Source organism: Pseudomonas sp. ML2-2023-3, assembly GCF_037055275.1.
Taxonomy (GTDB): Bacteria; Pseudomonadota; Gammaproteobacteria; order Pseudomonadales; family Pseudomonadaceae; genus Aquipseudomonas.
In genome coordinates this window covers 1392228-1449898 of the sequence record NZ_CP146343.1, presented here as the reverse complement: position 1 = coordinate 1449898, position 57671 = coordinate 1392228, and the positions used below count along the sequence as shown (strand labels likewise).

Annotated in this window: 52 protein-coding genes and 4 pseudogenes (1 of these 56 only partly in view); 24 read left to right on the top strand and 32 right to left on the bottom strand. The window is 54.4% G+C overall.

The window, feature by feature from the left end; translation table 11 throughout:
• From V6P94_RS06695 to quiC, 5 genes are all read right to left on the bottom strand, one after another.
• Window positions 1-272, bottom strand: the start of a protein-coding gene (locus V6P94_RS06695; protein WP_326398533.1) for a TonB-dependent hemoglobin/transferrin/lactoferrin family receptor. 2509 nt of this gene lie to the left of the window's left edge; only the first 272 of its 2781 coding nucleotides appear in the window; the start codon lies at window positions 270-272; its stop codon lies off the left edge, out of view.
• A 220-nt stretch (window positions 273-492) separates the two neighbouring features.
• Window positions 493-1494, bottom strand: a complete 1002-nt coding sequence (locus tag V6P94_RS06690) for a FecR family protein (protein ID WP_219263160.1) — start codon at window positions 1492-1494, stop codon at window positions 493-495.
• Between the two features lie 86 nt (window positions 1495-1580).
• Window positions 1581-2087, bottom strand: a complete 507-nt coding sequence (locus V6P94_RS06685) for an RNA polymerase sigma factor (RefSeq protein WP_046810569.1) — start codon at window positions 2085-2087, stop codon at window positions 1581-1583.
• Window positions 2088-2189: 102 nt separating this feature from the next.
• Window positions 2190-2867, bottom strand: a complete 678-nt coding sequence (locus tag V6P94_RS06680; protein ID WP_133076960.1) for a TetR/AcrR family transcriptional regulator — start codon at window positions 2865-2867, stop codon at window positions 2190-2192.
• A 67-nt stretch (window positions 2868-2934) separates the two neighbouring features.
• Entirely contained in the window at window positions 2935-4845 is a 1911-nt protein-coding gene (quiC, locus tag V6P94_RS06675) for a 3-dehydroshikimate dehydratase QuiC (protein ID WP_133076961.1), read from the bottom strand.
• Between the two features lie 244 nt (window positions 4846-5089).
• Here quiC and V6P94_RS06670 point away from each other — a divergent pair, with 244 nt between their 5' ends.
• Entirely contained in the window at window positions 5090-6418 is a 1329-nt protein-coding gene (locus tag V6P94_RS06670; protein WP_133076962.1) for an MFS transporter, read from the top strand.
• Window positions 6419-6441: 23 nt separating this feature from the next.
• Window positions 6442-7326, top strand: coding sequence for a DMT family transporter (locus V6P94_RS06665; protein ID WP_133076963.1), 885 nt, complete (start codon window positions 6442-6444; stop codon window positions 7324-7326).
• Between the two features lie 177 nt (window positions 7327-7503).
• Here the strand turns inward: V6P94_RS06665 and pcaG are convergent, their stop codons facing one another.
• The 3 genes from pcaG to pcaQ form a co-directional block, all read right to left on the bottom strand.
• Window positions 7504-8109, bottom strand: coding sequence for a protocatechuate 3,4-dioxygenase subunit alpha (gene pcaG / locus V6P94_RS06660; protein WP_133076964.1), 606 nt, complete (start codon window positions 8107-8109; stop codon window positions 7504-7506).
• Between the two features lie 11 nt (window positions 8110-8120).
• On the bottom strand, window positions 8121-8840 hold the full coding sequence (gene pcaH, locus V6P94_RS06655; protein WP_133076965.1) for a protocatechuate 3,4-dioxygenase subunit beta: 720 nt from the start codon (window positions 8838-8840) through the stop codon (window positions 8121-8123).
• A gap of 98 nt (window positions 8841-8938) precedes the next feature.
• Window positions 8939-9868, bottom strand: coding sequence for a pca operon transcription factor PcaQ (pcaQ, locus tag V6P94_RS06650; RefSeq protein WP_338649131.1), 930 nt, complete (start codon window positions 9866-9868; stop codon window positions 8939-8941).
• Between the two features lie 193 nt (window positions 9869-10061).
• Here pcaQ and V6P94_RS06645 point away from each other — a divergent pair, with 193 nt between their 5' ends.
• Window positions 10062-10955 (top strand): neutral zinc metallopeptidase, encoded by an 894-nt coding sequence (locus V6P94_RS06645; RefSeq protein WP_133076967.1) that lies wholly within the window; start codon window positions 10062-10064, stop codon window positions 10953-10955.
• 47 nt (window positions 10956-11002) lie between these two features.
• On the opposite strand, the gene V6P94_RS06640 is transcribed toward V6P94_RS06645, so the two are convergent.
• The 3 genes from V6P94_RS06640 to V6P94_RS06630 form a co-directional block, all read right to left on the bottom strand.
• Window positions 11003-11593: an HAD family hydrolase gene (locus V6P94_RS06640; RefSeq protein WP_133076968.1), complete on the bottom strand. Its 591-nt coding sequence runs from the start codon at window positions 11591-11593 to the stop codon at window positions 11003-11005.
• The gene (gene tesB, locus V6P94_RS06635; RefSeq protein ID WP_133076969.1) at window positions 11590-12459 is read right to left on the bottom strand and encodes an acyl-CoA thioesterase II; all 870 of its coding nucleotides are present in this window, start codon (window positions 12457-12459) and stop codon (window positions 11590-11592) included. Before tesB ends, V6P94_RS06640 begins: the two co-directional genes overlap by 4 nt.
• Window positions 12460-12546: 87 nt before the next feature.
• A complete protein-coding gene (locus V6P94_RS06630; protein ID WP_338649130.1) occupies window positions 12547-13116 on the bottom strand; it encodes a GNAT family N-acetyltransferase in 570 nt (189 codons plus the stop codon).
• A 91-nt stretch (window positions 13117-13207) separates the two neighbouring features.
• On the opposite strand from V6P94_RS06630, the gene V6P94_RS06625 reads away from it, so the two are divergent.
• Entirely contained in the window at window positions 13208-14128 is a 921-nt protein-coding gene (locus V6P94_RS06625; RefSeq protein ID WP_133076971.1) for a histone deacetylase, read from the top strand.
• Between the two features lie 278 nt (window positions 14129-14406).
• On the top strand, window positions 14407-15648 hold the full coding sequence (locus tag V6P94_RS06620) for a TIGR03862 family flavoprotein (protein ID WP_133076972.1): 1242 nt from the start codon (window positions 14407-14409) through the stop codon (window positions 15646-15648).
• 105 nt (window positions 15649-15753) lie between these two features.
• Here the strand turns inward: V6P94_RS06620 and V6P94_RS06615 are convergent, their stop codons facing one another.
• From V6P94_RS06615 to V6P94_RS06600, 4 genes are all read right to left on the bottom strand, one after another.
• Window positions 15754-17100 (bottom strand): DEAD/DEAH box helicase, encoded by a 1347-nt coding sequence (locus V6P94_RS06615; RefSeq protein WP_338649129.1) that lies wholly within the window; start codon window positions 17098-17100, stop codon window positions 15754-15756.
• A 67-nt stretch (window positions 17101-17167) separates the two neighbouring features.
• On the bottom strand, window positions 17168-18058 hold the full coding sequence (gene yedA / locus V6P94_RS06610; RefSeq protein WP_133076974.1) for a drug/metabolite exporter YedA: 891 nt from the start codon (window positions 18056-18058) through the stop codon (window positions 17168-17170).
• 217 nt (window positions 18059-18275) lie between these two features.
• Window positions 18276-18887, bottom strand: a complete 612-nt coding sequence (locus tag V6P94_RS06605) for a PolC-type DNA polymerase III (protein ID WP_133076975.1) — start codon at window positions 18885-18887, stop codon at window positions 18276-18278.
• Window positions 18888-18914: 27 nt separating this feature from the next.
• Window positions 18915-19391 (bottom strand): NYN domain-containing protein, encoded by a 477-nt coding sequence (locus V6P94_RS06600; protein ID WP_133076976.1) that lies wholly within the window; start codon window positions 19389-19391, stop codon window positions 18915-18917.
• 192 nt (window positions 19392-19583) lie between these two features.
• On the opposite strand from V6P94_RS06600, the gene V6P94_RS06595 reads away from it, so the two are divergent.
• The 6 genes from V6P94_RS06595 (at window position 19584) to V6P94_RS06570 (ending at window position 26521) form a co-directional block, all read left to right on the top strand.
• Window positions 19584-20243 carry a YciC family protein gene (locus V6P94_RS06595; RefSeq protein WP_133076977.1) on the top strand — a complete coding sequence of 220 codons (660 nt, stop codon included), beginning with the start codon at window positions 19584-19586 and terminating at the stop codon, window positions 20241-20243.
• 90 nt (window positions 20244-20333) lie between these two features.
• Window positions 20334-21416 carry an endonuclease/exonuclease/phosphatase family protein gene (locus V6P94_RS06590; protein ID WP_133076978.1) on the top strand — a complete coding sequence of 361 codons (1083 nt, stop codon included), beginning with the start codon at window positions 20334-20336 and terminating at the stop codon, window positions 21414-21416.
• A gap of 121 nt (window positions 21417-21537) precedes the next feature.
• Window positions 21538-22983 (top strand): aldehyde dehydrogenase family protein, encoded by a 1446-nt coding sequence (locus V6P94_RS06585; protein WP_133076979.1) that lies wholly within the window; start codon window positions 21538-21540, stop codon window positions 22981-22983.
• Window positions 22984-23506: 523 nt separating this feature from the next.
• Window positions 23507-24127, top strand: coding sequence for a hypothetical protein (locus tag V6P94_RS06580; RefSeq protein WP_326425213.1), 621 nt, complete (start codon window positions 23507-23509; stop codon window positions 24125-24127).
• A gap of 24 nt (window positions 24128-24151) precedes the next feature.
• Window positions 24152-25564 carry a CHAT domain-containing protein gene (locus tag V6P94_RS06575; protein ID WP_010655525.1) on the top strand — a complete coding sequence of 471 codons (1413 nt, stop codon included), beginning with the start codon at window positions 24152-24154 and terminating at the stop codon, window positions 25562-25564.
• Between the two features lie 624 nt (window positions 25565-26188).
• Entirely contained in the window at window positions 26189-26521 is a 333-nt protein-coding gene (locus tag V6P94_RS06570) for a DUF2790 domain-containing protein (protein WP_133076980.1), read from the top strand.
• A 412-nt stretch (window positions 26522-26933) separates the two neighbouring features.
• Here V6P94_RS06570 and V6P94_RS06565 read toward each other — a convergent pair whose 3' ends face one another.
• The 4 genes from V6P94_RS06565 to V6P94_RS06550 all read right to left on the bottom strand — a co-directional run bounded on the left by V6P94_RS06565 (window position 26934) and on the right by V6P94_RS06550 (window position 31024).
• Window positions 26934-27401 (bottom strand): DUF411 domain-containing protein, encoded by a 468-nt coding sequence (locus V6P94_RS06565; protein WP_133076981.1) that lies wholly within the window; start codon window positions 27399-27401, stop codon window positions 26934-26936.
• Window positions 27402-27689: 288 nt separating this feature from the next.
• Window positions 27690-28622, bottom strand: a complete 933-nt coding sequence (locus V6P94_RS06560) for a copper resistance protein B (RefSeq protein ID WP_133077084.1) — start codon at window positions 28620-28622, stop codon at window positions 27690-27692.
• 72 nt (window positions 28623-28694) lie between these two features.
• A complete protein-coding gene (locus V6P94_RS06555; protein WP_133076982.1) occupies window positions 28695-30602 on the bottom strand; it encodes a copper resistance system multicopper oxidase in 1908 nt (635 codons plus the stop codon).
• 215 nt (window positions 30603-30817) lie between these two features.
• Window positions 30818-31024, bottom strand: coding sequence for a co-regulatory protein PtrA N-terminal domain-containing protein (locus tag V6P94_RS06550; RefSeq protein ID WP_010655520.1), 207 nt, complete (start codon window positions 31022-31024; stop codon window positions 30818-30820).
• A gap of 373 nt (window positions 31025-31397) precedes the next feature.
• Between V6P94_RS06550 and flgB the strand changes: the two genes are divergently transcribed.
• Window positions 31398-31817, top strand: coding sequence for a flagellar basal body rod protein FlgB (flgB, locus tag V6P94_RS06545; protein WP_010655519.1), 420 nt, complete (start codon window positions 31398-31400; stop codon window positions 31815-31817).
• A 68-nt stretch (window positions 31818-31885) separates the two neighbouring features.
• On the opposite strand, the gene V6P94_RS06540 is transcribed toward flgB, so the two are convergent.
• Window positions 31886-32086 (bottom strand): heavy-metal-associated domain-containing protein, encoded by a 201-nt coding sequence (locus tag V6P94_RS06540; RefSeq protein ID WP_010655518.1) that lies wholly within the window; start codon window positions 32084-32086, stop codon window positions 31886-31888.
• 366 nt (window positions 32087-32452) lie between these two features.
• On the opposite strand from V6P94_RS06540, the gene V6P94_RS06535 reads away from it, so the two are divergent.
• Both V6P94_RS06535 and dmeF read left to right on the top strand, forming a co-directional pair.
• Window positions 32453-32728, top strand: a complete 276-nt coding sequence (locus V6P94_RS06535) for a metal/formaldehyde-sensitive transcriptional repressor (protein WP_010655517.1) — start codon at window positions 32453-32455, stop codon at window positions 32726-32728.
• Window positions 32729-32747: 19 nt separating this feature from the next.
• On the top strand, window positions 32748-33653 hold the full coding sequence (gene dmeF / locus V6P94_RS06530) for a CDF family Co(II)/Ni(II) efflux transporter DmeF (protein ID WP_010655516.1): 906 nt from the start codon (window positions 32748-32750) through the stop codon (window positions 33651-33653).
• Window positions 33654-33788: 135 nt separating this feature from the next.
• On the opposite strand, the gene V6P94_RS06525 is transcribed toward dmeF, so the two are convergent.
• Entirely contained in the window at window positions 33789-34325 is a 537-nt protein-coding gene (locus V6P94_RS06525; RefSeq protein WP_010655515.1) for a plastocyanin/azurin family copper-binding protein, read from the bottom strand.
• A gap of 166 nt (window positions 34326-34491) precedes the next feature.
• Window positions 34492-34845 (bottom strand): co-regulatory protein PtrA N-terminal domain-containing protein, encoded by a 354-nt coding sequence (locus tag V6P94_RS06520; protein ID WP_048401424.1) that lies wholly within the window; start codon window positions 34843-34845, stop codon window positions 34492-34494.
• 206 nt (window positions 34846-35051) lie between these two features.
• Here V6P94_RS06520 and V6P94_RS06515 point away from each other — a divergent pair, with 206 nt between their 5' ends.
• The 4 genes from V6P94_RS06515 to copD all read left to right on the top strand — a co-directional run bounded on the left by V6P94_RS06515 (window position 35052) and on the right by copD (window position 38812).
• Window positions 35052-35741, top strand: a complete 690-nt coding sequence (locus tag V6P94_RS06515; RefSeq protein ID WP_010655513.1) for a heavy metal response regulator transcription factor — start codon at window positions 35052-35054, stop codon at window positions 35739-35741.
• Window positions 35738-37126 carry a heavy metal sensor histidine kinase gene (locus V6P94_RS06510; protein WP_010655512.1) on the top strand — a complete coding sequence of 463 codons (1389 nt, stop codon included), beginning with the start codon at window positions 35738-35740 and terminating at the stop codon, window positions 37124-37126. The genes V6P94_RS06515 and V6P94_RS06510 overlap by 4 nt, the downstream gene beginning before the upstream one ends.
• Window positions 37127-37486: 360 nt before the next feature.
• Window positions 37487-37870 carry a copper homeostasis periplasmic binding protein CopC gene (gene copC, locus V6P94_RS06505; RefSeq protein WP_010655511.1) on the top strand — a complete coding sequence of 128 codons (384 nt, stop codon included), beginning with the start codon at window positions 37487-37489 and terminating at the stop codon, window positions 37868-37870.
• A 3-nt stretch (window positions 37871-37873) separates the two neighbouring features.
• Window positions 37874-38812: a copper homeostasis membrane protein CopD gene (gene copD, locus V6P94_RS06500; RefSeq protein WP_010655510.1), complete on the top strand. Its 939-nt coding sequence runs from the start codon at window positions 37874-37876 to the stop codon at window positions 38810-38812.
• A gap of 78 nt (window positions 38813-38890) precedes the next feature.
• On the opposite strand, the pseudogene V6P94_RS06495 reads toward copD, so the two are convergent.
• Window positions 38891-39088 (bottom strand): annotated as a pseudogene (locus V6P94_RS06495) (transposase); the annotation flags it as partial.
• A 77-nt stretch (window positions 39089-39165) separates the two neighbouring features.
• Between V6P94_RS06495 and V6P94_RS06490 the strand changes: the two are divergent.
• Window positions 39166-40718 (top strand): IS3 family transposase gene (locus V6P94_RS06490; protein ID WP_326397640.1). Its coding sequence is split into 2 segments (ribosomal slippage): window positions 39166-39628 and window positions 39628-40718, totalling 1554 coding nucleotides; the frame shifts between segments, so codons are not numbered across the junction.
• Window positions 40719-40755: 37 nt separating this feature from the next.
• Here the strand turns inward: V6P94_RS06490 and V6P94_RS06485 are convergent.
• Window positions 40756-41648, bottom strand: a pseudogene (locus V6P94_RS06485) (IS3 family transposase); the annotation flags it as partial.
• Between the two features lie 251 nt (window positions 41649-41899).
• A complete protein-coding gene (locus V6P94_RS06480) occupies window positions 41900-42925 on the bottom strand; it encodes an IS110 family transposase (RefSeq protein WP_010655507.1) in 1026 nt (341 codons plus the stop codon).
• A gap of 74 nt (window positions 42926-42999) precedes the next feature.
• Here V6P94_RS06480 and V6P94_RS06475 point away from each other — a divergent pair.
• Both V6P94_RS06475 and V6P94_RS06470 read left to right on the top strand, forming a co-directional pair.
• Window positions 43000-43869 (top strand): annotated as a pseudogene (locus V6P94_RS06475) (IS3 family transposase); the annotation flags it as partial.
• Window positions 43870-44222: 353 nt separating this feature from the next.
• Entirely contained in the window at window positions 44223-45548 is a 1326-nt protein-coding gene (locus V6P94_RS06470; RefSeq protein ID WP_010655505.1) for an OprD family porin, read from the top strand.
• Window positions 45549-46581: 1033 nt separating this feature from the next.
• Here V6P94_RS06470 and V6P94_RS06465 read toward each other — a convergent pair.
• The 5 genes from V6P94_RS06465 to V6P94_RS06445 all read right to left on the bottom strand — a co-directional run bounded on the left by V6P94_RS06465 (window position 46582) and on the right by V6P94_RS06445 (window position 53058).
• On the bottom strand, window positions 46582-46908 hold the full coding sequence (locus tag V6P94_RS06465) for a DUF2790 domain-containing protein (protein WP_010655503.1): 327 nt from the start codon (window positions 46906-46908) through the stop codon (window positions 46582-46584).
• A gap of 74 nt (window positions 46909-46982) precedes the next feature.
• Window positions 46983-47180: a co-regulatory protein PtrA N-terminal domain-containing protein gene (locus V6P94_RS06460; protein WP_010655502.1), complete on the bottom strand. Its 198-nt coding sequence runs from the start codon at window positions 47178-47180 to the stop codon at window positions 46983-46985.
• A gap of 140 nt (window positions 47181-47320) precedes the next feature.
• On the bottom strand, window positions 47321-50485 hold the full coding sequence (locus tag V6P94_RS06455) for a CusA/CzcA family heavy metal efflux RND transporter (RefSeq protein ID WP_019824158.1): 3165 nt from the start codon (window positions 50483-50485) through the stop codon (window positions 47321-47323).
• Between the two features lie 26 nt (window positions 50486-50511).
• Window positions 50512-51738, bottom strand: coding sequence for an efflux RND transporter periplasmic adaptor subunit (locus V6P94_RS06450; RefSeq protein ID WP_010655500.1), 1227 nt, complete (start codon window positions 51736-51738; stop codon window positions 50512-50514).
• An 87-nt stretch (window positions 51739-51825) separates the two neighbouring features.
• Complete coding sequence (locus tag V6P94_RS06445; protein ID WP_131690204.1) at window positions 51826-53058, bottom strand: TolC family protein; 1233 nt, start codon at window positions 53056-53058, stop codon at window positions 51826-51828.
• Between the two features lie 542 nt (window positions 53059-53600).
• Here V6P94_RS06445 and V6P94_RS06440 point away from each other — a divergent pair.
• Both V6P94_RS06440 and V6P94_RS06435 read left to right on the top strand, forming a co-directional pair.
• Window positions 53601-54275: a heavy metal response regulator transcription factor gene (locus tag V6P94_RS06440; RefSeq protein WP_010655498.1), complete on the top strand. Its 675-nt coding sequence runs from the start codon at window positions 53601-53603 to the stop codon at window positions 54273-54275.
• Window positions 54272-55702: a heavy metal sensor histidine kinase gene (locus tag V6P94_RS06435; RefSeq protein ID WP_010655497.1), complete on the top strand. Its 1431-nt coding sequence runs from the start codon at window positions 54272-54274 to the stop codon at window positions 55700-55702. Before V6P94_RS06440 ends, V6P94_RS06435 begins: the two co-directional genes overlap by 4 nt.
• A gap of 142 nt (window positions 55703-55844) precedes the next feature.
• Here the strand turns inward: V6P94_RS06435 and V6P94_RS06430 are convergent, their stop codons facing one another.
• Both V6P94_RS06430 and V6P94_RS06425 read right to left on the bottom strand, forming a co-directional pair.
• A complete protein-coding gene (locus tag V6P94_RS06430; RefSeq protein ID WP_010655496.1) occupies window positions 55845-56756 on the bottom strand; it encodes a cation diffusion facilitator family transporter in 912 nt (303 codons plus the stop codon).
• A 66-nt stretch (window positions 56757-56822) separates the two neighbouring features.
• A pseudogene (locus tag V6P94_RS06425) lies at window positions 56823-56951 on the bottom strand (hypothetical protein); the annotation flags it as partial.
• A 296-nt stretch (window positions 56952-57247) separates the two neighbouring features.
• Between V6P94_RS06425 and V6P94_RS06420 the strand changes: the two are divergent.
• Entirely contained in the window at window positions 57248-57589 is a 342-nt protein-coding gene (locus V6P94_RS06420) for a hypothetical protein (protein ID WP_029612175.1), read from the top strand.
• Window positions 57590-57671 lie beyond the last annotated feature (82 nt).

The window sequence follows — 57671 nt, the reverse complement described above, 5'->3', positions numbered from 1 at the left end:
AAGTCGCCATTGAGTGCTACGGATTTCAGGCCTTGCAGCATCTGGCTGTCGAACAGCACTTGCAGGCCAGCCTGCTCGGCAAAAATCAGCACGGCCTTGTCCAGCGGCTGGGCAGAAATATGGAAGGCGATAAATTCTTGTTGCACGGCGCTGCTGACTGTTTCAGCGGCCTGTACCGTCGCTTGCACCGCCAGCGACGCAAACAGTGCGATATGAACAGCAAAGGCTAACCGGCTTGCGGAATGCACCCCTTTGCGCTGACTACCCATCATTTTTATTTTCCCCAGGCTTACGAGCTGCTTTGCGAATGAATCTCAATAGCAAGACGTAACGTCGGGGTGAAGTCAGTAAAGGTTTTTGCGATTAATGTTCAAAAAGCGCTGGAGGGCCCTGTGGGAGCGGGCTTGCTCGCGATAGCAGCACTGCAATCTGCCTGACACACCGCGCGGTCTGCATCGCAGGCAAGCCGGCTCCCACAGGATGGGTGGTGGCTCAGTACACCAGGCTCACGCCCGCCAGTTCGACGCGCTGCACATGCAACTCCTGGGTGAGGGTGTGCAGCGCGCTGTCGAGCATTTCGAGGCGGAATACGCCGCTGACCTGTCGACTGGCCAGGGCAGGATTGGCCAATACAATCTGGCCGGGGCGATAGCGGTTGAGCTGTTCGATCACGTGGGCCAGCGGTTGACGGTCAAAGACCAGTACACCACGGCGCCAACTGGTGGCCGCGTTGAGGTCGAAACCGGGTAGTTTTTGTACACCCTCCTGTGCGCTGTAGCGGGCGCTTTGGCCTTCTTCCAGGGTTTGCTGCGCCGCGCCTTGAACCGGCGGGGTCAACAGGCTGACCGCAACGCTGTGCTGCAACACCCCGACCCATGCCTGGTCGCTGCTTTCCCGACCAACCACAAATTGAGTGCCCAGCGCCCGGGTTCGCCCACCCGCACTTTGCACTACAAAAGGCCGGGTTTCGGCTTCGCCCATGGGCGACACGTCAAATACGGCCGCCCCCGAAAGCAATCTGATCCGCCGCTCGCGGGTGTCGTAGTCGATGCTGATTGCACTGGATGCGTCCAGCTCGACCGAACTGCCATCGGCGAGTTGAACGGTTCGGATTTCTCCTGCACCCGTGCGGTAGTCCGCCTGCATTTGAAGCAGCAGGGTCGGGCCGCTGATCCAGCCGACCGCCAGCACCAGCGACAGCACCGCCGCACGCCCGGCCCAACGCAGCGGGCGCCGGCGTCGAGTCACCGGCACGGGGCGGGCGGCGGGCGGTGACAGGCGATGCCCGGCGGGCCTGGCCTCCAGCGCCAGCGCCCCCAGCGCCGCCCAGGTCTGCTCGGCGAAACGTAACGCCGGGGCATGGCGCTCATCGGCGGCCAGCCACAGGTCCAGTTGCGCCCGGGTGTCTTCGCTCAACGCACCCGCGTGCAGACGCACCGCCCACTCGGCGGCCGCTTCAGTAATGCTCTGCTGTTCGGGGCCTTGGCTCATCAGGTGTGAATCTCTATTTCTCGTTATATATAAGCAGTGACGTCTCGCCGGCTAAAACTCAGTAAGCCATTCATCTACATATTTGAATATTATTTCTCAGGCTCTTGTAGGCGCTGCATGACGTAGGCCAAGGCTTTTGACAGATGCTTTTGCACTGAGCTGTCAGAAATTTCAAGATGGCGCGCAACTTGAGCATGGGTCATGCCCTCGATGCGATTGAGGCGAAAGATCTCCTGCGTGCGTTCCGGCAATTCGGACAATGCCTGCTTTAGAGCCATGCGCTGTTGTTCAGCCATCGCCTGGGCCTCCAGCCCTGCCAGTTCATCTTCGATTTCAGCCAGTGCTTCGTGGGCAACCGAGTCGGTCTTGCGTCGGGTTTCCTGGCGAATGTGATCGACCAACAGGTTGCCCGCGATGCGATACAGATAGCCGGGGGTGTTGTCGATGTGCTCCTTGCGCCCACGCTCGGCCATGCGCAGAAAACTTTCCTGCACCAGGTCTGCGGCCAGCTGAGGGTCTCGCACCTTGCGCGCCAGATACCCGCGCAGGGTACCGGCATGCTTGAGGAACAAGCCTTTGAGATCCATATCCGACAAACCGACTCCCTGAGCATGAAGGAAAGGGGCGGCTATCTTACTTTTTGTCGAGAATGACTTTCAATTGGTATTGGATTTCATTTCCAGAAATGTAGCGCCCGGTCATGCCTGTAAATAACGCAATACCGCGTCACACATCATGTCGCGCTGACGCTGCTTGACCTGCAGATCGGAAAAGTCGACCTGAAAAATCTCACCCAGGGTGTACCGGTTCGACACTCGATAAAAACAGAATGAACTGACCAGTAAATGAACATCCAGCGGGTTCAGCCCCGCACGGAATACCTTTTGTTCAACGCCGCGTCGCAGGATGTTCTCCAGGGCATGCACAATCGTGTCGTTCATGGCCTTGATGCCTTCCGAACGCTTGATGTACTCACCCTTGTGGATATTTTCGATGCTGACAATGCGCACAAAATCCGCGTTCATGTCGTGGTGGTCGAAGGTGAACTCCACCAGCCGCAGAATGGCTTCTACCGGCTCGAGCTGATCCAGGTTCAAGCGACTTTCGATGCTGCGGATTTCGCCGTAGAGCTTCTCCAGCACCTCGACGTAGAGCTGCTCCTTACTGGTGAAGTAGTAATAGATCATGCGCTTGGAGGTCTTGGTACGCTCTGCGATGGCGTCCACGCGAGCGCCCGCCAACCCTTGTTCCACGAACTCGACAATGGCTTCTTGCAGGATATTTTCCCGCGTCTTCTCAGGGTTGTTCTTACGGCTCTTGCGCGGTTCGACGACCGGTGCCGTGGCGCCGGTGTCGAGTTCTGGAATGTCGGTCATGTAAGGTTCACGGCCATATTGGAATGCCCGCGATTATGGGGCGCCCTGCTCAATGAAGGAAGTCGCCCTACAGTTTTGCCTGACGCACCGCGCCACTGCGCGACTTGGCCATGGCGGCCAGACGCACCGCTACGTTTGCAGCACCGTACCCGGCATAGCCATTTTTGCGCTGCAGAAGCTCGAAGAAGAAACGCCCCTCAAAGGCTTCCGTATATACATGAAACAACTCGCCGCCTTGGGCATCCCGGTCGTACAGCACGTTGAAATAGGCCAGTTCGCTCAAGAACTCATCATCGAAATCAAACCGCGCGGCCAGGTCGTCATAGTAGTTGAGCGGGATATCCAGCAGCGGCACGCCCGCAGCCTTGGCACGGCTGACTTCAGCAAACAGGTCGTCACATTCAAAGGCAATGTGATGCACACCTGAACCACGATAACTCGACAGGGCATGTGAGATGGCGGTGTTTCTGTTCTCTGAAATATTCAACGGCAAACGAATCGAGCTGCATCGACTGCGCAATGCCCGGCTCTTGACCAGCCCATAAGGGTCCGGCAGCACCACTTCATCATCAGCCTCGAAATCCAGAAGGCTTTTATAGAACAGTACCCAGCTGTCGAGGCTGTCGGCGGGCAGAGCCATTGCCATGTGGTCGATGCGCTTGAGCCCGCCCTGGGCTGAAGGAGTTGGCGTGATGGTGAAGTCCGACTCATACAGCGGCTTGCCGGCAGCGTCTTTGTCCACCAGATAAATCAGGCTGCCATCCGGTGCGCGCACCGCCGCCAGCTCCAGCTCATTGGGGCCGACCAGCCCGCGATAGGGCTGCCCCTTGTAGGCCACGGCACGGGCCAGGGCGCTGCTGCTGTCCTGCACACGCAGTGCAGTGGCGCACAACGATGGGCCGTGGGCCTCAAAAAAGTTATGAGCGAACGAATAGGGTTCAGCGTTGAGGATCAGGTTGATGTCGCCCTGGCGCAGCAAGCTCACGTTCTTTGAACGGTGCTGCCCGGCCTTGCTGAACCCCAGGCGTTCGAGCCAGTGAGTCAGCTGCGCGCCCTGGCTTTCATCCACGGCAAATTCGAGGAACTCGATACCGTCGTACTGACTGGCTTGAGGCGGTGCAAACAAGGGTTCAAGCGTCGCGGCCGGGGCCGCTTGCTGCACAAGCCGTTCGCGGGTCTTCTCTTCGAGGTACAACAACGAACGCAAGCCATCGGCCGCATTGGCCCGCGGTGGAGCTGCCCGAAAACCATCATTGAAGATTTCCAGCGACAAAGGCCCTGTGTAGCCACTTTGTATGATCGGCGCCAAAAAGCCCGGCAGATCAAACTCGCCCTGCCCTGGGAAACAACGGAAATGACGACTCCATTCCAGCACATCCATGGCCAGAATCGGTGCGTCAGCCATTTGTACAAAGAAGATCTTGTCGCCGGGAATCTGCGCAATGGCGCCTGGATCGCCCTTGAGCGACAGGGTGTGGAAGCTGTCGAGCAATACCCCAAGATTCGGATGGTCGATCTGGCGCACCAGATCCCAGACCTGTTGCCAGGTATTGACGTGACGCCCCCAGGCCAGCGCTTCGTAACCAATGCGCAGGTTGCGCGCCCCCGCACGTTCGGCGAGCATGCTCAGGTCATCCAGCAGAATCTGGCGATCGCCCACCGAGTCGGGCGAAGCGTTACTGCACACCAGCACCAGGTCGGTGCCCAGCTCCTGCATCAAATCAAACTTGCGCTCGGCGCGATCAAGGTTGCGGGCGAGACGATCGCGGCGGCACCCCTCGAAATCACGAAACGGCTGGAACAAGCTGATTTCAAGCCCCAGATCGGTGCACATCTGACGGACTTCACGGGGGCTGCCGTCGTAATACAGCAGGTCGTTCTCAAAGATCTCGACCCCGTCAAAACCTGCCGCCGCAATGGCGTCCAGCTTCTCTGGCAAGGTGCCGCTCAAGGAAACCGTGGCGATCGAACGCTTCATTTAAAACTCCCAGGATTGGCGCAGCCTGCAGGCGACGGCATTTCTTAATGGCTTGATTATTAAGGGCGCCCTATTATTGAGCAACCAATCTGTACCAACCGGTTAGTTTTGCGTGCGATTATCGAACATTATGGCCTATCTTGAATTGACGATTTTTTGTCCACTCGCCACCATCAACCCCGTACTTCTTGCGTCAACTGTTGTGCAACACCACATAAAAATTCCAAGAAACGGGTAAACATCCATGGTCCCTTCTCCGACTGCACGCACTACCCCTGCCCACGCTCCAAACGCAGGAATGGGTGACAAGATTCGCGGCACCCTGGCGACTGGCAAAACCCGTTGGGGCATGCTCGCACTGGTGTTTTTCGCTACCACACTGAATTTTATCGACCGCGCCGCCCTGGGCGTCATGCAACCGATCCTGGCCAAAGAGATGAGCTGGACGGCGATGGACTACGCCAACATCAACTTCTGGTTTCAGGTGGGCTATGCCATTGGCTTCGTGCTGCAAGGCCGCCTGATCGACCGGGTTGGGGTCAAGCGCGTGTTCTTCTGCGCCGTGTTGCTCTGGAGCCTGGCCACCGGTGCTCATGGCCTGGCCACGTCAGCGGCGGGCTTTATGATTTGCCGCTTCATTCTCGGCCTGACTGAAGCAGCCAATTACCCGGCCTGCGTAAAAACCACGCGGCTGTGGTTCCCGGCCAGCGAGCGGGCCGTGGCCAGCGGGATCTTCAACGCCGGTACCAACGTGGGCGCCATGTTCACCCCCATGATGCTGCCATTGGTGCTGCACGTGTGGGGCTGGCAGGCAGCCTTTCTGTGTATGGCGGCCTTGGGCGGTGTCTGGCTGATCTTTTGGGGCTTGAAGTACTACAACCCTGAAGATCACCCAACCGTTAGCAAAGAGGAACTGGCTTACATCCAGCAAGAAAAAGAGCCTGAGCAAACCACCGTCTCTTTCGGCACCATCCTCAAGATGCGCGGCACCTGGGCATTCGCCTTGTCCTACGCCATGACGGCTCCCGTGTTCTGGTTCTACCTGTACTGGCTGCCGCCGTTTCTCAACCAGCAATACAACCTGGGCATCAGCGTGACCCAAATGGGCATCCCGCTGATCATCATCTACATCACCGCCGACTTCGGCAGTGTGGGCGGCGGGATTCTGTCTTCGGTCCTGATCAAGCGCGGCATGGCGGCGGTCAAGGCGCGGCTGGTATCGATGCTGTTGTGCGCGATCAGCATCATCGGCGTGGTGATGGCCGCAGGCTCCAGCGAACTGTGGGTCGCCGTGGGCGCCATTGCCCTGGCACTGGGTGCGCACCAGGCCTGGACGGCCAACGTGTGGAGCATGGTGATGGACTACACGCCCAAGCACATGATGGGCACCGTGTTCGGCTTTGGCGGCATGTGCGCCGCCATCGGCGGGATGTTCATGACCCAGTTTGTGGGTTACGTGCTGACTGTCACGAACAATAACTACACCTTACTGTTCACCATGATTCCAGCAATGTACTTCATTGCGTTAGTGTGGATGTACTTCATGGCGCCGCGAAAAATCCCACAGGTTTAGCGCATAGAACAACGAGGTATTCGATGACACTACCCACACCCCTCTCGGGGGTGAACCAACCCCTGAAGGGCATCCTGCTGATTGTGACAGCCACAGCGCTGTTCTCCAGTCACGATGCGCTGTCCAAGTACCTCAGTGGTTTCTACCCGGTGGTGATGGTGGTGTGGGCACGTTACCTGGTGCATACCGTACTGATGGCGGGGATCTTTCTGCCCCAGTCCGGATTGCGTGTACTGCGCAGCAAACGGCCCTTGCTTCAGGTATTGCGGGCCATTTGCCTGCTGGGTTCAGGGCTTTTTTTCACCTATGGGTTGCTGTTTATCCCACTGGCTGAAAATACGGCGGTCAACTTTCTGGCGCCGCTGCTGGTGGCGGCATTGTCCGGGCCATTACTGGGCGAGACCGTGACTCGCGGGCAATGGATGGCCGTGGTGTGCGGGTTTATCGGGGTGGTGATCATCATCCATCCGGGAGGCGAGTTGTTTACGCCTGCGGTGTTATTGCCCATGACGGCAGCGCTGTGTTTCAGCTGCTATCAGATCCTCACGCGCAAACTCAGTGCGTACGACAGCCCCACCACCAGCAACTTTTTTGCCGGGCTGTTCAATGTGCTGGTGATGAGTGCGCTGGTGCCGTTTTTCTGGCAAACGCCGACTCTGATCCACGGCTTGCAAATGCTGGCGCTGGGCAGCCTGGGCATGACCGCGCATTTGCTGCTGACCCAATCTTTTCGAGTGGCGGCTCCCGCATTGCTGGCGCCGTTCAGCTACTGCCAGATTGTGTTTTCAGGGGTGTTGGGCTGGTTGCTTTTTGACCACACGCCTGACCTGGCCAGCCGTATCGGCATTGCGATTATCTGCATCAGCGGGCTGGCGGCGGCATGGCAGCAGCGGCGCGGCCGCACATAAGTCACGTAGTCGCTGCCGAGGTACGAAGGCTGCGATCGAGCGCGAAGCGGTCGTATATCGGTGAACGCGTTATTACCTGAAAAACCGCGTTCTCTGAGTTTACGACCGCTTCGCGCTCGATCGCAGCCTCGCTGCGCTCCTCAGCGGCTACAAGGTTTGCGCTGGTGTCTCAGGCGCTTAAAAGTCGAAGAACACCGTCTCCCCTTCGCCCTGAATGCGGATATCAAACTTGTAGGCGGTTTTGCCATTGACTTCGCAACGATGGGCGATCAAGGTTTCGCGCCGTTGCGGCTGCTCGATCAGGTTGAGCACCGGGCACTTGGCATTCGCCTCGGGCTCGTCGCTGAAGTACAGGCGAGTTTGCAAATGGATGTTGATGCCACGGGCAAACAGCGACACGTTGATATGCGGCGCCATCGGCACACCGCCTGCGTTGTTCACCACCCCCGGCTTGATGGTGTTCAGCGTCCACTCACCCGCATCGAAGGTGGTGGCGGTACGACCAAAGCTGTTGAACGCTTTTTCCGAGTCAAACGCCTCGTCATAGACCCCTTCATGGTTGGCCTGCCACAGCTCCAGAAAGGAGTCGCGCACCAGATGGCCATTGCCGTCATAAACGTTGCCAAACAGCACGATAGGCTCGCCCGCAGCACCGGGCTTGGCCATCTCGCTCCAGATTTCTTCAGGTCGCGACGGGTTGCCGGCCGCAGCCAGGGCCAGGCCGATATGCACGTAGGGGCCAGCCGTTTGCGATGGGGTTTCGGGTAGCAGTTCGATAGGCATGACGGAGCTCCTCAGCAGTTTTCGAAGTGAGTCTGGCGCTGACCGCGCAGCACGATGTCAAAACGATACGCCAGACAATCCATCGGATTGGCCGCAGCCATGTCCAACCGGGCGATCAGGCTTTGCACGGCATCGGCGTTGGTAATCGACTTGACGATCGGGCACATGGGGATCATCGGATCACCTTCGAAATACAGCTGGGTAATCAGCCGCGTGGCAATTGCCGGGCCACTGATGGAGACGTGGATATGCGCCGGGCGCCAGTCGTTTGGTCCGTTGCGCCAAGGATAGGGCCCCGGTTTGACGGTGCGAAAACTGTAATACCCTTCGCTGTCGGTCAGGGTGCGGCCCACGCCGCCAAAGTTTGGGTCCAGCGGCGCCAGGTAGCGGTCGTTTTTGTGGCGATACCGGCCGCCTGCGTTGGCCTGCCAGATTTCAACCAGGGTATGAGGAATCGGCTTGCCGTACTGATCGCGCACGCGCCCCGCCAGGATGATCCGCTCGCCTATCGGCAAACCACCATTGTTGAAATTAAGCAGCAGGTCGTTGTCGAACTTGCCGAACTTCAGATGGGAAAAGTCAGGCCCGCTGGTTTCACTGACCGATTGCGGAATGCTCACCAGCGCCTGGCGCGGGGAACGGGCAATGGATGTCTTGTAATCGGGGGTCAGGGCTTTGGGGTGCCAGTTGCGGTCACGGATGATAAAGCGCCGGCTGTCTGCATCAGACATGTCGATCTCCTGTTGTTTTTATAAAGGCCAGGCGCCAGTTTCAAACAACAGGGGAGGCAGGACTACTGAAAAGGCCAGCTCTAAACATAACCATTTAGTTATGGATAAATGCCTTCACCGTAGGCCTGCCCCAATTCGCGCAAGACTTCCACACAGCCCTGTGCCGCCACCGACATCGGTACATGGGCGTTACTGCAAATACCGATCGAACCGCCCGGCTCGCGCTGGCCCAGGTCGATTTCCTGGAGTTCGCCACTGGCCAGATCCAGACGCACGGCGTCCAGCGGTGCAATCCACACCGCATCGTTGCGCAGCACATAACGCCGACTCAGAGTAATCGACAGGGTTTCCAGACGCTGGCGGGACTGGCTGATGCCGCACTGTACATACAGGCTGTCGGCAAAGGCGCGAATGGTGGTGTTGGCCAGCGGTAAAACCAGCGGATAGTTTTCAAGCAGGGTACGGTCCAGCGGGCCCTGGGTCAGGGGATGACCCGCGCGGGCTACCAGGGTCATGGATTCGCTGTAGAGATGTTCAAAATTCATACCCTGAATTTCCGGGCTGTCGGTCATGCGCCCTACGACCAGATCGACATCGCCTACCCTTAACTGCGATAACAGATAGGCACTTGGCCCGGTGACAACGCTGACCACCAGCGATGAATGCCGTGCATGCAGACGCTGCACGAGTTCGGGTATCAACAGGCTTTCGACCGTCGACAAGACCCCCAGCCGCACCGTGCCGCCTACATACTCACCGCCGCGCAGGGCATTGACGCCTTCGCGCAATGCCTGCACCGAGGGCGTCGCATACCGCAGGAACGCCACGCCGGCTTCGGTCAGGGTGATCCCGCTTTTACTGCGAACAAACAGGCTGACCGTCAGCAGCGCCTCAAGCTCCTTGAGGGTTTTGGACATGGCTGGCTGGCTGACTGCCAGCACATCGGCTGCCCGCGCCAAACTGCCCTGGCGCGCCATTTCCAGAAAGCACACAAGGTGGCGGTACTTGATGCGGGTATCAATGTTCACAGGGCTAACAACTCCGGGGCGGGGATCGGCGTGCCGTATTCAACCACTTCAGTCCGGGGCCCGGAACTGAATTAAGGCGTTCAGGTCTTTTTAACGGGATACAACGCTCTCCAAAAGCGTCTGACAGCCGGGCTGGCGCAGCCCCGACTCAGCAACAACACTTGTGACTACGATTCATCAGAGGATTACCCCCATGCTTTGGAAAAAAGGCCGACGCAGCGATAACGTCGAAGACGTGCGCGATCAAGGCACCGGTGGCGGTGGCGGCATGCGGATTGGCGGCGGCAAGGGACTGAGCCTGATGGCCGTGGTGCTGATTGTCGGCTTCGGTCTGTTAACCGGGCAGGACCCCATGCAGATACTCGGGCAGTTAAGCGGTGAGTTCACCGGGCAGTCCTCGCCCCAGGTCACTCAACAGGCCGGGCGTGCGCCTGCGGCCAATGATGAACAGGCCGATTTTGTACGCGCAGTGCTGGGCGATACGGAAGACACCTGGCGCCAGATTTTTCAGCAAGCCGGTCGCACTTATAAAGACCCGACCCTGGTGCTGTTTCGCGGCCAGGTCAATTCGGCCTGCGGCTTTGCAACGGCAGCCAGCGGGCCGTTTTATTGCCCGGCCGACCAGAAGGTCTATCTGGACATGAGTTTCTTCCAGGAGATGACGCAACGCTTCAAGGCCGGGGGGGATTTTGCCCAGGCGTATGTGATCGCTCATGAGGTGGGCCATCACGTGCAGACCCTGCTGGGTGTCTCGTCGAAAATGCAGATGGCTCGCCAGCAGGGTAAACGCATGGAAGGCGATGGCGGCTTGCTGGTGCGTCAGGAGTTGCAAGCCGACTGCCTGGCAGGGGTGTGGGCCAATCATGCGCAAAAACGCCTGAACTGGCTGGAACCCGGTGACATTGAATCGGCCTTGAATGCCGCAAACGCCATTGGCGATGATCGCTTGCAGCAACAAGGCCAGGGCCGTGTAGTGCCCGACTCCTTTACCCACGGCACGTCGGCGCAACGGGTGAAGTGGTTCAAGACCGGTTTTGCGCAAGGCAATATCAATCAGTGCGATACGTTTTCGGCAGCACGGCTTTAGCGAGCAACCCTGTGGGAGCAGGGCTTGCCCGCTCCCACAGCGTCCTGTCAGTCGAGCAACTGGCGCAACTCGAAGCAGTCTTTGGCGTGCCAGTCAGTCAGTTCGGGCCACGGGTTTTCGGGGACGTTGACCAGTACGGTTTTGCTGCCGGCAGCGCGACCACAAGCCAGGTCAAAGTGATAATCCCCCACCATCACCATCTTCGCCGGGGATATGTCCCACGCCCGCGCCAGCTGTAGCAGGCCATCGGGGTCAGGTTTGTGTGCCGCGTTGTCACGGCCCAACACATCCTGTGGCGCAAAGCACTGGTCCAGGCCAATGGCCTTGAGCGTGATGTGTGCCAGCTCCTGGGCGTTACGGGTCAGTACACCCAGACGACACCCCTGGGCGACCAGATCGCGCACCAGTTCGACCGCCCCCGGCGCAGGCGTTGAGGCCAGCGCCAGTTCGCGTTCGTGCTCCAGCAACCAGGCGTGCTTGGCCGCCGCCACCTCGGCGGGCAAGCCGTTGAGGTGGGTCAGGATGTCTTCACCCACGGGGATCTCCAGCTCCCGACGAATCACGGCAAAATCATGCACGGCGACGGTCAGGGTGCCGTCCATGTCGAAAACCCAGTGTTTGACGTCCTTGAGTGTCATGCCCAGTCCTTGCGGTGGCGAATCAAACCTTCCTGCGTGACCGACGCAACCAGTTGGCCTGCGCGGTTGTAGACGCTGCCACGGGAGAATCCGCGAGAATTACCGGCCCACGGGCTGTCCATTGCATAGAGCAACCAGTCATCGGCGCGCAGGTCAGCGTGAAACCACAGTGCGTGATCAAGACTGGCGACCTGCATATCCTTTTGCCACACGCCTTTGCCGTGGGGCAGCAAGGAGGTGGTCAGCAAGCCAAAATCCGAGGCGTAGGCCAGCAGGTATTTATGCAGCGCAGGTGTGTCGGGCAATGTGCCGTCGGCGCGAAACCACACGTACTTGATCGGGTCGCTGACCTTGGGGTTGAACGGGTCTTCGCCCACCACCGGACGAAACTCGATGGGCTTGGCGCACAGCAGTTTTTCACGCATCGACTCAGGAATCAGATCCGCGCGCTGGCGAATCATGTCGAGCTCCGAAGGCAGGTTCTCAGGTCCTACAACATCAGGCATAGGGATCTGATGTTCAAAACCGCCCTCGTCGTATTGAAACGAAGCGCTGCTGGTAAAGATCGGCTGGCCCTTTTGAATGGCGGTCACCCGGCGCGTACTGAAGCTACCGCCGTCACGCACCCGGTCAACCTGATACACCACGGGCAAGCTTGCATCGCCCGGGCGCAGAAAATAGCCATGCATCGAGTGCACATGGCGGGCGTCTTCAACCGTCTGGCTCATGGCTGACAGTGATTGACCGAGTACCTGACCACCGAACAGCTGGCGAAATCCCAAGTCCTGGCTGCTGCCGCGAAAGAGGTTCTCTTCGATCGGTTCCAGGGTCAGCAAATTGACCAGATCATCCAACACTTGGCTCATTCAGATTCTCCTCACACAGAGCAATACCGTCGCAATCTTCGTTACGTCGGTCAAAAATTCCGGCTTTCGCCGCTCTACTGCACCTGCTTAACCGTGCAGGGTTTGCAACCACTGCACCCGCGAAATGCGGTACAGCACGTGGGGCTTTAACACGTCACCTTCAAGCAGCCGTGGATGTTCAAAGTCAGCGTCGGGATCGTGCTGCATGCCAATGGCCTGCATGACTTTCTGGGAGGCCAGGTTCACCTGGCTGGTAAACGACACCACCTGATCCAGCGCCAATCGATCGAAGGCACAGCGCAATGCCGCCCATGCCGCCTCACTGGCGTAGCCCAGGCCCCAATGCTCGGGCGCCAGGCGCCAGCCGATTTCGACGGCCGGGGCGAACGAGGCGTCAAAAGAGACATTCATCAGCCCGGTAAAACCGATAAAGGCCCCCGTGTCCTTGCGCTCCAGCGCCCACAACCCGTAGCCGTATTCGGCAAAGTGGCCGCGAATCCGCCCAATCAGCGCTGCGCTTTCGAGGCGGCTCAAGGGCGCCGGAAAATAGCGCATCACCTGGGGGTCAGCACACATGGCAGCGAACTCGGGCAAGTCTGTGTCTCGCCAGGGGCGCAAGTGCAAACGGGCACTCTCGAGCTCTTTGATTTGCTCCATCGGTTCTCTCCGATTTGTTACCGGGCTTTACATATGTCGGCAGTGTACAGCGCTGTTAATATCCAGCGCTCGTTACGACGCGAAAATCCCTATGCCTGTACCGCTGATTTACCACGATGACTACAGCCCGCAGTTCCCGGCGGATCATCGATTCCCTATGGACAAATTCCGCCTGTTGCGCGATCACCTTGTGGAGTCCGGGCTGACCAGCGATGCGGCCCTGCTTCGGCCCGAGCTGTGCCCTGTGGATATCCTTGCGCTGGCCCATGACCGCGACTATATCGAGCGCTATATGGCGGGCGAACTGGCCCGCGAAGATCAGCGCCGCCTGGGTTTGCCCTGGAGCGAGGCGCTGGCGCGACGCACCATTCGTGCGGTAGGCGGCTCACTGCTGGCCGCCGAGCAGGCGCTGGAGCACGGGCTTGCCTGCCATTTGGCGGGCGGTACCCATCACGCCCACTACGATCACCCGGCAGGCTTTTGCATCTTCAATGATCTGGCCATTATCAGCCGCTATATGCTGGAAAGCGGCCGGGTCAACCGGGTGCTGATTTTTGACTGTGACGTGCATCAGGGCGATGGCACTGCGCGGATCCTTGAACATACCCCGGACGCCATTACCGTTTCCCTACACTGCGAAAAGAACTTTCCGGCGCGCAAGGCCCAAAGTGACTGGGATATCGGCCTGCCGATGGGGATGGGTGATGCCGACTACTTGCAAGTGGTCGACGAGGCGCTCAATTACCTGCTGCCCCTGTATCAGCCGGACCTGGTGCTCTACGACGCTGGCGTGGATGTGCACAAAGACGATGCCCTGGGTTATTTGAAGCTGACCGATGAAGGGGTTGGCGCCCGTGACGAAAGCGTGATGCGCCACTGTCTGGGCCGCGATATTCCGGTGGTGGGCGTGATTGGCGGTGGTTACAGCAAGGACCGCAAGGCACTGGCCCGGCGCCATGGCATTTTGCATCACCGTGCGCAAAAGGTCTGGCTGTCATCGGGTTGTCACTAGGGTGTGATTTTTTACCCACAATGCCTGTGGAACTGCCTGTGGATAACCTGAGTGAAAGCCCCTGCAGGCCACAGAGCACATGGCTCTCAGAGGGCTGTATGTTTTTCATACAACTGCAGCACATGTAGTCGCCGACGAGGCACGAGGCTGCGATAAGGGCCGAAGGTCTTTCATATTTTCGGGCCTGCTTCGCAGGCCATCGCAGCCTCGTACCTCGTCAGCGACTACAGGGTTTGGGGTAGAATGCCCGGCCTATTTCGCCGATTTGCAGCCCTGCCATGACTGATTCCACTGCCTCCCTTCCCCATCACGTCGCCATTATTGGCGGTGGACCGGCCGGTTTGATGGCCGCTGAAGTGTTGAGCCAGGCTGGCGTGCGAGTTGATCTGTACGACGGCATGCCGTCGGTGGGCCGCAAGTTCTTGCTGGCCGGGGTGGGCGGGATGAATATCACCCACTCCGAAGCCTACCCGGCGTTCCTGTCGCGCTACGCCGAACGTGCTCCGCAGATTGCACCGCTGCTGCGCGCCTTCAATGCCGATGCGTTGTGCCAGTGGATTCATGAACTGGGCATCGAGACCTTTGTCGGCAGCTCAGGCAGGGTGTTCCCCACCGATATGAAAGCCGCGCCGCTGCTGCGCGCCTGGCTCAAGCGCCTGCGCGACTCCGGCGTCGTTATCCACACTCGCCATCGCTGGCTGGGCTGGGACGCCGATGGCCCGTTGCGGATCCACAGCCCTGAAGGCGAGAAGCACGTGAAGCCGGACGCGGTGTTGCTGGCGCTGGGCGGCGGCAGTTGGGCCCGACTGGGATCGGACGGTGCCTGGATGCCATTACTGGCCGAGCGAGGTGTTGAACTGGCGCCGTTGCAGCCGAGCAATTGCGGGTTTGATGTGGCGGGCTGGAGCGAGGTGCTGCGCAGCAAGTTTGCCGGTGCCCCGCTGAAAAACATCGCCATTGCCCTGGAGCACAGCCCGCCGCGCCTGGGCGAGTGCGTGATCACCGCCAGCGGGATTGAAGGGAGTTTGATTTACGCCTGGTCGGCGCCGATTCGCGAGGCGATCAATCAACGAGGTGAAGCCACGATCCTGATCGATCTGTTGCCCAACAAGCCTGTGGATAAAATCCAGGCCGCACTGGCCAAGCCCCGCGGCTCGCGCTCGATGAGCAAGCACTTGCACAGCCAGTTGGGGCTCGATGGCGTGAAAGCCGCGTTGTTGCGCGAGTTAGCGCCAGCGGAGCACTTCAACGACCCGGCGCAATTGGCCAAGGCCATCAAGGCATTGCCCCTGAAACTGATCAAGGCCCGTCCGCTGGACGAAGCCATCAGCAGCGCCGGTGGGGTGAAGTTTGAGGCTGTGGATGAAAACCTGATGCTCAAGGCATTGCCGGGGGTGTTCTGCGCGGGCGAAATGCTTGATTGGGAAGCCCCCACCGGCGGCTACTTGCTCACAGGCTGTTTTGCCAGTGGCCGTGCCGCAGGGTTGGGGGTTTTAAGCTGGCTGAAAGCACAACACTAATCAAACGGTGGGAGCGGGCTTGCTCGCGATGGCGTCAACGCGGTGGCTCAGCCAGACCGCGTTGCCTGCATCGCGAGCAAGCCCGCTCCCACAGGTTCAGGGTGCTTAAGGCTTGCGCTTGCGCGGGCCGGTGTTGAACACAGGCACTTTACGCACCGGCTTGACCGATGGCTCGGCCGGTGCTGCTTCGCCGCTGTCCACCCATTTGCCCAGGTTGCGCTTGCCGCCACCGCCCGAGGTTTTCGGCTTTTTCGGCTTTTTCGGCTTCTTCGGCTTTTTGACCACCTGACCCGAAGCATCCGTCTCGGGCACACGGTGCTCCGGCTCGAAGTCTTGCTCTTCGTGGCGCTTCAAGGTCTGGCGGGTCAGCATCTCGATCGCCGACAGCATGTTCACTTCGTCAGCACAGACCAGCGAAATGGCTTCGCCCTTCTGCCCGGCGCGACCGGTACGACCAATGCGGTGAATGTAGTCTTCGGCCACGATTGGCAAGTCGAAGTTGACTACCAGCGGCAGGTCTTCGATGTCCAGACCGCGTGCGGCGACATCGGTGGCCACCAGGATTTGCACTTCGCTGGCCTTGAAGCGGTCCAGCGCCCGTTGACGCGTGGCCTGCGGCTTGTCGCCGTGGATGCCGTCAGCGTTGATCCCCAACGCTTGCAGCTTGCCCACCAGTTCATCCACACCGTTGCGGGTTTTGGCGAACACCAGTACCTGCTTCCAGTGCTGGGTGCGCAGCAAGTGCAAAAACAGCTCTGCCTTGCGCTTTTTGTCGACCGGGATAACCCATTGCTTGACGCTGCTGGCCGCCACGTTACGCGGGCTGACTTCGATGCTCAGCGGGTTGTCGAGCATCTGCTCGGCCAACAGGCGAATTGCGTCAGAAAAGGTGGCCGAAAACAGCAGGGTCTGGCGCTTTTTTGGCAAGGCGCGGTAGATGTCGCGCAGCTCTTCACTGAAGCCCAGATCGAGCATGCGATCCGCTTCGTCGAGAATCAGGGTTTGCAGCTGGTTGAACTTGATCGCCTTCTGGCGATACAGGTCCAGCAGACGGCCAGGGGTGGCAACCAGTACATCAACGCCTTTACGCATTTTCATCATTTGCGGGTTGATGCTGACGCCACCGTACACCGCGTAGGTGCTCAACGGCAGGTGTTCGGCGTACTGGCGAATGCTCTCGTGAACCTGTTCGGCCAGTTCACGGGTCGGCACCAGCACCAGTGCACGCACCGAGTTGCTGGCGACTTTCGGGCCTTCCATCGTCAGCGACTGCAACAACGGCAGGGCGAAACCGCCGGTTTTGCCGGTGCCGGTCTGGGCAGCAGCCATCAGGTCGCGGCCAGCCAGTACTGCGGGGATCGCTTGGGCCTGAACCGGGGTTGGGGTCTTGTAGCCGAGCGTCTCAAGGGCGCGCAGCAGGGGTTCGATCAGGCCAAGGGTGGCGAATGTCATGGGGATACCGTCGAAAAAGGTCTGCGCAGGGGTGCATACGTTGCAATGGCGCGCAGTTTACCCTAATTCACACGGGTTTCTGCTTGCGCCACTGCGGCAACCCGATCAACACCACGGCGCTGATGATCACGGCCATGGCCAGGCACTCTTCAAAACCAATGGTCTCACCCGCAAAGGCGATCCCCAGCATCACTGCCACGGCCGGGTTGACGTAGGCGTAGCTGGTGGCTGCGGCCGGGCGCACATTTTTGAGCAGGTACATATAAGCGCTGAAGGCGATGATCGAGCCAAAGAACACCAGATACAGCAAAGCGCCCCAGCCTGCGGCCGTCGGCATTTGGGTCATGCGCTCGCCGCTGACCAGGCTGCCCACCAGCAGTACCGCACCCGCAGTGAGCATTTCAGCGGCGCTGGCCATTGGCCCGGGGGGCAGCGGCAGGTGCCGGCTCCAGACCGAACCAAACGCCCAGGCAGCGGCGGCAAAAATCACCATTGCCGCGCCCATAGGGCTGGCTTGCAGGTTGGAGCCCAGGTTGAGCATGCCGATGCCCACCAGCCCCAGGGCGATACCCGCCCATTCCAGGCGGGTGTTGCGTGCGCCCCAGAAGTAGCCGAACAGCAAGGTAAACAACGGCACGGTGGCCACGGCCAGCGCGGCGACGCCAGACGCTACCCCCGAGTGCTCGGCCAGGGTCACGCCACCATTGCCGCAGGCCAGCAGCAGAAAGCCGATCATGGCCGCCGAACGCCATTGCACCGCTGTCGGTGCAGGCGCGCCCCGCCAGCGCATGAAGGCGTACATCAAACTGCCCGCTATCAGAAACCGCACCCCGGCCATCATCAAGGGAGGCCAGGACTCAATGCCGATGCGAATGGCCAGGTAGGTCGAGCCCCAAATCACGTACAAGGCAAAAAAAGCACCAATCAGTTGTAGCGGAAAACGACGCGCGGCAGGCATGGGGCAGCTCAAGGGCAGAGGCAGGGGACTGGGGAGTTTAGACAAGGGAGTGCGTAATAATAAGTAACAGAACGCACCAAAAGTGACCGTACACTTTTATGCCTGCCTGAGGGAGCAACACAAAACCCGTGGGCGATTGGCTTGCCTGCGAGGCTGGCAACGCGATCAAACTGACACCCCGTGGCGATGCCATCGCGAGCAAGCCCGCTCCCACCGTTTAAAACCCGCGATAGCGCTTCAGATGTTCGTTGACCTTCGCTGCCGGGACTTTTTGCAAACCACACAGCAGGTCGTGACTGAGCTCTTTCAACCCATGCTTCTGGCGCAGTTGTTCAGCCAGATAGGCCGTCAGGTTGGCCGCCATTTCAGCATCGGCCATGGCCCGGTGAGCCTGGCCGGTATGGGGCAAGTCGGCAAAGGTGGTCAGGGTCCCCAGCTTGTGATTGGGGGCAGCCGGCATCAAGCGTCGCGCCAGCAACAAGGAGCAGGCGAAATTCTGCAAACGGGTGCGCTTGATGCGGCCCATTTCAAAATCCCAGAATTTTTGGTCAAAGGCGGCGTTATGGGCCAGCAACGGTGTGATGCCAACGAACTCGTTAACCTCGTTCATCACCTGTTCGGCCGACGGCGCAGTGCGCAGCATGGCATTGCTGATGCCGGTCAATTGCTCGATAAAACCCGGGACGCGTACGCCCGCGTTCATCAGGCTTTGGTAACGTTCGACAATGCGACCGCGCTCAAGAATCACCACGGCAATTTCGGTGGCCCGGCAACTGCTGCTCGGTGAGATGCCGGTGGTTTCAAAGTCAATAACCGCGATGCGTTCCAAACCTGATCAATCCTGTAAAAGTGAGGGTTACTTAAGCAACAAATTGCCTTCAATCGGCACGTAGCGGCTGGCGGCGCGAATCAATGAGTTGGCGGTCAGGCCGGGCACGCCATAAGCCACGGTTTCGACGCCGTGCTTGCTGGCAATGCGTTCGAGCAACAGGTCGAAATCGCCGTCACCCGAAGCCAGCACCACTTCATCCACATGGGCGGCAACGTCCATGATGTCGATGGTGATGCCTACGTCCCAGTCGCCCTTGGCCGAGCCGTCGCTGCGCTGGATGTAGGGTTTGAGTTTTACCGTGAAGCCGAGGTTGCGCAGGATCTGTTGAAACTGCTGCTGCTTGCTGTCACCCCGGTCGATCGCATAGGCGTAGGCCTCGACGATTTCACCGCGTTTGGTGATATCTGCCCACAGGGCCGCGTAATTGAAATGGCAGCCATAGGCCTGGCGGACCGTGTAATAGAGGTTCTGCACATCCGCGAAGACCGCAATTTTTTTCACCGGCAAACCTCATGACGCCCGGGCAAGCGGGCCGCGACTGAAAACAAGCTCGCAGTATGCCAGCCTGCCAGGGGTTTGCGCGGATAAACCGCCCGGCGTGAGCCCGCTGACTTTCAGCCGCGTTAACATTTGCTCATATCGACCCCTCATCGGTTAAAGTGGCGCACCGCTTTTGACTGCTGACAACTGCCAATGAATCCGCTGACCGTTATTCGCGACTCCCTGTACTTCTTCCAGCGCAATCTGAGCCAGATCGTGATGCTGTGCTTGCCGCTGGTCATCCTTGAAGCCGTGTTGCAGCACATCGTTGACAACGCCGTGGGCCCGGATCCGTCGCCCGGCTACAGCCTGATTGTCGGGCTGCTGCTCTATCCGCTGTACACCGGCGCCCTGATCCTGTTTCTCGATGCCCGCAGCCGGGGCGAAAGCCCGCGCAACCGCGACCTGCTGGCACTGGCCATCAATCTGTGGCCCAAGTTCGCCCTGCTCTCGGCAATCAGCACATTGCTGATCGTGCTGGGGCTGTCGATGTTTTTTATTCCGGGCATTTTCCTGACCGTCGTGCTGGCATTTGCCGAGTACCGGCTGGTATTGCGCGGTGATGCTCCGCTGGCAGCCATGAAGTCGAGCTTCACCCTGACCCGTGGCCATTTCTGGCGGATCTTTGTCTGCATCCTGGCTGTTCTGGGGCCCCTGATGCTGCTCAAGGAACTGAGCTACTCACTGTTTTCCAAGGACGACAACACACTGCTATCGCTGACACTCGACAGTGCGAACAGCTTTTTGCAGTTATTTGTCTCTGTAGTCCTGTTCCGTTTATTTATGTTAATTAGCGAAAAATCTGACCAATAAAAACAATCAGCTCCTACAAAAAGAGCCTTGGAGTGGCCCACTGCCGTCGGGTATGTTCGGACACTCCCTGTAACGTCATAAGCCGAGCCCATGCCACGTTTCTTGCGCCGCACCGTATTTGGTCTGCTGCTGATATCAGCATTGCTGGCATGCCTGATTTATAGCGTGACATGGCGACCCGATCCCAGGGAGGTGCTGACCTACAGTTGCCCGATCACGGCTCCCGTCCTGATGCCCGGCCAGGCACTCAAGGTCATGACGTGGAACATCCAGTACCTGGCCGGCAAGCGTTATGTGTTCTGGTACAACCTGGAAGACGACAGCGGCCCCGATACACGCCCTACCCGTGATGACATGGCGTACAGCCTGGATGAAGTGTCGCGGGTCATTCGTGACGAACGCCCTGATCTGGTGCTGCTGCAAGAGGTCGATGACAACGCCAAGGCCAGTGGCTACCAGGATCAACTGGCCCTGCTGCAAGAGCGCCTGATCGATATTTACCCCTGCAGTACCCAGGCGTTTACCTGGAAAGCCGACTTTGTGCCCGACTGGCATATTTTCGGCAGCGTCGGGCGTACCCTCGTGACCCTCAGTCGCTTCCAGATCGAACACGCCGAGCGCTTGCAATTGCCCGTGGCCGACGCCAACGTCATCAGCCGCCAGTTCCAGCCCAAACCTGCATTGCTGGTCAACTACCTGCCGCTCAACGACGGCGGGCAACTGGCTGCGATCAACACTCAACTGGATCCCCCTTCGCACGACAACAGCAACCTTCGCGCACAGATGCAGACCGTCGCCACCCTGGTCGACAAGCTCGAAAGCCAGGGCACGCCCTGGTTGATCGGGGGGGATTTCAACCTGCTGCCCATAGGCCAGTTCTTGCGTCTGCCCGCCCCTCTGCGGCTGGGCTACTCAGCGGACAGCGAGTTGCACCTGCTGTGGGAAAAATACCCGATGATCCCCAGCAACCCCGAAGCCACCGGCATCGACCGCGAACTGTGGCTGACGCACTTCCCCAACGACCCCCGTGTCGAAGAACCCGACCGCACCCTCGACTACCTCTTCCACAGCCCAAAGCTGCAGCGCATTGAAGGCTACGTTCGCCAGGAAGACACCTTGACCATCTCGGACCACTTGCCGGTGCTGGGGCGGTTTTTGTTGCCTGCGGACTGAATCAGGATCGCCCTCGTCGTGACCTGCCATCCAGAGTGAAGTGCTGATTGCTTTGCCTGTAGTTGTACGATGACGTATAACTACAGGCACTCAACGGTTGTCCCGCGTGTGGAGAAACTTCATGACTGATTCAAAGCGTTTCGACAATTACATTGCTGGCGAGTGGGTCGCAGCCCCCGCCTACAGCTCAAACATCAATCCATCTGACCTGTCCGATGTGATTGGCGAATATGCCCAGGCAGATGTCACCCAGGTTCAGGCCGCCATCGATGCTGCCCGCACAGCGTTCCCGGCCTGGTCGACGTCAGGTATTCAGGCGCGCAGCGACGCACTGGACAAGGTCGGCAGCGAAATCCTCGCGCGCAAGGAAGAGCTGGGCAACCTGCTGGCCCGTGAAGAGGGCAAGACCCTGCCTGAAGCGATCGGTGAAGTCAGCCGCGCCGGTAATATCTTCAAGTTTTTCGCCGGTGAATGCCTACGCCTGTCGGGCGACTACCTGCCCTCGGTGCGCCCGGGCGTGCATGTGGAAGTCACCCGTGAAGCCCTGGGCGTGGTCGGCTTGATCACCCCGTGGAACTTCCCCATTGCCATCCCTGCCTGGAAAATTGCCCCGGCCCTGGCCTATGGCAACTGCGTGGTGTTCAAGCCCGCCGATCTGGTACCGGGCTGTGCCTGGGCGCTGGCCGAGATCATCTCCCGCGCGGGCTTCCCGGCGGGCGTGTTCAACCTGGTGATGGGCAGTGGTCGGGTGGTGGGTGAAGCCATCGTCAGCAACCCGAAAGTGGACGGGGTCAGCTTCACCGGCTCCGTGGGCGTGGGACGCCAGATCGCGATCAACTGTGTTTCGCGTCAGGCCAAAGTCCAGTTGGAAATGGGCGGCAAGAACCCGCAGGTCATTCTTGACGATGCCGATCTCAAACAAGCCGTCGAGCTGGCCGTGCAGAGCGCGTTTTACTCCACTGGCCAGCGTTGCACCGCGTCAAGCCGCCTGATTGTCACGGCCGGGATTCACGACAAGTTCGTCGAGGCCATGGCCGAACGCATGCGCTCGATCAAGGTTGGACATGCCTTGCAGGCGGGCATCGATATCGGCCCGGTCGTGTCCCGCGCCCAGTTGGACCAGGACCTTGGCTACATCGATATTGCCCGGAACGAAGGCGCCCGACTGGTCGCCGGTGGCAGTCTGGTGACGTGCGACACCGAGGGGTATTTCCTCGCCCCTGCCCTGTTTGCCGACAGCACGGCCAACATGCGCATCAGCCGCGAAGAAGTCTTCGGCCCGGTGGCCAACATCATCAAGGTCGCAGACTACGAAGCGGCCCTGGCGATGGCCAATGACACCGAGTTCGGCCTGTCGGCGGGTATCGCGACCACCTCGCTCAAATATGCCAATCACTTCAAGCGTCACTCCCAGGCCGGGATGGTGATGGTCAATCTGCCGACGGCAGGTGTTGATTACCACGTGCCGTTTGGCGGGCGCAAAGGCTCGTCCTATGGCTCCCGCGAACAGGGCCGTTATGCGCAGGAGTTCTACACCGTGGTCAAAACCAGCTACATCGGGTCTTGATACGCTGATCCTGCACTGTAGTCGCTGACGAGGAACGAAGGCTGCGTCCGATTGCGAAGCGATCGTAAAACCTGAATGCGCGATCTAACTGAAATACCGCGCCGCCTGTTTTTACGACGGCTTCGTCGGAGTGCCGCACCACGCGGACGCAGCCTTCGTTCCTCGGCAGCGACTACAGGTAGTTGCGCTAGGCTTTACGCGGTTTGATCCGGGCCGTGGCTTCGGCCACCAACGGATCATCGGGCCAGTAGTGCATGGTATCACCTATGTCCAATCACCATTGACACCGAAATCCCCCGCGAAACCGGGGCTACCGCCCGATACTTACAGAACTGGATTGACTGTCAATGATTGGGGCAAAGGTTGACATAAATCCTGCCGATTGCAGGTAGGATTGACAGCGGCCAAAACATCCACAGCCAGTTTAGGCGCTCGACATTGACAGTGCCCATAGAGAGGAGCAGTCCGACTGAGGCCAACGGATACATAAATTGATCAATGCAGACTAGAAGGAAGCAATGTATTGAACCTCGAACAAAGCCTAGCGATTCTGCATGAGCACTTTGACAAAGTTTTCCGTGACGCCACTTTAGCTTCATCCATCTCGCATGCAGAAGTCCGACGCATAATCTGCCTTATAATTGATCAGCAAAATAGTGCCCCTGCCGAAGACAGACTATTGTCTCACTATTACCAGTTCATTTTTGCTACCGAAACACTTCACACGTCATACCGTATATATGAACTAACTGATATGGGGAGCTGGATTGGATGGGCGTTATCAGAAGACACCAGAGACAGTCACTCAAAAAATTTACATCTGGGGAGAATCTTTGACTTCTATTCATCAGCGGTGGTAAGAAACTGGCCAGGGTTTGTGCCGGTGATGGTGAAATTTTTCAGCGCCTTCTACTACTACGCTCGCGAGCGAACAGCCATGAACAATATAGCACGCGAGCTATGGCCCTTCGCCGCATCGACTTTTACAGACACGATGAATCTGCCTGCGGAATACATTTACATTGACGAAGCAAATCTTGGAAGTCAAATGGCATGCTGGGCAGCAAAAGAAGCGCCTGACTTGGCCAAGACTTTCGTTCCATACCTAGAGTCTGTCGCTGGCAAAAATACTCTACCAGATTAAGTCCGTGCCGTTCATTATTACACCTTGTCTACTACAGCAAGTGCGTTCTCAAGCAAAGCATCGCATGAGTGGGCAGCAAAGGCACTCGCCGACTTCAATGAAAACCTCGCTGAGCCGCATAAGCTGCAACTGCTAGCCACTATCTATGCAGGCAATAAGGATGGAGACCCATCCGCACTTCTCAGAAAGATAAACCTTGTCCAAGGTTTCTATAAGTCAAAGCTTGACGGAATTAATTTCTTTCGTGATGCAGCAATGCGGAGCGGCTCAATTTTGCCGTTTGTCGTCAACAGCTTGAACGCCGGTAAAACCCACGTCACGCTTGACGGTTTACTGCTGTGGCACCAGTTACTGACAGCCAATTCCAATATCAATGCACAAGATCTGTACATATCTATTCCGTTCGGTGAGCATGGCTATCTCGCAGCTTTAGGCGACGAGAAAATATTCATTGAGCGTGATACTCAGACCTTTATCGAGCAACTGGTACAATCGAGCAACCATTTTTTAGGCGTGGCAAAAACCATCGCTTATTCCGACAACTCTGGTCTAACAATTCCAAATAGAATAGGAATCCCTAAGTATGGGAATTCTACAGAATACGAAACAGCCCTAACTAGAAGCTATTGCTTTTCTCCATTTCCGTTCAACGCCAAACCTTTATACCAGTTGATTCTTGATACTGAGTGTACCCCGCTGCAAGCGATACAGCTCAAAGTGCGGGGTGAAACATGGCCGCTAACCTCATCGTTATCCACTCCAAAATCTGACAGAAAACCGCAAAATGTTTTGATTTGGTGTGGTGGCGGAAGTCTTACAGAAGAACTTGAGGCCGAAGTAATTAAGCACATCTTTGAATCTGCCGGAGCCACCGTAAAAGTGGTCTGCTTCACCGAAGCCACGCAACAAAGCTTCATCGACGCTTATAAAGACCCTAAGTACGATATTATTTGGGTCGCATCCCACGGCGAGTTTGATCACTGGTCTCCTAAACATGTGAAAATGCACATCGGGGATAATTTATCCGTTTCGCTTGAGGATCTATGGGAGCAGGCTCCAGTCATGGATAAACGGCGATTAGCATTTCTAAACATTTGTGACGGAGCGCGATTTGAGGAACGCGGTTTTCTACCAAAAATCGGTATAGCCCCAGGTTTAGCGAGCGCAGATCAAGCGACAATTTCCCATCTATGGCCTGTCATGGGTTATCCAGCAGCAGCGTTCGGAGCTTATCTAGCTTTCAATTTGGCGGCTGGGAACTCTTATTTCGACGCCTATAAGATGGCGATGCTTGCAATTAGGAGGTCTACATTAGAGATCGCAGACGACCTTGCCTCCAAAACTGGAAGAGAATTTGATTTAATCCGTCAGCTTCGAAGGAAAGAGGAAGATTATACTCCACTTGAGTTCTACGGGTCGGCAGCCTTCTACCAATAACCGTGCTTTTCAGCAGTTCAACTCCCAGCTCAGTTGGGTAGCTCGCACTCAGTGACTGCGTTCTGGCTGAGATGCCCCATAGCAGTAACCGTCCGGCGAACTCACCTACCGAACTCCAGCATTAAGGGCGATTGTGTCCGCGTATTTTTAAGCGAACGCAATCACCCTTATCGCTAGGATTTCCATGCGCCAACGTAGCTCTTATCCCAAAACGTTCAAAGCCCAGGTCGTCCAGAAAGCGCAATGCGGTAAGATGTGATTGCGGGACGCTTACCGCCAATAAGCGGAAAGCCCCAAAATAGTGGTTGCGCGGCCATTTTCGGTTAATATTTTCTGAGTGTTCGGCGCACATTTTAAGAAAATCTTGGCGCGGTTAAGAAAATCTAGCCAGCGACAGGGGAAAAAATGGGAAATCTAGTGGGTTACGCCCATTTGATCAATGCGATGGAGCTCTACCCACCGGTGCGGTAGCAACTGTCTGAATCGCCCCGGATTCTCTAGACACCTTGCAAGCCAGGAGCCGGGCTCACAATACCTGACACATAAGTAATATTCGCGGCAGCATTCTGAAAGGTATCATTGGTTATTCTCTGGTCAGAAGTAAGTCAGCACTAGGAGACAATCATGAAAGTATTTAAAGCATTTTTTACCATTTCAATATTGGCCTTGTCGTCTTTGGCAATAGCTGAAGGAGGTGGTGATCGCGTTTACGGTCGGATGATGCAAGAAAACCAACAGGCGATGGAGCAGTACGCCTTGAAAAACGGGAAGTCTAACCCTGAAATTGTTCATTATAAATATGGTATGGACCTAGATATTCATAAGGTCGTCAGTATGACGCAAGCTAATATAAACTGTGCTGTTGCGCCTTCGCGTATGACCTTTGAAGATTCGGCTGGCAAGCTCAACACTGTAGAGTACAGGGTTATGGGTACTAACTGCCCACGCGGAGGATAGACTAAGGTAGCCATGGTAGGTTCTCTGGAGCGCATGTGCTTAATGGTTGCCAAGTAACGACGAGTGCAGACATTTTCGAATCTTATTTGGATTAGGTTCGATTTATTGTTGAGTAACCACTGCCACTCCATTAACGAACACTAGCTAGCAACAAATGTTCGCTTACCAGATACACCCCATCTCTGTGTTTCTCCTTTGGTTGTGGAGATGGTTTAGGCGCCCTAGTGGCGCCTTTTTTATGGTGTGTCACCCATACGACTACAAATGCTTAATAACTTTTTGCCAACTTACAGGTGGGTGGTTATAGCCAGTGAGGAGTCCGTCTCAATTTTGATAGCTCATTAGAGTAAGCACTCCGTCACTTGCATGATCAAGGGCAGTGACCACGCAAGAATTAAGGAAAGTTTGAAAACTAGTTTGCCGGGTATTCGGCAATCACTTGGTTAATACCTGTTTTGCTCAGGCCAATTACCTGATAAGCATCCTTCTTTCCACCGACCTCCATGCCAGGTGAGCCTGTCGGCATGCCAGGTACAGCAATCCCGATAAGGTCGTCGCGTTTGATCAAAGCAACTATTTGCTCTGCAGGTACATGGCCTTCAACAAATTTTCCGTTGATCATAGCGGTGTGGCATGACGAGAGACGCGGAATAACACCCAAGTCTTTCTTGACTCTGCTCATGTTGGTTTCTACATGATCAACGACGGTGAAACCGTTGGCTTCAAGGTGCTCCATCCACTTCTTGCAGCATCCACAGTTAGCGTCACGATGGACGTTGATCGTCAGCAATTCTGTGGCATGACCTGCGGAACTGATAAACAGAACCGAGAGTGCAGCAAGGCGCAGTGCCCGACCAGGACGAAAAATGTTATTTCGCATGGGTATGTTCCTTCCCATCAGCATGGGTATGATTTTTTGGCTAAGCGGTCTGAGTTGAAGACGCGTCATGTGAAGCCTTGCCACCCTAAGGATGGGTATGTTGGGTACTTTCATCCTGAGAAGGTGCTGCTACCTCACCGTAGTCGCTGTCTCTCGCCATGATGGTCTTCTGCTTCGGTTACCTCTTCGGCTGCATCTGCATGAAGATATCCAGAGGGAGCACCTTACCGGCAGCTACTATTGCGGCGACCACACCAGTAGAGGTCAATGTTTTTTCATGTCATGCACTCAGAACCACATCCGAATACCGGCAACAAATCGAGCCTCGCTGGTCCTTTCTCCTTCGTCGCTCGCCAGGTCGGCCGTCTTGCCGTAGGAGCGGTTCCAGCTAACTCCAATGTAGGGGGCAAATTGGCGAACAATCTCGTAACGCAATCGCAACCCCACTTCGGTGTTAGCCAATCCAGACCCAATGCCACGCTGAGGATCATTTTTCCCGTATAAATTTACTTCGGCTGTAGGCTGCAAGATCAGGCGATTGGTCAGCAGAATGTCGTAGTCGCCCTCAAATCGAGCAGCGGTCTGACCGTTCTCACCGATGTAGGCAGTGGCTTCGGCTTCAAAGTTATACAGGGCCATGCCCTGTATACCGAGCGCTCCCCAAGTTTGTGGCGACCCGGGCTTGAAATCTTGCCGTACGCCGGTGACGACATCCCACCACGGACCGATGGCGTGTCCCCAAAGTGCGGAGAGTTCAGAGCTTTCCGTTACACCATTGGTACGTTCACCTTCCGAGCGCAACCACAGTCGGTCAACGTCACCGCCGATCCATCCTTTTGCATCCCAGGCCAGTGCACTACCGTTATCAGCATCCTGGTACTCAAACTTATCCAGCAGCATGAAGGAGTTGAGTTGTTTGTCGTGGACACCATGACCTGCCACATCTGGAAAGGCGGCTGCACGGTCAGCGTCGGTAAGTACGGGGATCGAGGTTCGACTCGTGGCGGTCGCCCCTCCACCCATGCTTTCCATACCTTCCATTGCCCCGTCGTCCATGCTCATCTTACTGTGATCCATAGACCCCATCTTGCTGTGGTCCATTGAACCGTGATCGGGCTTAGTTTCGTTTGCCGTAGTTGCAGGTTTGTTAGTTGCTTTCGCAGTAGATGAATGATCACTACTATCTTCTCCTGCCATCACCACAGAAGAGAGTCCGCCCATCAGACCAACGACAAAGAGGCAACCCACCAGCGATTTATTACGATTTACGTATGTGCTCACAGATCGTCTCCTTTACTCATCAACCCGTACTTCACGGAACATGCCCATTTCCATATGGAAAAGTAGGTGGCAGTGATAGGCCCAGCGACCTAAGGCATCAGCGGTGACTCGATAACTGCGCTTAGTACCTGGTGGCATGTCAATTGTGTGCTTGCGCACCATGAACTTGCCATTTTCGTCTTCAAGGTCGCTCCACATGCCGTGAAGGTGGATGGGATGGGTCATCATGGTGTCATTCACCAGGGTGATCCGAAGACGCTCCCCATACTTCAGACGAAGCGGCTCTGCGTCTGAAAATTTGATTCCGTTGAAGGACCACGAAAACTTTTCCATGTGACCGGTCAGATGAAGTTCAATAGTGCGATTGGGCTCGCGGCCGTCAGGGTCTTGGAAAGTGCTTCTCAAATCAGAGTAGGTGAGGACTCGACGACCATTATTCCGCAAACCTATGCCAGGGTCGTTTAGCTTTGGCGTAGGGCTCATGGCTTGCATATCAACCAAGGGGTTGTTGGTTTCGGATGCTGGATGGGCCTGCATTTCGCCACTCATATCGCTCATCCCAGCCATCTGGCTGTGGTCCATGCCGGCCATATTGGACGTGTCGCCTTTGTCCATTCCCGCCATCTTGCTGTGATCCATGCCGGCCATGTTAGACATGTCACCGCTGTCCATGCCGGTCATGTCGCTTTGGTTCATCCCCGTCATCTTGCTGTGATCCATGCCAGCCATGCCTGACATTTCACCTTGCTTCATATCGCCGCCCATACCAGCCATGCCGCCATGGTCCATGCCCTCCATACCGCCCATACCCATGTCATCCATGGTCAAAAGCGGCCGAGGATCGATCGCAGGTACCTGTGCTTTCAAACCTTCGCGAACTGCCAAGGTTCCACGTGCATAACCGGTTCTATCCATGGACTGGGCAAAGATGGTGTAAGCCTCTTCGCTGGTAGGTTCTACGATCACGTCATACGTTTCTGCCACGGCGATGCGGAATTCATCGACGCTGACTGGTTTGACATGTTGACCGTCAGCCGCCACAACGGTCATTTTCAAACCAGGGATGCGAACGTCGAAATAGCTCATAGCTGAACCGTTGATAAAGCGCAGGCGCAGCTTCTCGCCCGGCTTGAAAATACCGGTCCAGTTACCGTTAGGCGCTTGGCCATTCATGAGATAGGTGTAAGTATCCCCACTGACGTCTGCGAGATCAGTGGGGTTCATTTTCATTTCAGCCCACATCTTGCGGTCGGCCACAGCAGCAGACCAACCTTGCTTGCTGACGTCGCCGATAAAGTCGCCCACGGTACGTTTGTGGTGGTTGTAGTAGTCCGATTGCTTCTTGAGCTTGGCCATGACACGACTAGGATCTTCATCGGTCCAGTCAGTCAACATCACCACATAGTCGCGATCGTATTGAAAAGGTTCAGGCTCTTTAGAGTCGATGACAATTGGACCGTATACGCCTGCCTGTTCCTGCAAGCCTGAATGGCTGTGGTACCAGTATGTGCCGTTTTGATGCACATTGAATTTGTACTCGTACATCCCGTCGGGCGCGATGCCATGGAAACTCAACCCCGGTACACCGTCCATATTGGCGGGCAGAATGATCCCGTGCCAATGAATCGACGTGTCTTGGTCTAGGCGGTTTTTCACACGCAGTGTGACCGTTTCGCCTTCGCGCCAACGAAGCAAAGGTCCGGGCAACGAACCATTGATGGTCATGGCTGTGCGCGGCGAGCCAGTAATATTTACAGGGATTTCACCAATAAACAGATCAAATTCGTTACCGGTGAGAATGCTCGGCAGACCAGGACTGGTCACTGCCCATACAGGAGTGCGCCACAGACCAAGGCCGCCGAGAACGCCACCAGCGGCCAGGCCTTTAACGAATGTCCGCCTAGAGGTTTTGGAATTCATGCCGTTTACGTCCGATCAGTGAAAAAGGGAAGCCGTGCGAAACAACCAATGAGTTGCTCAACAGGTTGAAGGAACTCTCTCGGGGGGATGCGCCCGAATGAGCTTAGCTCGCCGTCACTAAAAACGAGTGTTTACGGCAAGCGAGCTCAGAAATTGCCACATTTGAACCATCACAGTGATTACATTTCTGTCAGTTTTGATGCGCAGTAAGCTATTCAGCAATTCTTGTGGCCCATCGCTTTGACTTTGCTTTCTGCGATCGGGGGCTGGGTGCTCTGTTGTTGGGCTATTTGATACGATTCCATTGAATTATTCCTAGCTACTTCCATGCGGGCGAACGTCCGGTCACCACCGCCTTCAGCCATAGCAAAAGAAGAGACGGTTAGGGCTGCAATGATGAACAAAGCTTTGATGGATTTCATTTTAGTGTCCTCTGGGAGTATTGGTAATCCCTAAATCCACATCAAACGATGATTCTTAGGGGAGAGCTTAAGGCTCAATAGGACTATAAAACTCATGCCCTGTCAGAAGCCTTAGCTGAATATTACAGTTGTGTCAGGTTGGCATATTTCTCTTGAGGAATACGCTATTCAATACGTAAAGTATCGATCTTTTCGAGTCGCACGGCTGTTTATTTAGCCTCAGCTTTAGGTGGGTAATTGATTTGGTTTAGGTGCTTTCAAGGTGAAGTCGTTTTTAGATTTCTATGCCGGAGCTTCGTGTATGAACCTAGATGCACTGCGGCAAAATCAAAGTATTAGTTGTTCTTGGAAAAAATTGAGCCATCAAGGGTGATTGAGTGTAAGCATTAACTTTGAGAAAGCACTTGGCACATCAGAAAGAGCGTTATTTTATCGTAGTCAAAGAGCTGAAATCCTGAGTAATAATATCGCAAACGCCGATACGCCGAACTTCAAAGCTCGAGATATGGACTTCTCTACTGTGCTTGCAAGTCAGAATAGAGAAAACCTTGCTAATACGTTTTCTTTGAAAACGCCAAATGTAAAACATATTGCCGGAAAAGATTCAGCAAGTGATATTTACGGAAGCGGTTTGCTTTACAGCACTCCGGTTCAACCTGCCATCGATCAAAATACTGTCGATCAGCAGGTTGAGGTCGCAAAATACACAGAAAATGGGATACGTTTCGATGCCGCTTTTACTCGTTTGAATGGTGCATTCAAAGGTTTGCTCAAAGCTCTGCGAGGAGATTAGTAGCGCAGGGTCTTGTGAGCCATCCGCATAAGGGGCGCTGACTATGGGCCAAGGGTAGGTGTCAGCATTCAAGTGCTGATTTGGGAAGGAAAACCTAACGCCTCGACAGCTTTACGAATTTGCTCTGAGCTTTCGCTACTTTCAACACTCACCTTTCCGGCGGACCGATCCACGGAAATCGTAGCTTTGTTGTCCAAGGACTGAATTGCTTTAGTGATTTTGCTGACGCAACCGCCGCAACCAATGCCTGATACATCTAAGATGAACATGATTATTCCTCTCGTGCTGAGCGGTCTCTTTACACCGTACCGACAGCATCAAGGTTGACACTATGGCAATGTCAATAATTGTCTGTTTCAAATTGTGAGTGTCATTGATGTATGACAGCACAGACTTGACCAACCGTTTTCATTTGATCTAACCACCCGATTTGCATCGAGTTCGACCAGTACGCATCTAGGCCATGGCCGGCAGAGCACGGCCAGAAGAAAACACTCCAGGCCCTCTGCTTCATCCTCAGATTTGAACCTCTCTTTCCTGCTCACTGTTTTTTAATGCCCCATACGCCTGCGAACCTTGTATAGGTATAGGGGGTATGCCTATCATGTGCGACGTATAGGTAGGAGAGGTATCCCATGGGCCATATCGCAGCAAACAAAGATGATCTTCTCAAGCGTGTAAAACGTATCGCCGGACAACTTCAAGCGGTTGAGCGAGCGTTGGAATCGGATCTCGATTGCGCCAAAACACTGCACCTTGTTGCCGCCACTCGCGGTGCCATGAACGGCTTGATGGAGGAAATCATCGAGGAGCATGCGCGTGAGCATGTCGCGAACCCTGCTCTCAGTGAAGAAGAGCGAAGTAAGGGCGTCGAAGAGCTTCTTGAAGCCATTCGCCGCTACTCCAAGTAAACGCTGTCAGGAATCACTCATGAGCAGTATCGACATCAAACACACCCACGACCACGTGTTCCTTGGCTCAGCGCACGACGATAATGCCAAGCGTACGCTTTGGGTTGTGGCACTTACCGTTGTGATGATGGTTGGCGAGATCACCGCCGGTTATATAACTGGCTCAATGGCGTTACTGGCCGATGGCTTTCATATGGCAACCCATGCCGTAGCATTGGGCATCGCGGCCGTCGCTTACGGATATGCAAAACGCCACGCTTCCAGCCAGCGCTACAGTTTCGGTACCGGAAAGGTTGGAGACCTAGGCGGGTTTGCCTCGGCGTTGATTCTCGGCATGGTCTCCCTGGGAATTGGCGTTGAGTCTGTCATGCGCCTCTTCCAGCCAACGGACGTGCAGTTCGGCACCGCTACGCTCATCGCAATTGCCGGTTTGATCGTCAACATTGCCAGCGCCCTGCTGCTGGGCCATGGGCACGATCATGATGATCATGACCATGCCCATCACGGGAGCGACAACAACCTGAAATCGGCCTACGTCCACGTCATCGCGGACGCGCTGACTTCGGTTCTGGCCATTGTGGCACTGCTCGCCGGCCGTTATCTCGGCTGGGTGTGGCTGGACCCGGTCATGGGCATCGTCGGTGCCATCGTTATTGCGCGGTGGGCATGGACCTTGATGGGGGTCACTGCAGGTGTACTGCTGGATCAGACCGATGCGCATGTTGCCGAGGAAATCCGTGAACTGGTTGAGACGCCGGGGGATGCCACCATTACGGACTTGCACGTCTGGCAGATTGGGCCACAAGCCCATGCGGCAATCGTCAGCGTCCTTGGTGAGGCCACTGCGAATGCCGACAGCATTCGTGAACGTCTCAAGTCGGTTCACGAGGTCAGCCATCTGACGATCGAGTTTCGACCAGTCTAATTCAGCGCCTCCTCACTATGGCCTCCAATGGTGCCCGCAACTCTTCCAGGGTAACGTGATCTGCGCGGATCGAACGCCGGTTGATTATCACGCGCCAACGCTTTCGTCGACGCGTGGTTTGCAGCCTACTACGACCTACTTCAGGACAATCTGACCGACCATCCCTGATTGATAATGCCCCGGCACGTTGCAAGCAAATTGAAGCCCAGTGGTGGTGTTGAAGGTCCAGATCAGCTCCTTGGTTGCGCCTGGCTCGATCAGCACGCTGTTCGGGTCGTTGTGTTCCATTTCGACCATCTTCATCCCTCCCATGCTATGGCCCATGTCGCTCATCATTTTCCCGGCCCCGGTGGGGCTTAGCGCCCCGTTCTGGAACATGTTCGCCATTTCTTTTTGGTGTGCCGCATGAGCAGCGGCTTTGCCGATGTTGAACTCGTGCAGCAGCGAACCCTCATTGCGAAGGACGAATCGGACCGTTTCACCCGGTTTGACGTCGATGCTTTTAGGTTTGAAGAAAACATCACCCATCTCCACTTCCACCGTACGGGTAACCTTAGAAGAGACACCGGGCTGGCCGATGTCCTCTTTACCATGACCAACACTGGCGATCGCCGTAGCACCGAAGATTAGGGTGATTGCCGCAATAACAGGGGTAATGAGCTTAGCTTTCATGGTGACCTCGAGAGTAAGAGGGAATCACTGGCTATGCTAAAGGGAATGAGCTGCTAGTTAACTGACCTGAACACTACATTTCTGTCAGTTTTCAAAAGAAAACACGGCGCCCAGGTAACGCCGTGTTCAGCGGAGCGGTTAACAAACCCCAATGAGACTAGGTTGGTCACTGATGGTTTTCAGAAAGCATCAATTTGTGCTCACGCTGCATTTGGCTCAAAACGTCATCAACTATTTTGTCGTGCTTTTCCATCCAAGCGAGGTGCTGCTGAGGTGACATCGATGCGTCTGGGTGATCTTGATGGAGCTGACTCATGATCTCCCCAAGCATATTCATATGCTCGGCCATGTGGACATGACGCTGCCCTTCAGGAGCTCTTTCAGCTTGTATAAGCACAGCTTCAGCCTTGTTGCGCAGGTTTTCCATACGCTCGACAACCCGGTCTCCGCCACTTTCAGCCCATAGAGAAGACGAGACGAGTAGCGAGCTCACAAGAATAAGAACTTTTAAGCGATTCATGGTGCCGCTCCTTTTGGAATTGTTTTCCGGCTCCAAATACGTTTCATGCTGAAGAGTCGGCTGAGCATTAGGGAAATGCTCATTTTTGACCATAGACAGCGGTCGCTGACATATACCTGAAGCCAATATTACTTTTCTGTCAGTTGCTGCTTGGCTTGTGTTTTTCGTTGCAGACTCCGTTTCATAATTACTTGAGAGCCACTCCTATGAGACTTCTTGTTGCTGAAGACGAACCAAAAATAGGCATCTATTTGCAGCAAGGACTCACCGAGGCGGGGTTCAATGTTGATCGGTTTACCGATGGCAAAGAGGCACTTCAGCACGCCTTGAGCGAAGCCTATGACCTGCTGATTCTCGACGTCATGATGCCTGGGCTGGATGGCTGGGAAGTCCTCCAGAAGGTACGTGCATCCGGGAAGGATGTTCCCGTGCTCTTCCTCACGGCGCGAGACCGCGTCGAAGATCGAGTGAAGGGCCTTGAACTCGGGGCAGATGATTACCTGATCAAACCGTTCGCCTTTTCTGAGCTTTTGGCTCGCGTTAGAACGCTGCTGCGTAGGGGTAGCAGCGCTCCCTCGCAAACCTATATGAAATTGGCCGATCTGGAAGTGGACCTGCTTAAGCGTCGGGCCATCCGTGGAGGTAAACGTATAGATCTGACAGCTAAAGAGTTTGCTTTGCTTGAGCTGTTGCTGCGTCGTCGAGGAGAGGTGTTGCCAAAATCGCTTATCGCTTCCCAAGTTTGGGACATGAATTTTGATAGCGATACCAACGTTATCGAGGTGGCGATCAGGCGACTGAGAGCCAAAATCGATGATGATTTTGAGGTCAAGCTGATTCATACCTCGCGAGGTATGGGTTACATGCTCGACTCTCCTGATTCGGAGTCGAAATGAAGCGAATGTCTCTGACGAGCCGTATGAGTCTGATGTTCATGCTGGCTGTAACGGCGGTGCTCACTATTGCCGGCCTCAGCTTCAATAACCTTAGCCAGCATCACTTCAAGATGCTGGATCAACAGGCACTAAGCGAAAAGCTCCATTCTACTCAGAGAATTTTGACTGGATTGAATAGCATCGATCAATTCAGTGATGTTAAGCCTGAGCTGGAGGCGCTGCTTGGTGCTCACCGTGATTTGACTGCCATAATAATCGATGGTGACGGGAAGTTACTGTTTGCTGATCCCGGCTCGATCGATGTTCCAGAGGAATTTCGTACGATCCCGAACAGCAACGTCTGGGAGTGGCGGGAGCAGGAGAAAATGTTCCGTGGAGTGACTGCACAAGTGATCGTGACGGGGCAAGACAGGCCATTAACCGTTATGTTGATCTTTGATGTGACTCAGCATATGTCTTTCTTCGAGACACTTGAGCGGTGGTTTTGGATAGGGCTGGTGATCAGCGCGCTGATCAGTGCTGCCTTGGGTTGGATGGTCGCGAGCAGCGGTCTGCGGCCTATACGTCAAGTCACTCGGGTCACTGCTTCAATGTCAGCTAAATCCCTTAAGGAGCGCATTCCCTTAGCATCTGTTCCTAAAGAACTTCAGCAGATGGTGCTGTCGTTCAACGCAATGTTATCCAGGCTGGATGATGCATTTGTCCGTTTATCGAATTTTTCCGCGGACATCGCTCACGAGTTACGGACGCCGGTCAGCAATTTGATGACCCACACAGAAGTAGTGCTTTCTAGAAAAAGAAATATTGAGGACTACGAAGACAATTTGTATTCAAATCTTGATGACTTGAAGCGTATGAGTCGGATGATTGATGACATGCTTTTTCTGGCAAAATCAGACAACGGTCTGATTTCACACGAGAAGAAACCGATAGACCTAGTAGAGATAGTGGAGAAATTACAGGAGTACTACTCTCTACTAGCTGATGAGCGAGGGATTGGCCTCACGGTTTCAGGGCGGGGTAGCGTCCGAGGCGATGTTCTAATGCTGCACCGAGCCATCTCTAATCTGCTATCAAATGCGCTCAGGTATACCTCTGAAGGGAAGTGCATCAATGTCGATATCCAACAAAAAGGAACGTCGGTATTGGTCGTAGTGGAAAATCCTGGAGAGTCCATTGCGCCTGAGCATCTTGAAAAGCTTTTCGATCGATTTTATCGAGTGGACCCTGCGCGTAGAGAAGGGAGCCCAAGCAACGCCGGGCTAGGTTTATCGATCACCCGATCGATAATCGAGGCGCATGACGGCAAGATATGGTGTACGTCATCTGGTGGGAAAACGGCATTCAATATAGAGCTTCCTAGTGCAGACGAAAAAAAGGCCTGAGACAAGCTGCACATATTAAACCACGCAGTATGGGATTAGCTTAAAGGCCCCTTTTTGAATGAGTTAGAGCTCGTGATACGCCGCGAAGAGGGGCCGTATTTAGGCCCCTTATCCGCGCCATCCAATAGCCAAAAAACCGCCCCAAGCTGACTGAAATGTAATCGAACAGTTTACATTCATGTGGCATCGTGTACTTGCGCTGTGACGTGGAGATTCTTGTGAGCTCCTCCTGTTCGTTCCGCCATAGGACACTGAACCTGCTAGGTATTCGCCAGTGGTTTTAACAAGCGTCGAAAAGTAAAAAACTAGATATTCCCAAACAAACCTCGAATCAACAGCTCTTGCTGTGAGGAGTCTTGCATGTCATTCCTTAAAACTACGACCGTAGCTGTTGCACTTACTGCGGGCTTGCTTCTGAGTGCAGTAGCTCAAGCACATCCAAAGCTCCTTTCTTCTACTCCGGTAGAAGGCTCGGATGCGGCGGCCCCTTCGAAAATTGAGCTGCACTTTTCTGAAAATCTAACTACTCAGTTTTCAGGTGCAAAACTGATCATGACCGATATGCCTGGGATGCCGAACTCCCCGATGGGTGTTAAGGCCAGCGTCGCTGGTGGCAGTGATCCGAAAACGATGGTGATTACACCGGCAGCACCTTTGAGCACAGGCACCTACAAAGTCGAATGGCGTGCTGTCTCCTCGGACACTCATCCGATCACCGGTAACTTCTCATTCAAAGTGAAATGATTCATGAGCGACTCAATAAATATTGTGGTTCGCTTTGCTCTTTATTTAGACCTGATGCTGTTATTCGGATTGGCAATTTTCGGCTTGTACAGCCTTAGGGGAATAGAAAGAGTATCGGGCACGGTCTTGAATTTTGAGTCGCTTCTTTACGGTACTTCTGTTGTAGGTGTAGCTCTATCCCTTGCAGCAATGTTGTTGCTTGCGAAAGCAATGAGCGGTGTATCGGGGTTCATGGAACTACATCACCATATTTTCCAAATGGTCCTCATGGGGACTGACGTCGGACTGACCTGGATGGTCCGCATAGCTGCCTTGGTTATGGCAATTATTGGCGTAGCGCTGAATAAAAGATTTCCGACACTCAGTCTCTGGATGGTGACTGTATGCGGAGCGATTGCGTTGGCGACGTTAGCATGGACAGGGCACGGTGCCATGGATGAGGGCAGTCGACGCTACTGGCATTTTATCAGTGATATTTTCCATCTTTTGGCCGCCGGTGGATGGTTAGGTGCTCTAGCGGCATTTGCCCTACTACTGCGTTTAAAATCGCTCAAAAGCGAGCAGGAAGCACAAATTCTTGCTCGGGTATTGACTGGCTTTGAGTCGGCCGGCGGAGTGATTGTGGCAATCATAAGCATCACTGGAATAGTCAATTACCTATTTATCGTTGGACCAAACCTCGATGAAGTGATGCTCAGTACTTATGGCCAACTTCTATTTTTGAAAACCTTGCTCTTTGCCGGAATGATCGTGTTAGCCGCGCTCAACCGCTTCCACTTAAGCCCGGTACTAGAAAAGTCAGTTCGCAACGGAGAATATTCTGTTGCAGTTAATGCATTGCGCCGCAGCATGACGCTGGAATTTACAATGGCGATCGTCATAATTTGCCTCGTCGCGTGGCTAGGCACCTTAAGTCCGGTAATGGAAATGAGCGCGGAATAGGGGTTAGTGGCAGCCAACAAAGAAGACCCAAGGGTGAATGGTAATCCCCCCATTTTTAATACTCGTCAAAAATAGAGGTCAGGCCACCAGGGCCAATTTCTGTTTAGGGGTTATGCCGCCGAGGGCCATATTCGGGCGCTCGTGATTGTATGTCCAGATCCAGCTTGTGCCGTAATTCTGAACTTCCGCTATCGATCCAAACAAGTAATGCCCCAGCCAGTCGTAACGTACTGTGCTGTTATAGCGCTCGACGTAAGCGTTTTGCTGCGGGTTGCCCGCCCCCGGTGTCAGGATAGTTGTCGCCTCTCCGATTTTTCCTGAAAAAGCATATCGGGGGCGGAAAGAGACTGGTCGTGCCGTATTATTCATCTGAACGTAGAGCCGCATTGCTCAAGATGCTGCTTCCCCCGCTGAGCCTGACGATGGCCGAGGTTTCCCGGCGCGAAGGGGTCAGCGAAATGTCTTTGTCCAACTGGCGCAAACAGTTCAGATCCGAAGGGAATGTAGTGTCCGAAACCAAGCCGTCATCCCAGAACTGGTCAGCCGAAACCAAGTTCGCCATTGTCCTTGAAGCCGCCGGTTTGGCCGAAATCGACCTGGGAGAATATTGCCGCCGCAAAGGACTTTATCCCGAACAGATCGCCACCTGGCGACAGTCATTTATCAGCGGCCAAAAGTCTGAAAAGTCCCAGCAAAAAGACGACCGCGAACAAGCGCGTAAAGACAAGAAACGCATCCAGGAACTTGAGCGTGAACTGCGCCGCAAAGACAAGGCGCTGGCCGAAACCGCCGCGCTGTTGGTGCTGCGAAAAAAGCTCAACGATTACTGGGGGATCGACAGCGAGGACAACTGACCTCTTTGCCGGAACGGCAGTTGCTCGTAGCTTGGCTGGTCGAAGCAGTGGTGGCCGGGGCCCGAAAAGTCCTGGCATGCCGAGAGGTAGGGCTGTCGCTCAGAACCTTGCAACGGTGGACCGAAACGCAGGTGCTTCAAGCCGATGCCCGCACGACCACCGTGCGGCCTACGCCGCGTAATGCCTTGAGCGAGATCGAGCGGCAAGCCATCGTGACGCTGTGCAACAGCCCGGCATACGCCCATCTGCCTCCGAGCCAGATCGTTCCGCGTCTGGCTGACGAAGCACGTTATCTGGCGTCGGAGGCCACGTTTTATCGCATCTTGCGAGCGGCGGGCCAGCAACAGCATCGAGGCCGTAGCCAGCGTCCCCGGCGCTACGCAGCACCGACAACGCACGCTGCGCAAGCGCCCAACCAGGTGTGGTCGTGGGACATCACGTACTTGCCGTCGCCGATACGGGGCAAGTATTACTACCTGTATTTGATCGAGGATATTTACAGCCGCAAGGCCGTGGGCTGGGAAGTTTACGAAGAAGAAAGCGGCGAAAAAGCCGCTGCGCTGCTGCAGCGCAGCGTGATCGGCGAGCAGTGTTTATACGAGCCGCTGGTGCTGCACTCGGACAATGGAGCACCGATGAAATCGCTGACGCTGTTGAGCAAGATGTACGACCTGGGCATTACGCCGTCCCGTGGTCGGCCGCGAGTGAGCAATGACAATCCGTACTCGGAGTCACTGTTTAGAACGCTGAAATATTGCCCGCAATGGCCGCAGGCAGGCTTCGCCAGCCTGGATGCCGCACGGGTCTGGGTGAGGGATTTTATGCGCTGGTATAACAACGAGCATCGGCATAGCCGGATCCGCTTCGTCACGCCGTCAGAGCGCCATCGTGGGTTGGATCATCAGATCCTGGCTCGGCGGCATGACCTGTACGAACGAGCTCGGAAGAAAAGCCCGGAACGCTGGTCAGGTCAGACGCGTAACTGGGAGCCAATAGGGACGGTGATGCTGAACCCGGATCGGGAGCAGCAGGCCGAGAAAAGAGCGGCATAGTTGGATGGTTGACGCGACAAGTACCTTGAAAAACGCCGCCCGGCTGAATATAGTCCAAACGAATGCCCCGTTTTTCAGCCCAACCCGTGAGTTTGGCACTGATGAATTCCGGGCCGTTGTCACTGCGGATGACTTGTGGCTTCCCGCGCCACTCAATGACCTGATCCAGCGCTCGCACCACACGTTCAGCCGGAAGCGAAAAATCAATTTCCATACTCAGGGCTTCGCGGTTGAAGTCGTCGATCAGATTGAAAACTCGAAAGCTGCGTCCGTCCGCCAATTGGTCGTGCATGAAATCCATCGACCAGCAGTGGTTGCTGACTTCAGGAACAGCCAGCGGCTCGGGCTTCTCGCGCACAATACGTTTGCGCGGCTTGATACGCAGATTCAGTTCCAGCTCGCGGTAAATCCGGTACACCCGCTTGTGGTTCCAGCGATAGCCTTTGACGTTGCGCAGGTACAGAAAGCATAAGCCGAAGCCCCAGTTTCGCTGGTTGTGTGTCAGGCGGATTAAATGATCGGCAATCTCGGCGTTTTCATACGCCAAACGCGGCTGATAGCGATAGCACGTGGTGCTGACCCTGAAGGCCAAGCACGCCAGCTTGATACTGCACCGACCTGAGCGAACCACCTCCTGCGCCATCTCTCGTCGCCGAGATGGCATCACCACTTTTTTGCCATGGCTTCCTGGATGATTTCGGCTTTGAGGCGCTCTTCGGCATACATTTTTTTAAGCCGCCGGTTTTCTTCCTCCAGCTCACGTAAACGAGCCATTAGCGAGGCGTCCATGCCACCGAATTTGGTACGCCACTTATAGAACGTGGCCGAACTGATGCCGTGCTCACGGCATAGCTCTGGGGCTGGGGTTCCAGCCTCTGCTTGCTTGAGAATGGCCATGATTTGACTGTCTGAAAAACGCGATGTCTTCACGCAAAATTTCCTTGATCCGGTCAGGAGAAAATTCTACTTCTGATGCGTACTTTTTTCAGGGGGGATTACCGGATGATTCACCCGCGCCATGATGAGAGTCGCGCCTGACGATCCTGAAAAGGCTAACGGCTTCTTGCTGAGCCAATTTTTAAAACAGGTTCTTCGTCAGGCCGGTAGGCCGTTTACGTCATCCATTATTCAGCTATCGCAAAACCTGAAAGGTGAATCGTGGTACAGCAACAACTGCAGAATCAGGCGTTCAAGGCGTCTGGCCCTGCTTCGTATTGCGTATGGTGCGCGGCCATCGCCCAAGCGATACGCGCCAGCTTGTTAGCCAAGGCACAGGCTACGACATTAGAGTGGCGTCGGCTCAGCAATGAGCGAACCCAGTCGGCCAAGGCTCCTTTCTGGTGATCGAGTCTCTGCATGTAGAGCCTGGAACATTGCACCAACAACTGTCGAAGGTGCTTGTCGCCGCGTTTACTGATCCCCAGTAAGTTGGCCTTGCCGCCGGTGCTGTATTGCTTGGGTACCAAGCCCACTGATGCGGCAAAGTCCCGGCTGCACCGGTACTGCTTGCCATCGCCCATCTCCACAGCCAGCAGGCTGGCGGTGATCGGGCCGACACATGGAATGCTCAGCAAACGACTTCCCAGATCATCGTCGGCCAGTTGGCATGCCAACTCTTTATCCATTGCCTTGATTTGCTCATCCAGATAGACGAAGTGATTGTGCAAACGCTGCAGCAGCACCGTCAGACGAACGGGAAGTTCATGCTCAGCCAAAACAACCGCCAGACGCTTCATGATGGCCAAACCTCTGGGTAAGCTGACGCCAAACTCCAATAGAAAACCGTGCATTTGATTAGCGGTTCTGGTGCGATCACGCACCAACGATTCGCGCATCCAATGGAGTACAGACAGGGTTTGCTGGGATTCAGTCTTGGGCGTAACGAAACGCATCGAAGGACGAGAAGCGGCTTCGCAAATCGCCTCAGCGTCGACAAAGTCGTTTTTGTTCCCCTTGACGAAGGGCTTAACGAACTGCGGGGAAATCAGCTTGGCCGCGTGTCCCATTGCCGCCAACTGACGAGCAACATAGTGTGACCCCGCACAGGCCTCCATTGCCACGACACAGCTCGGCAAGCGGGCGAAAAACTGCATCATTTGCGCCCGTGAACATTTTTTGTGAAACACCTCCCGGCCTGACTTATCCTGGCCGTGCAGATGGAACGTATGTTTACCGAGATCAATACCTATCAGCGCTGACTCGCTCATGATGATGCCCTCCGAAAATAAATCACCCTGCTAAAGCCTAGCCCTCGCAAGGTGTGGGGGTGACCATCTCATTAGGCTACCGCGCTCTTGATGTCGGAAGATCTCGAGCGTTCGCGCTGATTGACCAGTTGAGCATCCACGAGCCGATTGATTGGCTGTGCAAGGTGTTTGAAGTGACCCGCTCGTGCTACTACGCTCGGCGTCTCAGGCGCCGCACACCGGATGTAGAACGCCTTCGATTGCGCAGTCGGGTGAACGAGTTGTTCACCCAAGGCCGCAGTGCTCCCGGTAGCCGTAGCATCATGGCCATGATGCAGGACGACGGCGAGCAGATCGGGCGATTCAAAGTGCGCAGCCTGATGCGCGAGCTAGAGTTGGTCAGCAAACAACCGGGATCGCATGCTTACAAAAAGGCGACGGTCGAGCGGCCCGACATTCCTAATATTTTGAACCGGGAGTTTGATGTGCCCACTCCTGACCACGTCTGGTGTGGCGATATCACTTACATCTGGGCTCAAGGGAAATGGCAGTATCTGGCGGTTGTGCTGGATTTTTTTGCCCGCCGTGTTGTGGGCTGGGCGTTGTCGGGAAAGCCGGATGCCGACTTGGTCATCAAGGCCTTGGACATGGCTTACGAGCAGCGAGGGAAGCCTCAAGGTCTGCTGTTCCACTCCGACCAGGGCTCGCAATATGGAAGCCGGAGTTTTCGTCAGCGCCTTTGGCGATATCGCATGCGTCAGAGTATGAGCCGGCGAGGAAATTGTTGGGATAACGCGCCGATGGAGCGGGTGTTCAGGAGCCTGAAAACCGAGTGGATACCGACCACGGGCTACACGACGGCCCAACAAGCTCAGCGGGATATCAGCCATTTTTTGATGCACCGGTACAACTGGATTCGACCGCACCAATTTAATGGTGGGCTGCCACCGGCTCAGGCCGAGTAAAAACTTAACGTCGTGTCCGGAATTAGTTGACCACTGCACTTATAGCTGGTCGAGCACCGCGCATCCGCACCTCTCACGTGCGAATTAGAGATTTCTGGTCGCTAAGTGAGCACTGTGTAGCAACTAGCATTGTAAAAACTCAGATCCGTAAACGGCTGATCGCACGGTACGCGCGTCAACATTTCAAGAAAGCCGCCGAATATTACAAAATTGTAATTTCTCAATCATGCCCCTGTTATCTACAGATTGCAACGATACAACTCGGCGATGATACAGGAAGCGCGACCAGCTTCCTTAAAACAACAATTCCAGCCGAAGTGCTTTCTAGTTCTGCCGAACCGAAGGAGTGATTAATGATTAACAATACAAAGTTTTCGATAGCCGCTATGGCAATGATTGTCAGCTCTGTGCCGCCAATGGTGATTGCGGAAGAAAAAAATGGCGGTTTTATAGAGGATAGTAGCCTTACCGTCCTTAACCGCAACTACTACTTCAATCGCGAACATCGTAACGGAGAGTCAAGCCCTACAGGCAATGGATATTCCGAAGCATGGGCAAACGCGATTATTACTAAATTCGAGTCTGGATTTACCCTGGGCACAATCGGTGTCGGAGTGGATGCGTTTGCTATGATTGGAATAAAACTCGACACGGGTGGCGGCCGTAATGGCGGCCGTAGTTCATTTGATGTCCTTCCAGTCAATAGCAACGGAGAGGCAAGGGACGAATACACAAAAGTGGGAGGTGCGGCAAAAATTCGCGCCTTTGACACCGTAGTAAAAGTCGGTGACGTATTCCCATCCACCCCAGTTGTGGCTGCTGGCGACTCAAGACTACTACCGGAAAGTTTCACTGGCGTCACAGCAACCAATACTAGCATTGAAGGCTTGACCGTTCAGGGCGGTCGCCTACATGCCATGAGCCAGCCAGTTTCGAGCAACATGCGCGACAACTTTGCGACCTTCTATGCTGGGCCTGTTAACTCGCCTTGGGTAGGCTACTTTGGTGGTGATTATAACTTAAACAAAAACGTCACCCTTAGTCTTTACTCCAGTCGCCTCAAGGACGCATGGAATCAATACTATGCTGGCACCGGGCTAAACTACTCATTATCAAATGAGCTTTCCGTATTCGGAGGCCTTAACTATTATAAGGCCGTCGACGAAGGAAAAAAATTACTTGGCGATTTCGACAATAACATATGGAGCGGTAAAGTAGGCGTGAAGTATGGTGCACACACACTTGCACTATCCCATCAGAGAAATAATGGCAATAACGATTTCGATTACCTGCGTCAGTCGGACTCGATCTTTCTTGATAACTCAATTCAGTACAGTGATTTCAACTCACCTAAAGAACGCTCTTGGATGGTTCGCTACGACCTCGACATGACATCGTATGGCGTGCCTGGCTTGTCGTTTATGACGCGTTACGGTCGTGGCACTGATGCTGATTACTCTAACGCCAATACGACGTACATGAGACGCGATGCGGATGGAAACCCACTTACCGACCAGAAACGTTGGGAGCGTGACATCGAAGTAAAATATGTCGTTCAGACAGGCACCTTGAAAGATATGTCTTTGCGCCTACGGCAAGCTAATACTCGTGCAACCACATTTGAGTCGGATCTGGATGAGGTTCGTGTGATTATTGAGTATCCATTAGCTATTCTTTAAGATCTGCGCAGGATGAATCATCCTAGACGAACATTACTTTTTTGCTGAAAAATTTCAAAAATGTAATTTTTCAATCATCTTCCTGTTAGCTTAAGTCACTTATAGTAAACTGGAGTTTATAGCAATCTGCTAGCGCATCTGGCCAGATTGCTACAGGTAAGTAATACCCTGCAAAAACCTGAAACTCACTGCTGTCAAGTTGAAGCTCCGCATCCACTTTTAGATCACTCATCTAAATACGATGTATTTTAAGACGCCCTTCGGGGCGTCTTTTTTATGCGTGCGCCAGGCATGGCGCGTTGCGCGTGAGCGCAATCAGCTTGGCTGTGGTGGCCACGCTGGTGACTTGGAGGTGCAAGTCCTCTACACACCCAGCAAGGGGAAGTGTTAGCCGAAGGCAAGGGTGTCGCGGGCGACTGCGAATCTGAAGGAAGCCTTAGGCAAAATGCTGGCCTGACGAACAGGAAGCGGATTAGGCGGCGTAGCGGGGTAAGACGGCGCAAATCGTCAAAGCCCAATACTTGCACGGAACGCTACGACGTAGATCCGACAGGCATAAGCAGGAAGGTCGCGCGAATTACCCTGGGAGATCTGTTTAGCCTGCCACGTGCTACCGGCATCGCGAGATGACGGGATGGGCGACAGAAGTCAGCCGAGGCCGTAGTAGTTGCTCGAAACCGGAGCAATGAAGGGCTGAACCTGCCATGAGTGGACAGTCGGGTGTGATCTCTGTTGGAGCGTAAAGCAGAAACTCCGCGTAGCGGGGGTCGAGACCATCAGGAGGTAGGAGCCGGAAGCTCCGAGGGCCGGTCTGGGCGCTTAGATACCACAGGCGACACATCAACGGAACCAAGCTCGCTGACGTTGTTTTTCAGTAGGCAGGAACCGCCGTATACGGAACCGTACGTACGGTGGTGTGAGAGGACGGCGGGGGTAACCCCGCCTCCTACTCGATCTGCCGTAAACACCCCCCACATTTTATGTCTTATGACGCACGTCAAAAATATGAGCCCCTATGCCAAGAGCGTAGAGGCTAACCACCTTTACGGCATGTTCCGGCCACTGTGTATCTGACTGTATTCAGTACTCCTTCAGAGTCTTCGTATGTCATAGCTGCGGGCATCACCCCGCACCCTTTCGCTGGTCGCACCATGCTAACTACATTCACAACATCTAATTTCATTCCGTATTTATATTGCTTAGCTACGGGAATATTTTTTCCATGCCTAATCGCATACTGCTCCATAGCTACGGAGTTGGCACTCATTCTTTTTTCAAAAACCTTGTCACTATCTTTAGCAAATACGCTTGAAGAGATCGCAGCGACCACAATAAAAATCACAGAATTAATAGTCTTCACTTTTTGCACCTCACATGTCAATAAAAACCCCGCAACCGGAATCGGGGCGGGGCTTATGTGTAGCACCACTACATTTACTTACTAATCTGGCCCTTATCACCGCCTGACATTTTCGGAGGAGTTTTTTTCAGCTCTTTGGCTAAAAACTTCTCCATAGCCTGCTCGGTAGCTTGAGTAGCTCTAGAAAAAGTCCGGTCTCCACCACCCTCAGCCAATGCAGTGGAAGAAAGAATCAATGCTCCTACAAGAGCGTAAATTTGTGCGATTTTCATTTCGACACCTCATATTAAATACTGGCATTAGAGTATCAATACGAAGCTATCAATACGGTGGCACTAAGATTACATATCCGTCATCATTGATATAAGTAGCCCGCTAATGAGGATCAGCAGCGGGCTTTAAAAACAAACTGCTATACTATTTCTTGTTTTTCGCTGCCTGCCTCTTCATCTTTACGGTGTGCCCAGTGATATAACGCAGGAAGTATAAGTAGGGTCAACGCAGTTGAGGACAGTATTCCCCCGATTACAACGGTAGCTAGGGGCCGCTGGACTTCCGCGCCTGTTCCAGTAGCTAGAGCCATGGGGATAAAGCCAAGGGATGCCACCAAAGCTGTCATTAATACTGGGCGCAACCGCGTTAGCGCTCCTTCATTGATCGCAGAATTCAACGAATGTCCCTCTTCTCGAAGGTTGCGGATAAAAGCAATCATCACCAGACCGTTCAGCACTGCCACACCCGACAATGCAATGAAACCAACACCCGCCGAGATCGACAGTGGGATATCACGTAGCCACAACGCCATAACACCACCCGTCAATGCGAATGGAATCCCGGTGAATACCAGCATGCCGTCTTTGAGATTGTTAAACATCATGAACAGCAGGGTGAATACCAAGAGCAGAGCCACAGGGACAACTATCTGCAAGCGTTTGGCAGCTGATTGAAGTTGTTCAAACTGCCCACCCCAGGTAGCCCAATAACCGGCCGGAATCTCTACCTGCTGATCAATGGCGATGCTAGCCTCCTTAACGAATGAGCCGATATCCCGTCCACGTACATTGGCGCTGACAATGACCAGACGCTTACCGTTCTCACGACTGATCTGATTCGGGCCAAGTACAAGATCGAGGGTCGCCACTTCTGAAAGGGCAATAAAACCGATCTGATCGGCATTGCCATTGAGCAGCGCCGGGACTGGAATCAGCAGTGTGGACAACCCCTCAACGTCCTTACGCATGGCGTCGGATAAACGCACCACTATGTCGAAGCGGCGATCTCCCTCATACATCGTCCCGGCCTGGCGGCCACCGACAGCCACCGCAATGGTGTCTTGAACGTCTCCAACGTTCAGACCGTAACGTGCGGCTTTGTCGCGGTCTATGTTTATGGTCAGTACAGGTAGCCCCGTTGTCTGTTCGACTTTGACCTCGGAGGCGCCATCGACCCCCTGCATTGACGCGGCAATTTTCGCAGCGGTACTGTTAAGCACTGCCATGTCATCACCGAAGACCTTGACCGCCACATCACTTCGCACGCCTGAAATCAACTCGTTGAAACGTAGTTGGATAGGCTGGGAAAGCTCATAGTTGCTACCGGGCATAGCAGCCGCTGCTTTCTGGATCTCTTCTGTCAACGTCTCCCGGGATTTACTTGGATCAGGCCATTGATCCTTCGGTTTGAGCATCACATAACTATCAGAGATGTTCGGCGGCATTGGATCGGAAGCAATCTCTGCAGTACCGGTTCGAGCAAACATCCGTTCGACTTCAGGCACTTTTTCCAGCACAAGCTTTTCTAGGCGCTGCTGCATTTCCACCGATTGCGTCAGACTTGTACCGGGTACTCGTAATGCTTGCAGTGCAAAATCGCCTTCGCTGAGACTAGGTACAAACTCACTGCCCATTCGACTGGCGACCACGCCACTCGCAGCGATGACACCTAATGCCATGGCAAATGCCAGCGATCGATGACTCATGACCCAATCCAGCGCGGGGGCATAAGCCCGTCGCGCTCCTCGCATTACCACGTTCTCTTCTTCCTTGACTTTGCCCGTCACGAACATGGCAATTGCCGCAGGAACAAAGGTTACGGACAGCAGCATCGCGCCTAGCAAGGCGATCACGACGGTGAACGCCATGGGGTGGAACATTTTCCCTTCGACACCGGTCAGGGCAAAAATAGGTAGATAAACGACCATGATGATCAACTGCCCGAAAATCAGTGGTCGACGGGCTTCCTTGGCTGCTGCAAACACTTCGTGAAAGCGCTCGGAGCGAGTTAGGAGGCGCCCGTGATGGTGCTGCGCATTGGCGAGGCGCCGTATAGCATTTTCGACAATAACCACTGCACCGTCGACGATAATACCGAAGTCCAGAGCCCCCAGGCTCATCAGGTTGGCGCTGACTTTGTTGGTGAACATGCCTGTGAAGGTAAAGAGCATGGCTAAAGGAATGACCATGGCAGTGATCAGTGCTGCGCGAATATTGCCTAGGAATAGGAACAAAATCGCGATTACTAGGATTGCACCTTCAATCAGATTCTTCTTGACCGTGGCAATAGCCTTGTCTACCAAGTTAGTACGGTCGTAAACAGTGATCGCAACCACCCCTTTGGGCAGTGAACGGTTGATTTGCTCTAGCTTGACTGCAACGGCCTGAGAGACGGTACGGCTGTTCTCGCCTATCAGCATGAACACCGTGCCGAGTACGACTTCACGACCGTTTTCGGTCGCCGCACCGGTACGCATTTCACGCCCAATATCCACGGTCGCCACATTTTTAATACGTATAGGAGTGCCATCGACGTTGGCGATCACGATATTGGCGATGTCGTCGGTGGTCGCCACTTGGCCAGGGGCACGAATCAGTAGTTGTTCGCCACTGCGCTCAATGTAGCCGGCTCCTACGTTAGCGTTGTTGCTTTCCAGCGCGGTCACAATGTCTGTCAGGGTCAGCTTGTAAGCGGCCAAGCGTTTTGGATCCGGAGCAATCTGGTATTCCTTGGCGAATCCGCCAATGGTGTTAATTTCGGCGACCCCAGGAACGTTGCGCAGCTGAGGTTTAATAATCCAATCTTGGATTACCCTCAGGTCGGTCGGCGTATAGGGGCTACCATCCTCTTTTACGGCGTCTTCTCGGGCCTCGACAGTCCACAGAAAAATCTCACCCAAACCGGTAGAAATCGGCCCCATGACAGCTTCCACGCCTTCGGGCAATTGTTCCTTTGCCATCTGCAATCGTTCATTGACCAATTGCCGGGCGAAGAATAGGTCGGTGCCTTCCTTGAAAATCACCGTAACTTGTGAAAGACCCGAGCGTGAGAGTGAACGCGTCTGCTCAAGTGCCGGCAGACCTGCCATGGCGGTTTCAATAGGGAAAGTGATGCGCTGCTCAGTCTCCAGTGGCGAGAAACCTGCGGCACCAGTATTGATTTGCACCTGGACGTTGGTGATGTCGGGCACGGCGTCGATCGGCAGCTTCTGGTAGCTAGCAATGCCGAGTCCGGCCATGAGGAGAACCGCGAGCAGGACGATTATGCGTTGCTCGATGGCAAATTGGATTAGGCGTTCGAACATGAGAACCTTCTCGTGGAAGTGGCGGATCAGTGGGCGTGTTCAGCCGAGGCTTTACCCAGTTCTGATTTCAGAATGAAGCTGCCGGCAGCAGCGACTTGAGCTCCGGGCTCCAGGCCCTCTGTGATCTCAGCCAGACCTGCTGCACGACTACCTATTACTACTGCTTGCGCCTTAAACCCGTCATCAGTTCGCACGAAAACTGTTGGCCTATCCTCGACCGTCTGGATTGCTGCTTCTGGTACTGCGACTTTCGCCAGCCGGGTATCGGTATCAACCAGTACGGTTACGAACAGCCCGGGACGCCAAGCTCCTTGCGGATTCGCTATGGACACACGGACAGTGGCGGTACGAGTCTGCTCACCCAGTAAACTCCCAACGTAGGCCACGGCACCCGTAACTTCCGCATTCAACTCAGCGGCACTAACCGTGACAGACTTGCCCACCAGGACTTTGCTCAAATCCTTAGGGGAAACGCCAAAAGTCACCCAAACATGCGACAAGTCCGAGAGTGTGAACGCATTGCTGGTTTCACTGACAACCTCACCAAGGCCCAAGTGCTTTTCGACCACAACGCCATCGAACGGTGCACGCAGCTCATACCGGTTGCCACCACTGGTCACCGAGCTGCCACTAAGTACGCTGATTTTTTGTCGGGCATTACTGACAGCGATTTCGGCCTCTTGCAGAGCCTGACGGGCTTGAAGGAAATCCTGTTCGGCAGAGATTTTGTCCTGCCATAACTGGCGTTCACGCTCGTAGGTAGTGCGCGCCAACTCTAGACGACGTTGCGCTGCGGCTTGCTCACTGCGCTGATCAGAAATTTGTTGACTGGCAATCACGGCTAGTAGCTGACCTTTTTTCACTGTTTGGCCAAGATTGACATGTACCGACTCGACGACACCAGGAACCCGGGGTACCACATGCGCAGTACGGTCTTCATCGAAACGGACTTCTCCAGGAAACGGCAATGAGAGGCTGATGCTCTGTTCCTTAGCTTCGATTAACTGAATGCCGGCAGATCTGATCTGATCGTCGCTCAGAGTCAGGTGACCTTCTTCTGCTTCCCCTTCTGCATGCCCGCCATCAACTGACTCCTTGGCCGCACCCTCGTTGCTGTGATCAGCATCGTGGCCCTGTTCTTCTTGCGTCTGTACGCCGGTGGACGCTGTTGACGTGCTACCCATCCAGAGCGAACCAACACATATGCCCACCGTGAGGGTCAGTGCGGTGACAAGGATTTGTTTTTTATCCATGGGACTCCCTACGCAGCTCAGTGGGCAGTCACGGATTACCGTGGCACTGCGATGCTGAGTAGCGGTTAAAAAAGTGTTATATGAAATTCAAGGGGTATGAGTGAGCTTGTCGACATCACCGAAAATTCGCTCGATACGCACCCAGGCGTCTGTCGCCTCAGCAATGGCCTGGATGTACTGACCGCGTGCGCTGATTAAGGTGCGCTGGGCATCTAGCACATCTAGGAAGTTGAATTTCCCCATTTCGAAACCACGGGTAGCGGTATCTACAGCACTTTGCGCGGCAGGTAGGATGGTTTGATTGAACGACGTGATTTCAGTGTTCGCTGTATTCCACTGAGCTAGAGTGGTCTGAATTTCTGTGCGCAGGCGTAACTCGCTGGCATTGCGAAGGTCGCGGGCCTGATCAGTTCGGCGGGCGGCTGCCAACACATTGCCCTGGTTACGATTGAATAATGGGATGGGCATCGACAGCCCTACGACATTCACGCGCTCACGCTCCCGTTCATCGTATTGGCTACCTAAACTTACGGTTAGGTCAGGAATGCGCTGGGCTTTCTCCAAGCCAAGTGAGGCTTCACGCTGGTCAATTTGCAGCTTTGCCAACCGTAACTCCGCAGTCTGACCTATGCGATTAAGGAGCAGCGAAGGTTCCGGTACAGTTGGCATTGGCTGACTTGAATCACTTACAGACGCAAACGCCGGCAAAGGCACACCCATGACTCGAGCGAGTTGTTGATAGGCATTTGCCTCATCTCGCTCTGCCCGTTTCAGCTCTAGGCGTACCTCCGACAACTGGACTTCTGCTCGCGTACCTTCAACAGGCGATGACTTGCCACTACTGATGCGACCTTGAGCTACATGCAAGCCACGCTGTGCGAGCTCAAGTGATTGACGTGATAACAGCAACCTTTGCTGAGCCGTAGATGTGTTGTAAAACGCCTGAATGACATCGGCACGTAGAGCATTACGCTTGCGCTCCAATTCAATCTCGGCTGCATCTTGCGCTCGACTTGCCACTTCGATCCTAGCGCCTCGCTTACCGCCAAGCTCGATCGGCTGATTGATCATCACCGTCGTAGTGCGCGAATTTCGCCGGGTATCCTCAGCCTCCCAAGACAACTCAGGATTGGGAATCAAGCTCGCCTGCTGCCGATCTCCCTGAGTGATACCAATTTCCCACTGTGCTGCCGCTAGGTCAGGATTGTTGGCAAACGCCATTTGAAGAACTTGATCCATTGTCAGCGCCTGTGAAGCCGAACCAGCGGAAAAAGCCGTGCCTGATAGTGCAAGCGTGCAACTTAGGCCTATTACCAACATGGATTTTATGATACGCAAGGGGGTAATGAACTTTCTAAGCCAACGCAATTTTATATTTCCTTTAAAGCGAATTTTCTCAACGTAGTAACTGTAGAGTTCTTCACTTATCAACAAGGTGACTGAAGAATTACAAATATGTTATCCAGCTCTACTACTGTAGATTTTGCTCTAATATAGGAGGTGTTAAAAAAGAAAAAACTTAAGGCAGCAATATGATGAAACAAAAATTCAGCAATTATCTGCCGAAGCGCACTTGTCGAATTGGGGTATTCATATGAGCACACGATGTGCTACATAGCCCCTGGATTATTTCCCGCGACAGATTGTCGCAACCCTAGCTTTGGCGCCTCAAAACCGCAGCTTTGGCTTGACCCTGAAGCAGCTACAGGCTTTAGAATGAGGGCTGTCATCTCGTAAGTTATTCAAACCATATGAGGATTGAAAATCCTATTAAAAGATAGCACCAATCAGAAAACCACACTAATACGGTTATTATTTTTCTGAGCCCCCTTTAACTCTAGTCATTAAGAAGGTGAAATGTCATGCGAATCCTTGTAGTTGAGGACGAGCTCAAAACTGCCGAATACTTACATCAGGGACTGACTGAAAGTGGCTACATTGTTGATCGTGCGATAACTGGCGCGGATGGACTACATCTGGCGCGCCAACATGTTTATGATTTGGTGATACTTGACGTTAATCTTCCCGAACTTGATGGCTGGGGTGTTCTTGAACGTCTACGACAAAGCAGTAATGCCCGGGTCATGATGTTGACGGCCCGAGGGCGCCTAGCGGACAAGATACGCGGACTAGATTTGGGTGCCGATGATTATCTGGTTAAACCGTTTGAATTTCCTGAGTTACTTGCACGGGTACGAACCCTGATGCGTCGCAGTGAGCACATACCTGTCCCGCAGGTACTAAAAGTAGCCGACCTGGAACTAGACCAAGGACGTCATCGTGCTTTTCGCGGTGAGCAGCGCATAGATCTGACAACCAAGGAGTTTGCGCTGCTGCACTTGCTGATGCGCCAAACTGGAGAAGTGCTTTCTCGCACCCAAATCATTTCACTGGTCTGGGATATGAATTTTGATTGCGACACTAACGTTGTCGAGGTTTCAATCCGTAGGCTGAGGGCCAAAATAGATGACCCCTTCGATAACAAGTTGATCCACACCCTTCGCGGTGTTGGTTACGTATTAGAGGCGCGTGTATGAAGCCGGTCAGCCTGTCAATGCGACTAGGCTTGACAGTAAGTATTTTAGGGGCGTTGTTGGTAGTGTTTTTGGCTGTCTTGGCCTTTTTTGCGCTGACGCATGAGCTGGATAAGTTGGCAAAAAACAGCCTGATCAATAAGATGGAGCAGGTTGAACATAGCCTCTCGCTATACGATGACACGGCCGACGTAAATTCAAAACCGCATTCGTTACTGGATCAAGTCATGGGACATGACAATCTGAATCTGACCATCTATGACCTGAAAAACCTCAGGGCGCCCTTACTGAAATTTGGGCCTGGATTGTCGGATCCGCGGACTGAGTTGAAAGCTGCGACTGCTGCCGTTGACAAGGTTTCCTATTCCACCAATTCAGATGGTGAAGGTCGACACTTCCTTACCGCATCCAAGCTCATCCCATTAAAGAATGGTGTAAGTGTTCCCGTATTGCTGTCGATGGATTGTGCGAACGATGAAGCGCTGCTCAGCGCGTACCTTAGGTCGACGGTTATTGCACTACCGCTTTTACTGATACTCATCGGAGCAAGTGCTTGGGCCGTAGTACAACAAGGACTTTCTCCACTGAGAGAGTTCCGGAAGGTCGCCGCCATGATCTCGGCTCAAGATCTCAACCATCGACTTTCTGTTGTTAAAATGCCTCAGGAGCTTAGTGAGTTGGCTCATGGCATCAACTTCATGCTGCACCGGCTCGACAGCGGTATTCAGCAGCTGTCGCAATTTTCAGATGACTTAGCCCATGAATTACGATCCCCGATCACCAATTTGATGGGCAAGGCCCAGGTTACCCTTTCTCGGGAGCGTCCGGCAGAAGAATACAAAGCTGTGCTGGAGTCATGCACCGAGGAGTTGGGCCGTGTCACGCGAATTGTCTCGGATATGCTCTTCTTAGCTCAGGTCAGCCATCCCGCGGCACTTGTCCCGTTCGAAATAATCACCTTAGAAGATGAAGCATTTAAGGTGGTCGATCTGTTTTCACTGTCTGCGGAAGAGAAACGTATCACCCTGAATGTTACCGGAAATGGCAAGACCATTGGCGACAGGTTAATGATACAGCGAGCAATATCCAATCTATTGTCCAACGCAATACGCCATTGCCCTGCGGGACAATCTATTTCAATTGTTATTGAAAACTATGCCAAACAGGTATCGCTACTTGTAGGCAACCCTGGAGCAGGAATCGAACCTCAGCATCTGCTGCACTTGTTTGACCGCTTTTATCGAATTGATACAAGTCGCTCGCGTGCTGAGGGTGGCACTGGTCTTGGTTTAGCTATTGTTCGATCGATCATGAGCCTCCACCAGGGAACTGCGGATGTTCAAAGCATGCCTGGCAGCATGACCGTTTTCAGGCTGAGCTTCCCAAACCTCGACGGACAGACCACTTGGCAACAGGCTAGAAAGGTTTAAGGGTAAATTCCCGCAACAAACCTGTGCAACCCTCCCTGCACCACTGGATATGCGCCTGTGGTCAGGTTTTTTAATGTCCGCTGAGTTCTGAGTACATCGCAGCAGCCCCTACTCCGACATGAGATGTTTGCAAGATCCCGCTCTAGTGCTGCATGCCTTCGTTTTCTTCAAGCGTTGCATGAAACTGTAAGTTTTCCAATTGAAGAGTCGTATGGCTGATATGGAATACCTCGCTCATCAGCCGAGTCACCTCAGCCAATATATCTTGCTCAGTTCGGGAGCTACGCAGGATTACAAGGTGAGCACTCATGACATTCTTGCCGCTGGTCAGGGCCCAGATATGCAGGTCATGGATATCCTCAACGCCTTCAACCGCCCTGATGCACGCTTCCACTTCAGCGATATCGATGCCATCCGGAACCCCTTGCAACAGGATGTTCATGCTTTCTTTGAGCAAAACCCAGGTTCTGGGAAGCACCCACAGGCCGATAGCTGCGGCAACGATCGAGTCAACCCAAGTGAATCCGGTAAAACGAATGATCAATGCCGCCCCTATTACGCCCATGGAGCCCAACATGTCGCTCCATACTTCTAGGTACGCGCCTTTTACGTTAAGACTTTCGGCACTGGCAGACATTAGCAACCGCATTGAAACAAGGTTCACAACTAGTCCGATCACTGCGACGATCAGCATCCCTGTCGATTGGATTTCTGTCGGGGCTTTAAACCGCTGATAAGCTTCATACAAGATGTACACCGCCACCATAAACAACAAAATCGCGTTAAAAGCAGCTGCGAGGATCTCAAATCGTGCATAGCCGAATGTCCGTTTTTTATCCGCAGCGCGTTTGGCAATTTGAATAGCTATCAATGAAATAGCCAAGGCAGTGGAATCAGTTAGCATGTGAGCCGCATCGGATAACAACGCCAAGCTGCCTGTCACGAAAGCCCCAATGACCTCCGCGATCATGAAGCTTGTCGTTAACGCCAGAGCGATCCACAATTTTTTCTCGTGTCCTGCACGAGCTTGACCGTGACTATGACCAGCGCTCATATGACTCTCCATGCGGGTGAAAGGATGCGGCAACTACTCAAAAGATCGTCAACGGGTCAATCTTCCTCAAGAAGAGATTTCGGTTTTGGAGAGAGGCAACTGAAAAGCACTTATTTGGACGCGACCTGTGCTCCCCCAAGGCACCCACACTCTAGAAAATAGCAGTACTGCGAATACGCGTATTATTTGTACCCAAACTTCCCGGAATCAGATGTTAGTAGACCGATAGGTCTTTGTCGCGCCAATTTTTCATCTCGGCTTCTGCTTGATTTCTCAGTTGGCTAGCCATTTCATCCATGATTGAGTTCAGATCAACACTATGAATTCAAATATAGGCGGATCGATAGCTCGTCGTCCGCGTCTATTTTCTAAACGTAATGTTGGCTTAATTCCTTGTCGGCTTCATTACCTATATGTCGGAGCTTGGCGACAGGGTGTTAATGACATGAGTCGATTTGTAACGACCATTTGAAGCGACTACACTCCAGCGAATGAAACGCTACGTGCAGTTTTGCATCATCTTCGTGATTAGCTTGGCGCTTCCCCTCAGCGGGATGGCGGGAGTTCAGGCATCGATAGAACCGTGCCCCATGAAGACGATGGGCATGACGATAATGGACGACATGGGCATGGACTGCTGCAACGATATGAAAACCCTGTCCGAGCACGGAAAGCCATGTAAACCGGGACAGGAATGCAAGGCAGGCGGCATATTGCAAGTCTCGACTTTCAAGCCTTCAGTAGCCGTGTTTAGCCCCGTAGTACTTTCCTTCTTTAGTGATTCCTTGCCTGCACAAACCCCGTCCAGGGTGTGGCGACCGCCCCGCGTTTGATTCCTGTCCCATATTGAGCCTCATTCCGCATTGGCGGGATGCAAGAGCTGAGCGCATGTCTTTTGATGCGTGCAGTGGATGA

Coding starts and splice junctions, on each gene's coding strand:
- V6P94_RS06680 (WP_133076960.1), bottom strand. CDS start 2,867: ATGACCGACATTCCAGAACTCGACACCGGCGCCACGGCACCGGTCGTC.
- quiC (WP_133076961.1), bottom strand. CDS start 4,845: ATGAAGCGTTCGATCGCCACGGTTTCCTTGAGCGGCACCTTGCCAGAG.
- V6P94_RS06670 (WP_133076962.1), top strand. CDS start 5,090: ATGGTCCCTTCTCCGACTGCACGCACTACCCCTGCCCACGCTCCAAAC.
- V6P94_RS06665 (WP_133076963.1), top strand. CDS start 6,442: ATGACACTACCCACACCCCTCTCGGGGGTGAACCAACCCCTGAAGGGC.
- pcaG (WP_133076964.1), bottom strand. CDS start 8,109: ATGCCTATCGAACTGCTACCCGAAACCCCATCGCAAACGGCTGGCCCC.
- pcaH (WP_133076965.1), bottom strand. CDS start 8,840: ATGTCTGATGCAGACAGCCGGCGCTTTATCATCCGTGACCGCAACTGG.
- V6P94_RS06645 (WP_133076967.1), top strand. CDS start 10,062: ATGCTTTGGAAAAAAGGCCGACGCAGCGATAACGTCGAAGACGTGCGC.
- V6P94_RS06640 (WP_133076968.1), bottom strand. CDS start 11,593: ATGACACTCAAGGACGTCAAACACTGGGTTTTCGACATGGACGGCACC.
- tesB (WP_133076969.1), bottom strand. CDS start 12,459: ATGAGCCAAGTGTTGGATGATCTGGTCAATTTGCTGACCCTGGAACCG.
- V6P94_RS06630 (WP_338649130.1), bottom strand. CDS start 13,116: ATGGAGCAAATCAAAGAGCTCGAGAGTGCCCGTTTGCACTTGCGCCCC.
- V6P94_RS06625 (WP_133076971.1), top strand. CDS start 13,208: ATGCCTGTACCGCTGATTTACCACGATGACTACAGCCCGCAGTTCCCG.
- V6P94_RS06620 (WP_133076972.1), top strand. CDS start 14,407: ATGACTGATTCCACTGCCTCCCTTCCCCATCACGTCGCCATTATTGGC.
- V6P94_RS06615 (WP_338649129.1), bottom strand. CDS start 17,100: ATGACATTCGCCACCCTTGGCCTGATCGAACCCCTGCTGCGCGCCCTT.
- yedA (WP_133076974.1), bottom strand. CDS start 18,058: ATGCCTGCCGCGCGTCGTTTTCCGCTACAACTGATTGGTGCTTTTTTT.
- V6P94_RS06595 (WP_133076977.1), top strand. CDS start 19,584: ATGAATCCGCTGACCGTTATTCGCGACTCCCTGTACTTCTTCCAGCGC.
- V6P94_RS06590 (WP_133076978.1), top strand. CDS start 20,334: ATGCCACGTTTCTTGCGCCGCACCGTATTTGGTCTGCTGCTGATATCA.
- V6P94_RS06585 (WP_133076979.1), top strand. CDS start 21,538: ATGACTGATTCAAAGCGTTTCGACAATTACATTGCTGGCGAGTGGGTC.
- V6P94_RS06570 (WP_133076980.1), top strand. CDS start 26,189: ATGAAAGTATTTAAAGCATTTTTTACCATTTCAATATTGGCCTTGTCG.
- V6P94_RS06565 (WP_133076981.1), bottom strand. CDS start 27,401: ATGCGAAATAACATTTTTCGTCCTGGTCGGGCACTGCGCCTTGCTGCA.
- V6P94_RS06560 (WP_133077084.1), bottom strand. CDS start 28,622: ATGGGCGGACTCTCTTCTGTGGTGATGGCAGGAGAAGATAGTAGTGAT.
- V6P94_RS06555 (WP_133076982.1), bottom strand. CDS start 30,602: ATGAATTCCAAAACCTCTAGGCGGACATTCGTTAAAGGCCTGGCCGCT.
- V6P94_RS06550 (WP_010655520.1), bottom strand. CDS start 31,024: ATGAAATCCATCAAAGCTTTGTTCATCATTGCAGCCCTAACCGTCTCT.
- V6P94_RS06540 (WP_010655518.1), bottom strand. CDS start 32,086: ATGTTCATCTTAGATGTATCAGGCATTGGTTGCGGCGGTTGCGTCAGC.
- V6P94_RS06535 (WP_010655517.1), top strand. CDS start 32,453: ATGGGCCATATCGCAGCAAACAAAGATGATCTTCTCAAGCGTGTAAAA.
- dmeF (WP_010655516.1), top strand. CDS start 32,748: ATGAGCAGTATCGACATCAAACACACCCACGACCACGTGTTCCTTGGC.
- V6P94_RS06525 (WP_010655515.1), bottom strand. CDS start 34,325: ATGAAAGCTAAGCTCATTACCCCTGTTATTGCGGCAATCACCCTAATC.
- V6P94_RS06520 (WP_048401424.1), bottom strand. CDS start 34,845: ATGAATCGCTTAAAAGTTCTTATTCTTGTGAGCTCGCTACTCGTCTCG.
- V6P94_RS06515 (WP_010655513.1), top strand. CDS start 35,052: ATGAGACTTCTTGTTGCTGAAGACGAACCAAAAATAGGCATCTATTTG.
- V6P94_RS06510 (WP_010655512.1), top strand. CDS start 35,738: ATGAAGCGAATGTCTCTGACGAGCCGTATGAGTCTGATGTTCATGCTG.
- copC (WP_010655511.1), top strand. CDS start 37,487: ATGTCATTCCTTAAAACTACGACCGTAGCTGTTGCACTTACTGCGGGC.
- copD (WP_010655510.1), top strand. CDS start 37,874: ATGAGCGACTCAATAAATATTGTGGTTCGCTTTGCTCTTTATTTAGAC.
- V6P94_RS06480 (WP_010655507.1), bottom strand. CDS start 42,925: ATGAGCGAGTCAGCGCTGATAGGTATTGATCTCGGTAAACATACGTTC.
- V6P94_RS06470 (WP_010655505.1), top strand. CDS start 44,223: ATGATTAACAATACAAAGTTTTCGATAGCCGCTATGGCAATGATTGTC.
- V6P94_RS06460 (WP_010655502.1), bottom strand. CDS start 47,180: ATGAAAATCGCACAAATTTACGCTCTTGTAGGAGCATTGATTCTTTCT.
- V6P94_RS06455 (WP_019824158.1), bottom strand. CDS start 50,485: ATGTTCGAACGCCTAATCCAATTTGCCATCGAGCAACGCATAATCGTC.
- V6P94_RS06450 (WP_010655500.1), bottom strand. CDS start 51,738: ATGGATAAAAAACAAATCCTTGTCACCGCACTGACCCTCACGGTGGGC.
- V6P94_RS06445 (WP_131690204.1), bottom strand. CDS start 53,058: ATGTTGGTAATAGGCCTAAGTTGCACGCTTGCACTATCAGGCACGGCT.
- V6P94_RS06440 (WP_010655498.1), top strand. CDS start 53,601: ATGCGAATCCTTGTAGTTGAGGACGAGCTCAAAACTGCCGAATACTTA.
- V6P94_RS06435 (WP_010655497.1), top strand. CDS start 54,272: ATGAAGCCGGTCAGCCTGTCAATGCGACTAGGCTTGACAGTAAGTATT.
- V6P94_RS06430 (WP_010655496.1), bottom strand. CDS start 56,756: ATGAGCGCTGGTCATAGTCACGGTCAAGCTCGTGCAGGACACGAGAAA.
- V6P94_RS06420 (WP_029612175.1), top strand. CDS start 57,248: ATGAAACGCTACGTGCAGTTTTGCATCATCTTCGTGATTAGCTTGGCG.